Origin of the sequence: Flagellimonas sp. (assembly GCF_965215805.1) — a bacterium.
GTDB lineage: Bacteria > Bacteroidota > Bacteroidia > Flavobacteriales > Flavobacteriaceae > Flagellimonas.
Genome location: NZ_OZ244124.1, coordinates 814,958 through 872,628, shown reverse-complemented (window position 1 = coordinate 872,628; position 57,671 = coordinate 814,958). Strand labels below are relative to the sequence as shown.

Below are 57,671 nucleotides of genomic sequence, written 5' to 3'. Positions count from 1 at the left end.
CAATATCCAGGCGTTTCAGGATAGTCAGGATGCCTTGGCCCAAGATGAACAATACAAGAAAGATGCCCATGATTATTTGGTAGCCGGAGCTGCCGTGCCCTACAAACGCATTTCCACCAGCTTGATTCGATCCTCGACAGGCTTTCCCAATTTGGTGAAACCCGATGACGCGTCCAACCTTTTTGAGTTACGGATCTATACAAGCGCCAATGAGGATGATTTACGCCGCAAGGTAAAGATGTTCAATGATGCAGAGTTTCCCATTTTTGCGGATGCGGGACTGCCCATGGTGTTTTTTGGGGTGAATATGGCCGGGGGACAAATACCTTGTTTGACCTATATGCTGGCCTTAAAGGATAAGGAAGCCCATGCCGAAGGCTGGTCCAAGTTTATTGCCCACCCGGAATGGCAACGAATCATAAAAATGGAGGAATATGCCAATTCCATGAACAATATCCTCCGGGTGTTTCTAAAACCGTTACCATATTCCCAGCTTTAGTCTAAGAAGGGACAGAAAATTAAAAAAGCCCCAACTAATCGGGGCTTTAATTCGTTAAAGGGGAAGCTGGATTACTCCTCCTTTTCATATTTTTCTTGGTACTCCCCAAGACCTTCATCAATAGTCAAGGTTAGTATATTTTCTTCGATGACATACCCCACTTCACGGGTTTCCTGTTCGTTATAAACCAATTCCAAAATCCCGTCGGAAGCATAGGACCACTGCCCGGTCTGATCTCCACGGGTAATACATTCTTCACCTTCAATATAATAATAGGCAAAATCAAAAGTGTCGTCCTCATTAAACCGGATAAAATCATTGTTGTCACAGCCATTTGGATCTTGTTGGCCCTCGTCGTCTATGTAGGCAATAAAATACCAGGTCCCAATAAGGGAAGTATTTTCATTAGGGTCTTCTTGCTTTTCGGCATCTGTGGAACAGGACATAAAAAGTAGGCAAAAGGCCAACAATCCACCTAGGATGGGTTTCATAAGTTTGGGGTTATAGGTTGATGCATTTAAAAACGCAAACGCAATTTTGATATTGTGCTAAAAGCTGGGGTTTTTCCAACTTAAAGTCCGCACGGACGGTCTATACAATTATTAAATCCATCAGGGCAAATGGTCTCTACGCAATCTTCTTCCTTGGAGCAAGAAGCGATGGCAATAAGTAGCAGGGCAAAAAGAAATTTTAGGGCTCTATTCATGGTTGAGGGTTGGATTAAAGTGGATAAATATAATATATCCCATCAAACCATAAACAAGATTGTCTTTGCTTTTAGTCGAAAGGCAACAGGTCGGGTTCCATATACTTTTTCTTGGCTTCTTTGGAGTTAAAAATATCCATGGCATAATGATCTCCGATCAATTCCTTAAAACGGGTCTTGAGTTGGGGAAATTCCAAGATAAAAGTTGGAAAATTGTCCGAATTGGATTTGCCCATAAAATGACTGACCATCTTTACCGAAGCTACCGTTAGCGTGACATTGTATTTATCCCTTGCCCCAAGATGTTCCACATAAGCTACGAGTTGGGCGCAAATGTTCCGAATGGCCATTTCAAGTCCATATTTTTTAATATGGATCCATGCCAATCGCAGGTGGGCTTCGTGATTAAATTGGGAGGGAGGGACTTCAAAATTCCCAAAGGCTGTTTCAAATGCATTGTCGGATAACTCAGTATTCATAGTTATATGTTGTAATTAGAATACAAAGCAAGGGACAAAGCTGCTCTTTCCCGTTTACATTTGTTGAGAAAACTGTTTTCGGGCCCTGCTTAGTTGTGTAGGGGTGATGCCCAGATAGTTGGCAATGTAGTAATGCGGAATTCGATTGAGCAATCCAGGATAATCCTTTAGGAACCGCTCGTATTTTTCCAGGGAGGTCAAGTTTAAAAGTGATACCAACCGCGACTGCAGTTGATTGTTCAGTTTCTGAAACTCCCGGGTAATGATCTCCGTAATTTCCCTGTCCTTGTTCACGTAGGACATCACTTCGGCATAATTGGCAATGGAGATTTGGCAATCCTCCATGGCCTGAATGGACATCGTCATTTGGGTATTGGGTAAAAAACTTCCTACCACCATATCACCCTCTTGATAAAAATGGGTGGTAATCTCATCACCTTCGCTATTGTATACAAATCCCCTTAGCACTCCCTTTTCAATTTTGCCAATCTTCACACATAACTTTCCATGTTCCAGAAAATAGGCTTCTTTTTTTAGGAATTCGGTGCTATGTAAGGAATCGCTTAAATTCATCTTTGAACCGGTTACGGCGGTTCTTAAATTTAGAAAAGATACCCCAATCGGACACCTCCATATACATTGCGGCCGTTGCCTGGATAAAAATAACGGGGCGGTGCACCTCCAAAACTGGAGGCATTGATCAATACACTTTGGGCATAGTTGGTGTCAAAAAGATTGTTAACCCCTGCATTTAATCCCAAGGAAATGTGGTTAGACAGACTGGTCTGATACGCAAGTTTTGCATGCAGAACGTTGAAGGATTCGCTGTTGAGCGAGTTGTTGTCCCGTAATGGAATCTCATCTACAAATTGATGGGTCAGATTCAGTTGCAAACCATTGGCATGCTGCAAATCCAAGCCAGAGCTAATGCGATGTTTGGGCACCCCGGTCAATGGATTTCCCGAATAGTCGTTGTCCTCATCCACAAAATCCACAAAACTATGATCGTTAAGGGTATAGCTTATGTAGGGAGAGAGTTGTAGGCCTTCACAAAGTGGCAGTACATATTTGGCATCCAGTTCCAAACCTTGATGGCGGGTTTCCCCTGCATTCCTTCCAATAAACTGATCTTCACCTGTGCGCTGCGCCACCAATAGATCGTTAATGTTCATTCTATAAAGTGCAAAATTGAAATAGAGTTTGGGCTTTAAAAAAGTGAGCTTGCCGCCAAGTTCGTAGTTCATTCCAGTTTCCTGGGCAATATCGGGATTGATTACCCCATCAGGCGTCAAGGTTTCTTCCAAACTGGGATTGGAAAACCCTCGGCTTACATTGGCGTATAACCACCCTTTTTTCAATTGGTATTTCAACCCTAAACTGGGCAACAAAATGGCATCAAAATCCCTTTCGGCAGAAGTGTTGGCAGCTCCCGTGTTGAACAAATCCCTGAAATCGTAATTCGTACTGTTGAGGTTCAGGCCAGCTTGGGCATACAAAGCATTGGACAGCGGAAGGGTAAAGGTTCCGAAAAGGTTCAATTGATCTCGGAATTCCCGATTACGACTCAAACGATCTCCTTGCAGACTCCCATTGCCATTGTTATCCCCAAAAAGGTTTTGAAAAGTACCCCAATGGTATTCGTCCTTGTACAGCTCAACGCCAAAACTATATTCACCCGTGGAGAGATTTCCTCCCTGAAACTGGCTTCGCAATCCAAAACCATTGGTGAATTCGTCTAGAATATTGAAGGGCCGTGGCTCGTAATGATCTAAATAGGTGTAAAAAATGCTGGTAGTGTTCTTAAAGTTTTCGGTAAACTCTTGTGTATACGAAAGACCTATCAAAGAATATTTGTTGGCCTCAAAACCTTGTGCGGCCAACCAGTTTCCGGCAGCACGGGTGGGGTCTTCATCAAAATCACTTTGGTTGATGGAACTTGGAATCTGGGCGGTATAGTCAATATAGTTTACTAAAATGCCCAAACTGCTTTTGGTGCCGAGATTTATCTCTGATGCCAACAAAAATCCATCACGTTCAAAGTTGTTGTTCTGCCGATACCCATCTGTTTTAAAATGATTGTAGCTAAAGCTAAGGTTCAAACGTTCTTCGGTATGCTGAAATGTTAGATTGTCCTTGACCATGCTATACGATCCAACGGTGAAGCTATTGGTCAATCGGGTTTCGTTTTCAAAAGCTGGTCTGGTATCCAACAAAATGGCTCCACCCAAATTGGCCCCGAATGAGGTGCCCTTGGGCCCTTTGATGACCTCCATGGAACCTAAATTTTCAAAATCGAAGGCCTCTATGGTGGAAGAACCAGTACCGTTGGTCACGGGAATGCCGTTAAAATATAAGCGAAGCTTATCTGTCCCGAACAAGGTGCGGGCGCCCACCCCACGAATTGTAATTCGATTGGTGTTCAAAGCTCCTGATAGGATATACACCCCTGATACTTGGTTAATGGCTGAGGCAATATCGATGGGATTAAATTTTTCAAAAGTGGAGGGTCCCAAGGTAGATGATGCCGTTATTCCGACGGCTCTCTTGGGAACCACATCTTCGAGTAGTATAATTTCATCCAATTGGGTAATGGAATCCTGTGGGGCCTGTTGGGCACTGGCGGCAATTGCCATAAGACCGAGGAGGAGGAGCGAAGGAATTTTTTTCATGAATGGGCTGAGTTGAAATAGCGATTGATGATTTTATTTTTTTAGGGTGATTGTCTTGCCTTTTTTGGCACTTTTTCGGGCCGCATCCAAGATTTCCATGACCACCAAGTTGTTTTCTATGGAATACAGATTATGGGGAGGCAACTTAATTTTTTTTCGTACTACCGCCTCAAGCAATGCAAACGGGTCATTGTATGGGGCTGGCCGTTCTTCCAAAACCATGGTCTCTTCATTATAGCCATCATAGCCTTCTGCCATGCGGATGCGGAGGGTGTTTCGGTTATCGGCATAGATGGCTCCTGTTAGTCCGTAAACTTCCATATCCTTGCGTCCCATAGGCCAATTCCAGGAAGGTTCCAAAATGGCTTGGGCATCGTCATAGGTCAGGATGATGGTAGCATCGTCGTCCACTTTGGGATTGTTTTCAGGTTGCAGCTGTTGGGTAACTGCTGTAACGGTATTGGGCCGCTCCCCGTTCCGAAGCCAAGTCATAAGATTGGCTCCATAACAACCGAAATCCATGATGGCACCACCGCCATTTTCCACAGGATCAAACAACCAATCCAGAAATTCTTGATTAATGCCCAATTTTGCCGGACCCCTGTGGCCATCACGAACGATGACTTTTCTTAAATCGCCCACCTTTCCCTGTTCCAACAACTCCTTGGCCTTGTGGTTGGTTGGGTACCAAGTAGTTTCATAATTGGTGAGAAGTTGGATGTTATGCTTTTGGGCCAAAGCCGCCATTTTTTTTGCATGGTCCAAGCTTACGGCCATGGGTTTCTCCACCATCACATGAATGCCTTTGGGCGCACAGACCTGTACGACTTCCAGATGATTATAGATTGTTCCGAAGGCAGTTACAGCCTCTGGTTTTGTGGCAGCGATCATCTCTTCAAGCGTATCATAAACCAAATCCATGGAATAGCCATATTGGTCTGCATACCGTTGGGCCAAGTCCTTGTTGGGTTCTACCATACCCACTAACTGGATATCACCTTTGTCTTCCCTTCCCAAAATCCAGTGCACGTGGGTATGGGTCAGACCTGCTACCCCAACCCTTAAGGGTTGTTCTTGGGCAAACGAGGAGGAAAAAGACAATAAAATGGAAAAGATAAAAACAAGTGTAGTACGGAGCATGGGTTGTATTGGACTTTGATCTTATAAAAATAAGAAGGAATTAGCCAAGTTCCTGTAACAAACTTTGGGTATCCTGTATGCTGGCGAACTCGTCTTTGAGGTTGGCCAAAGCAATTTTATGAGCCAAATCGGCGCTATATTTTTCTCCATCAATGCCAATTTTATTGAAGGCAGCGGTGGCATCGGAAATCAAGGTGGTGTTGAATCCTAAATTGGCGGCCATTCTTGTGGAGGTGGATACACAGTGTTCCGTGGTAAGTCCAACAATAACCAAATCCGAAATGTTCTGGGCTTTGAGCTGGGATTCCAAGTCCGTACCTATAAAAGCGCTGTTGACCGTTTTTTGGAAAATGGGTTCACCTTGTCTTGGTTGGACCAAGGGATGAAAATTGTTGCCGGGTTTATCCGGGTGAAGTGGAGATTCAGGATTGATAGAGCAATGCTGCACATGGAAAATGGGAAGCCCCTTAGCTCTAAAAGCTGCCAAAATTTTGCCGCAATTGGCTTCCGCTTCGGGATTATTGCGTTCCCCCCCATAAAAATCGAGTTCTTGGAGACCTTGTTGTATGTCTATCAGAAGTAAGGCTGTCATTGGATAGGATTAAGCCTTAAAATTACAGCTTAAAACCTAAACCCAACAGACAAGGCACCACGAAACATAAAAGTGTCTTGGAAAGCCTCGGGGTTTACATTTCTACCAACCCCGCCGTAAATTTCCAAGGTGAAATTATCGCTTGGGGTAACCCACTTATTTCCCAGTCCCAACCCAAGTGCAATGGTACTGAAGTTGTCGTTTCTTAACCGTACGTCTTCCTCAAGATTCTCTTCGTCCCAAGTATAGTAGAGTCCAAAGGCTTCCACAAAGAGGCCAGTTCTAGGTTGATATCCAAAATAGGCCCTAAGATTGGGACCTATACCAAAATCGCCATTGTAATCTGTAGCGTCATTATTAAAATAAACGGTTCCCCCAAAGCTGGTGTCTTCGGTAAAGTAATATTCATAAGAACCTTCCACCGATCCAGTCGCCAGAAATAGGCCAGCATTGAACTTCAATTCGTGGTTGTTGTCATATCTAGGGTACGCCTGTGCGTTCATTGCTAATCCAGTGAGCAAAATGCTCAAAATCAAGAGTTTTTTCATGATTAAAAATTTGATTTCATCATGAATAATCAATTAGTGTTCCAAAAATGGGAACTGGATGATTCAATATCGGAAACCAATGCCTTCCTCCAGAAGTTGTTCATATTTGGAGGAGTTGAAGGAATAGAGGTAGGGAGCTTTGTTGGCCGCTCCCGACATTAGTTTTTCGTGACGGTCCAGGAAGCCAATCTTTAAGATTTTACGTTGAAAGTTGCTGCGTTCCAAAGACCTACCCAAAATGGCCTCATACAATTTTTGAAGATCGATCATGGTGAACTTTTCAGGAAGCAGAGAAATGCCGATGGGTAGGTAATTCAGTTGGATTTTAAGCTGGTGCATGGCTTGCTGAATGATTTCCGCATGATCGATAATAAGCTCAGGAAGCTCCGAAACATTTTTCCATTCACACCTATCACTCAAAAAATCGGGTCTTGGGGTGGCTTTTCCAATATCGGTCAGTGCAAAATATCCCGTAGTAATGAAACGATGGTCAAACCAATCGATGAAGATCTGCTGATCTTGCTTATTGGGCTTCATCAAGGCCATAATTTTTTTATGGTGCTCTTGCTGACTGTGATCTGACCGTTTAATTTTTCCAAAAGTGTGGAATTGTTTTAGAAAAATGGAGGAAAGACCTGTCCGTTCTTCCAAAACGCGTTGGGCAGCATCGTCCATGCTTTCGTCCTTGAAAATGAATCCTCCTGGCAGCGCCCAAAGGTCCATTTGCTTCCAATTCAACAAGAGGACCTTAAGTTCTTTTTCCTCATAACCAAAGATGACACAATCCACGGAATGTCCGGGAAGGAATTTAGGAATAAGATCTTTTAGGGTCTTGATTTGAGATTCGATATCTGCCATTGAAGCCAAAAATACAAAAAATCTAATGTGTCAATTTGATACATTAAAATAAAATTGTATTATTGTGTCGAAATGATATAATAAACATGAAAAAGTTCCTAAAAATTCTCAAATATGTGCTGCTCACCCTTATCACCTTGCTTCTGGTGGGATGGACTGTACTGTACTTTTCGAAAAAGGCAAAATCCAATGATAATATGGATTTGCTGGGTGAAGAGGCTCCAACCCTGGTTGCCCATGGGATAACATTCCGGGACCTTAACAAAAATGGTAAGCTGGACGTTTACGAAAACAAAAATGCTCCCATTGAAGACCGGGTAAACGACTTGGTGAATCAGATGACCTTGGATGAAAAAACAGGATCGCTGTTTGTGACCATGATTGGATCCACTCCGAGTGGTAAGCCGTTGGAGACTCCCGTCTTATCCTTGGATCCCATAAACATTATTATGTCTTTTGTGCTTCCCTCCAACTCGGAACTCATAGCCAAGAAGAAATTGAACAGCTTTAATATTCTGACTTCCTTGGATGCCAATCTTATGGCTGAATACAACAATACCATTCAGAAAATGGCAGAGCGGACCCGACTGGGCATACCCATTACCATAGCAACGGATCCCCGCCATGGCACATCCAACAATCCAGGAGCTTCCTTGTACACCCCTGCTTTTTCACAGTGGCCCAGTTCTTTGGGGTTGGCAGCCTCCAGAGACACCCTCATGGTCAGGGAGTTTGCGGATGTTGCCCGCCAAGAATATTTGGCCGTGGGTATTCGGTTGGCTTTGCACCCTATGGCCGATTTGGCCACAGAACCTAGATGGGGAAGGACCAACGGAACTTTTGGGGAGGACGCAGACCTGTCTGCAATGATGACCAAAGCTTATGTTCTGGGATTTCAAGGAGATTCTTTGGATACCAATAGTGTGGCCTGTATGACCAAACATTTTTCAGGAGGAGGCCCACAGAAAGATGGCGAAGACCCCCATTTTCCATACGGAAAGGAACAAGCCTATCCTGGGGACAACTTTGATTATCACGTAAAACCTTTCATCAAAGGAGCCTTTGAAGCGAATACCGCCCAAATTATGCCCTATTATGGAATTCCTGTTGGACAGACAAGTGAGGATGTGGCCTTTGGGTTCAACAAGGATATCATTACCGGACTCTTGCGTGATTCGCTCAATTTCAAGGGGGTGGTCTGTACGGATTGGAATATCATCACGGATACCAAAATGGGTGAAGGTCGTGCCTGGGGCGTAGAACATTTGACCATTAAAGAGCGCGTTAAAAAGGTTTTCGACGCTGGATGTGATCAGTTGGGAGGGGAAAGTATTCCTGAGATCATATCTGAGTTGGTAGCGGAGGGTCAGCTTACGGAGGATCGCATTGATGTCTCGGTTCGACGCGTCTTACGGGATAAGTTCAAGTTGGGTCTTTTCGATAATCCATATGTGGATGTCGAGGCATCTACAATTATAGCTGGAAACAGCGATTTTAGAAAAAGGGGAAAATTGGCGCAACAAAAGTCAACCGTACTACTCAAGAATGAAGGCTTGTTGCCCTTGAAAAAAACCATGAAGTTATATGTTCATGGTGTTGAGAACAAAGAGGCCTATGCAAGTTTGGGTGAATTGGTCAACAATCCTGATAAAGCGGATGTGGTCATAGCCCGAATCCAAACTCCCTATGATGAGCGTACCGATTATTTCTTGGAGTCTTTTTTCCATCAAGGCAGATTGTATTACTCCGAGGAAGAGAAAAAAGAAATCTTGGACCTGATACAGGACAAACCTTCCATTGTTGTAGCTACACTTGAACGACCCGCGATACTAACTGAGGTCAGTGCAGAAGCCAATGCTTTGCTCGTTGATTTTGGCACCAGCGACGAAGCATTGGTAGGCCTCCTCTCGGGCGAAGTAAATCCGATGGCAAAATTGCCATTTGAGTTGCCTTCCTCCCAAGAAGCCGTTGAAAAGCAGTTGGAAGATGTGCCCTACGACTCCGAAAACCCTTTGTATCCCTTCGGATTTGGTTTGTCCTATTAGGGGCGAAAGGAATTGGAAACATTCTTTTTCCTAACGGATGACATTGGTTATTTTTAGAGAAAATTTTTCCAATGAAGATTGTTTCCTACAATGTCAACGGTATCAGAGCCGCGTTAAACAAAGGATTTATTGATTGGTTACAGGCGGTGGATCCCGATGTGATTTGCCTGCAGGAAACCAAGGCCATGAAAGAACAGGTGGATGTTTCCCTTTTCGAAGCTGCGGGATATCAGCACAACTACTGGTTCAGTGCCCAAAAAAAGGGGTATAGCGGAGTTGCATTGCTTTGCAAGGAAGAACCGGACCATGTGGAGTATGGCACTGGAATTGACTACATGGATTTTGAAGGGCGGAACCTAAGGGCAGACTTCGGTGATATCTCTGTGATGAGCATGTACTTGCCATCAGGCACCAACATGGACCGTTTAGAGTTTAAATTGACCTATATGGCCGATTTCCAAAAATATGCGGATCAACTTCGAAAGGAGCGACCCAATCTCATTGTTTGTGGGGATTATAACATTTGCCATGAGGCAATAGACATCCACGACCCGGTCAGAAATAAAAACGTTTCAGGGTTTTTACCTGTGGAACGGGAATGGATTGGGAGTTTTATCAAAAGTGGATTTATTGACAGCTTCAGGCATTTTAACAAGGAGCCCCATAACTATACGTGGTGGAGCTACCGTGCCAATGCCCGTGCCAATAACAAAGGTTGGCGATTGGATTATGGCATGGTTAATGAATCATTAAAGGACAGGCTTAAACGTTCAGTGATTCTTTCTGACGCCAAGCATAGCGACCACTGTCCGATTCTTCTTGAGGTGGAAAAATAACATTTCCGTTAAAAAGCCAAAATTCCTATTGCTTATTTTTGCCAATTGTAATTTGATGGCCCAATGAAATATACTAGAATACCACATACCAATATTAGAGTAAGTAAAATCTGTTTGGGAACCATGACCTGGGGGAGGCAGAACACCGAATCAGAAGGACATGAACAGATGGATTACGCCCTTGATCAAGGTGTGAATTTCTTTGATACGGCCGAGCTTTATCCCATTCCGCCCAAGAAGGAGATTTATGCCGTGACGGAAGAGATAATCGGGAGTTGGTTCAAGAAAACTGGGAATAGGGATAAGGTGGTCCTAGCATCAAAGATTGCAGGAAGGGCTGATTTCACCAAATATATTAGGACGACAGGCTTCAGCAAGGATTCCATTATTAGTGCGGTCAACGGAAGTTTGCAACGGCTGCAAACCGATTACATTGATTTGTATCAATTGCATTGGCCGGAACGGAATACCAATTATTTTGGTCAGCGTGGATTCAATTCCCAGATCATGGATCCATGGGAAGATAACATCCACCAAATATTGGAAACACTTAGGGATTTGATCAAAGAGGGGAAAATAAGGCATGTGGGCCTTTCCAATGAAACACCATGGGGAACCATGCGTTATTTGGAGGAGAGCAAGGTACACCAAGATTTGCCCAGAATGCTTACCATCCAAAACCCGTATAGCTTGCTTAACCGACTTTTTGAGGTGGGATTATCCGAAGTTGCAACCCGTGAGAGCATCGGTCTCTTGGCATATTCACCTATGGCCTTTGGCGTGTTGAGTGGAAAATACTTGGATGAAATCAAACCCAGAAAAGGAAGATTGACCTTGTTCCCGCATTATGATCGCTATAGTAGTGATAATTCCACCAAGGCAACACAGCAGTATCAACAATTGGCCCAATACCATGGTCTAAGTTTGGCTCAAATGTCCTTGGCATTTGTGAATACAAGGCCATTTTTGACGAGCAACATCATTGGGGCAACAACAATGGAACAGTTAAAGGAGAACATTGCAAGTATTGATGTTGACCTTTCCGATGAGGTTTTGGACGGAATTGAGGCCATTCACAATGCCATACCCAACCCCGCTCCTTAAACTTATTTAAGGGTGTAGGCGCGGTATTCATCTCCCGAAGGAGTGCCCATTTTGCCGCCGCCACATGCTATGACCACATACTGCTGACCGTCAACATCATAGGTTGCAGGGGTGGCGTAACCCCCAGCTGGGAGCTGGTCCTCCCATAATTGCTGGCCTGTTTTCATATGAAAGGCTCGAATTTTTTCATCCTTGGTCGCGGCAATAAATAAAACCCCTCCTGCAGTAATTACCGGACCACCATAATTTTCTGTTCCTGAAACGGGAATGTTTGGGTCGTTTAACTGCTCTTCATGTCCAAGTGGAATAGTCCAGAGATATTCCCCCGAATTTAAATCGATGGCATTGAGTGTTCCCCATGGTGGTTTTACCACTGGGAACCCTCGATCATCCTTGAATCGACCAAATCCAGCCACTGCATAGGGAACTTTTACCGAAGTTTCTTCAACTCTATGGTCTGTTTCCTCCGTAATTCCAGAGATAAAATTGGATATGGCCCTAATTTCAGTATCATTTAAATTGGGCATTCCAGGCATGGCACCTCGCCCGCTTTTGATCACGGTTGCTATGGAATCCACAGAAAGCCGGTCCTTTACGGTTTGTAATTCTGGAATCCCTGCCAAGCCTTGGAACTCTCCCCCATGACAACGGGCACAATGGATCTGGGCAAGGGACTGTCCTGGATTGCTTTCCTCCCCATCTTTGCCCCCTACCTCCCGCATGCGTACAATCCAGGCCATTTCGTTGGAATTCACATACATAATACCACTTCGCGGATCTAAAGCAGCACCTCCCCATTCGGCTCCGCCATCTGCGCCAGGATACAACATGGTTCCGATGGTATCTATGGGAATAAACTGTCCTTTGGAAGTTATCCCTTTGAATTTTTCCAACACCGTCGGGGGGTCAATATTTTGATCTTTGTCTACAAAGTCATCTACAAAAGCTGGTCTGTTTGGATCATAAAGATCTGTTTCGTTCAATATTTGGCGTGCAAAGGGCTTGGGTTTGGTCGGCAGGGGCTGGGTTGCGTAGGACTCTTCACCTACCAAAGGAGATGAAGGATATGACTTTTCCTCAATCGGAAATAAAGGTTCTCCGGTAATACGGTTAAAAACAAATACGTGTCCGCTTTTGGTTACTTGAGCCACAGCAGGAATCGTCTCGCCATCCTTTTCCATTTCGAAAAGATTGGGTGGTGCGGGTAAATCCCGATCCCATGTATCGTGATGAACCATTTGAAAATGCCATTTGCGTTCCCCAGTGTTGGCATCCAAAGCCAAAAGGGAATTGGCAAACAAATTAGCGCCTGCCCTATCTCCTCCATACCAATCAAAGGCAGCAGATCCTGTGGGAATATAAACCATGCCCCTTTCTTGATCCAATGCCATTCCGGGCCAACTGTTTGCCCCGCCCACTGTTTTGTATGCTTCTTGGGGCCAAGTTTCATAACCCATCTCACCAGGTTGCGGAATGGTGTGGAACGTCCATTCAATGGCTCCGGTTAACACGTTGTATGCCCTGATATGCCCTGGGGAGGAACCAGGCCCCTCTCCAACACGGGTTCCTTGGATAAGCAAGTTTTTATGAATAATTCCCGGGGTATTTGCAACTACGGACAGTTGTTGGGGGTCTCTTCCCAAACCATCCCTTAAATCAATACTACCATCATTCCCAAAGGAACTAATAGGTTTTCCATCCGATATGTTGATCGCAAAAAGGTTGGATCCAGATGAGAAAAAAATACGGCTGGGATCCTCTCCCTGGGACTCCCAAAAGCTCAATCCACGATTAACTCCCAAACCTGAATCCTTTGATTCCGGCGGTTCAAAATTCCATATTTCCTCCCCTGTAGCGGCATTAAGGGCAAACAGCTCCAAAGCTGCGTTTACGCCATAGAGCATCTTATCTACTATCATTGGATTAGTTTGGATTTGGGTGGTTCTTTCATCTTCCAAGCCGCCACTTTTATAGGACCACGCCAATTTCAACCCTGCTACGTTGGAAGTATCTATTTGTTTTAGTGTTGAATAGTGGGTCTGTTCGGGATCACCTAAGTAATGCTGCCAAGTGGTATGATATGTCTTTACCGGATTTTCTTTTTCCTTGGCGCAGGAGAAAATGATCAAACACACCAATAGGGTGAGGGTCTTTACGGATTTCATATATATGTTTTCTTAAATATAAAATATAAGACCCTGAAAACCAGAATTGAGCTGGGAAAATATCTTGTTGGTTAAAACAAGGAGTGGACTACGTCCTCAATTTTTGAAACCAATTGAATTTGAATTGCCGTATTTTTTAATCCGATCTTGTTGTTTTTGGAAACGAAGATTTTGTTGAAACCCAATTTTTCGGCTTCAATGATGCGCTGATCAACACGCTGTACGGGTCTAATCTCCCCGGCTAGACCAACTTCGGCAGCAAAACAAACTCCCTTTTCAATGGGAATATCAGAATTGCTGGACAAAATTGCTGCCACCACAGCCAAATCAATGGCGGGGTCATCCACAGAGATTCCCCCTGTAATATTCAGGAATACATCCTTGGCGCCCAACTTAAACCCAGCTCGTTTTTCCAAAACCGCCAAAAGCATGTTCAGTCTTTTTGCATTGAATCCGGTGCCCGAACGTTGCGGGGTTCCATAAACAGCGGTACTGACCAAGGCTTGGATTTCTATCAGAAGAGGTCGCATTCCTTCTACGGTTGCTGCTATGGCCGTTCCGCTTAAATCTTCTTCGTTTTTGGAAATAAGGACTTCCGAGGGGTTGTTTACTTCCCTTAGGCCACTGCCTTGCATTTCATAAATGCCCAGTTCAGCTGTGGAGCCAAATCTGTTTTTTAAAGAGCGGAGGATACGGTACACATAGTTGCGGTCTCCTTCAAACTGCAATACGGTGTCTACCATATGCTCCAAGATTTTGGGGCCGGCGATGGTACCATCTTTGGTAATATGCCCCACCAAAATGACTGGGGTGTTACTTTCTTTGGCAAACTTGATCAGTTCTGCCGTGCACTCCCTTATTTGGGAAATACTTCCCGCAGCCGATTCAATATAATCCGTATGTAGCGTTTGTATGGAATCTATTACCAGCAGGTCCGGCTCCAGGGCACTTATCTGTTGAAAGATGTTTTGGGTTTTGGTCTCTGTGAGGATATAACAGGTTTCACTGTTGGGATGAATACGGTCTGCCCGCATCTTGATCTGCTTTTGGCTTTCTTCACCCGATACATATAGGGTTTTGTAGTTAAGTTTCAAGGCAATTTGAAGGAGGAGGGTACTTTTTCCTATCCCGGGTTCGCCACCTAAAAGAATCAGGGAACCTGGGACAATGCCCCCTCCCAATACTCGGTTAAACTCCTGGTCTTTGGAATCCAACCGCAGTTCTTTTTCGTTGGTAATTTCGGCAATTTTTAAAGGACGGGATACCTTTTTGGAGGTACCACTATCAGTTTTCCAGCTTCTTTTTTCCTCTTTTTGAACTACTTCTTCCACAATGGTATTCCACTGTTTGCAAGACGAACATTGCCCTACCCATTTGGGGTATTGGGCACCACAGTTTTGACAAAAGAAGGCAGTTTTGGTCTTGGCCATTTGTTGTTAAAGAAGACCCCAAAGATATGGAATATGATGTATGGATTTTTAGATGGTTGCATTATAGGATTTCCAGGATTCATTTTTCGAAAAATCCATCTATCCAATAATCTAACTTTCCAAGAGATTAATATCCAAAATCCGCCTTAAGGGCGTCAATTTTATCCAGGGCCATGTCTTTGGTAAGAAAATCGATTTCTTCCATTTGGAAGGCTTTTTCAAAAGTTTTAAAGGCTTTCTTGGGTTCGCCAAGCTCCTCGTAGTATTCCCCTTCAAAGTAAAAGCCCATCATGGTGTCCGGATACTGTTTTTTGCAGATTTCGGACAGGGGTTTCAAGGATTCAAAATCGTCTTTTTTAAGGCAGGCCGCATAGATGGCCATGATGTCATTGAGCTCCACAGGTTTTCTGAAACCGAGCAGATTTTCAATCATGTCATACCGATCTTCAAGATATTTAAATACAGGCTCATCCGAAGTAAGAATTTCCGTTTTGTATTCTTTGGGGCTTATCGGCCTAAATATCTTGAACACGTTGTCAAAAGCTTTGCTTATGCCATAAGCGGCTATGGAAACATGGTCGGCATTGTTATATTCATCAAAAAAGTAATGCAAGCTTTCCTTATCTATGGATTTGATGGCATTGTTCATTTGAAGAATACGCTGTCTGTCCTCTGTTTTTTCCTTTTCCAGAACCACATTGTAAAAAATCTGTTGGTTTAGGTCGGACAATCTTGAAGGGACACGACTTTCCATTTCCGTGGCCAAAACAGGGGAAATGGACAGATAGGAGTTGAATAGTGAACGATCCTTGAATAAAAAGTAATTTCCAAAGTTGGCGGTTATATCGTAGCCCACAAACATTTTAAAAGGGGCAATATTGTAGCTGGTTTCTAGATAGGGAATAAGTTCCGTGCCCAAAAACTCATAAAAGTTGGCACCTTTTTCTGTAGGGAGGCCAGTGGTCTGTTCAAAATCACAATCTTCCCATCTGATGTCACCCTCGGCTTGATGAACCCCAACAATAATTGTCTCCGGCATTCTTTGATGCTCACTATAGAATTTGGCATTGGCCACCACCAAATCAAACAGGTATTCTGCATCAAGGACCACGATCAGAGGATATTTTTGGTCTTCTGAATAATTCTCCGGGAAATAATAGGAAACATCCCTGCGCTCCTGAAGTTTGAAGGATTCAAAGATTTCTTTTTGAACTTGGGCACCAAGCTCAAGGCACAATAGGCCAGTTAGAACCAATAGCCATTTTTTCATTGGATAGGATTTGATGGTAGGGGTTTACCGATTTCTATTCAATAACGGCAACACAATAAAGGATATTGTGCCAAAAACCACCACCATTAAGGTCTGTGCGGTCCACATGATCCATCCATAGGCGTCGCCGGATGTTTTGCTAATACCGTATACCGATAAAGCTGCTGTTACCATGATGGGGAAAAGCCCCAAACCTCCATTGGTGGTAGCCATGGCAAAGGCGCCGGCCACAAAGGCTACCAAAAAGGCACCGAGAGGTAGATCAGTGGTTTCGGGGACAGTAAATTTTATCACCCAGAACATGGCAATGTAGCATGCCCATATCAGCAAGGTGTGGAAAACAAAAGCGCCCCTGCGCTTCATTTTAAAAATACTGAGCACACCATCCAAAAGACCGGTGAGAAAGGTTTTTATTTTGACTGCAAGCTTGGATGAAGACTTTTTTATAAGCCTAATGGAAATTAGAAGGCCAACAACTCCCACCAAGAGCAGTGTCAAAGACCCAGCAAGTCCAATTCCATTTTCCTCAAGAATGCCCAGAATCACATCGGTTTGCACTAGCAACGCGATGGTAATGATAAGCAGCAACATGATCAGATCAATAATTCTTTCCGTAACAATGGTGCCAAAGCCTTTTTCAAAAGGAACATTTTCATAGGTGTTCAACGCTGTGGCCCTTAAAAACTCTCCTGAGCGCAAGACCAAGGTATTGGCAAAATAACTGGTAAGGATAATGAGCACATTATTGACCAATTTGGGACGATATCCCATGGGATCTAAAAGATAGTTCCAACGGATTGCTCTGGAGACATGGCTCAAAATTCCAATGGCAACCGACAACACCACCCAAATAGGGTCGGCATTTTTAATAGCCTCCAAAATTTTTGTTCGATCCTCCGGGGTTGTTGAAGCGTAGGAATAAAACACCAGCCCCAAACCGATAAGGATCGGAACGGCAATTTTTAGGAATTTTTTGAGGGAATCGCTCAAAACTAGTTTAGCATATTGGTTTCCTCGTTGGGGAAGACCAATGCAGGATTAAAGGATTTGGCTTCCTCTATACCCATCCATGCATAAGTGATCAAAATAAGTACGTCGCCAACTGCAACCTTGCGTGCAGCGGCACCGTTAAGGGTAAGCTCCCCAGAACCCCTTGGCCCTGGAATCGCATAGGTTTCCAATCGCTCACCGTTATTGTTGTTCACGATTTGTACCTTTTCTCCCCTGATGATATTCGCAGCATCCATAAGGTCTTCGTCAATGGTAATACTCCCAATGTAATTGAGATCGGCACCAGTGACCTTTACTCTATGGATCTTTGATTTTACTACTTCAACTTGCATGGCGCAAAATTAATTAATTCAATCTTAGATTGTCTATCAATCGGACTCCATCAGCATAAACGGCAATGAAAGCCCTATATTTTTGGTTTGCCTGTTTTTTGTTCATTGGGGTTAAGGTGTCTTCATCCGTGATTTCAAAATACTCCAACTCCAATGTTTTGTTTTCGGCAAATTGGGTATTAACCCAGTCCTTAATTCCTTTAGCACTTTCCGTGCCAAATTTAGCCTTGGCAGCTTTTAAGGTTTTGTATATAAATCCAGCTTCTTGCCTAGTCGAAGGAGAGAGGCGTTCATTACGTGAGCTCATGGCCAAACCATGGGCTTCCCTTTCAATGGGGCAACCTATTATTTTATAAGGTAGTTGCTTGGCTTCCACCATTTTCTTAATGATTTGGAGTTGCTGAAAATCTTTCTCTCCAAAATATGCCGTATTTGGGGATACTGTTCTTAAAAATAATTCCACGATGGTTCCAACACCGTCAAAATGTCCTATTCTAAAGGCCCCTTCCATGACCTTGTCAAGTCCGTCAAAATCATAGGATTTGGAGACTACTTGATCTCCATAGATTTCGGATGCTGTTGGAGTAAACACTACAATGTTTGGGTCAACACTTTGGAGTAGGTCCAAATCTTTTTCAAGATTTCTGGGATATTTCTCCAAATCTTCTTTTTGATCAAATTGGGTTGGGTTTACAAACACGCTTACAACAACAACATCGGTTTCCAGAATGGCCTTTTTTACCAAAGACAAATGGCCTTGGTGCAACGCCCCCATGGTAGGTGCCAAGCCAATGGTACGATTTTTGTTTCTTTCATTTTGCAGGAAGGATTGTAAATCCTTCTTACGGTCAAATACGTGCATAGCGCAAATCAAAAGCGTGCAAAAATACTATAAATACTGCTAATCAGCATAATTTTTGTACTTTTGCGCCTACGTTTTTCGGATAAGCAAAAGAAAGTGTTTATGAATGGTAAAAAGATATTGTTTGTATCTTCTGAATTAGTGCCCTACCTCCCAGAGAATCAAGTTTCCTTAATGTCGTACGAAGCGCCCAGAATGGTTAACAGCAATGGGGGTCAGATTCGCATATTCATGCCCAGATACGGGAATATCAATGAGCGGAGACATCAGCTTCACGAGGTTATTCGTTTATCAGGGATGAATCTGGTAATCAATGATATGGATATGCCGTTGATCATTAAGGTTGCATCTATTCCAAGGGAGAGAATCCAGGTGTACTTTATTGATAACGATGAGTACTTTAAAAGAAAAGCAACCTTTGCCGATGCGGAGGGCAATCTTTTTCCTGACAATGATGAACGTGCCATTTTCTTTGCCAAAGGGGTGGTTGAAACCGTAAAAAAACTGAATTGGTCTCCAGATATTATTCATGTTCACGGTTGGATGGCTTCCTTGCTTCCCTTATATCTAAGGGAATACTATTCCGATGAACCCTTGTTTGCGGATAGTAAGATTGTTACCTCCGTGTACGATAGAGGTTATGAAGGAGAGTTGGATGGGAAAATGATCAACAAAATTGCTTTTGACGGGATCAAGGAGGAGCAGATAGCTTCGCTTACAACACCTGACTATAATAATTTGTTAAAAGTTGCAGTGGATTATTCCGATGCGGTTATTTTAGCCTCGGAGGAGATTTCAGAGGACTTGAAAAGCCATATTGCAAATCTTTCCAAACCCGTACTGCCCTATGTTTCTCTCCAAGAGGCAGAAGAGGCGTACACAAATTTCTATAAGACAGAAGTTTTAAAATAAATTGCATGAAATTTTCTAGGATTATATGGGTTTCAGCCTGGGTTGGAACTTTATTTCTAATCAATACATCCTGTGAGGAGGAATTGGGCACCCTAGGTGAGGGTGTGGTTGCGGGAGAACCGTTTACCACGGGGAAGGCGGAGTATGAAGTTTTTGCCTTTAACAAGGGAGTGGAAGCCGTTCAGACCAACAAACTTCCCCTTTATCAGTTAGGAACCTTGAATGATGGGGTATATGGAAAAAGGAATGCCAGTATAGCTTCACAACTTTGGTTGCCAAATGGCGGACAAGGAAATCCGATTTTTGGTGAATTTTCGCAAGAGACAGAGGACAATGCGGACAATGACGAAAATGACAATACCATTCAAGAAAACGAGACCGTAAAGGAGGTCTTTTTATACATACCATTCCAATTGCCCCCAACTACGCTGAGGGACAATGATGGCGATGGTGTGGAAGATGAGTTTGATAACGATTCAAGCGACCCTAATTCCGATGAGGATGGGGATGGGGTTTCAGATAATGAGGAACGCATCATTGGGTCTGACCCTTTTGATCCCGATGAGGATGGAACAGGAGAGGATTTCATTGCCAATACTTTTGCAAAACGTTTCGATTTGGACAGTATTTTTGGGGATAGGACCCAAGCCTTCAATCTTAAGGTTTCTTCTTTCACATACTACCTAAGGGACTTGGATCCGAATACCAATTTTGAGGAGGCTCAAGAGTATTTTTCCAATCAGGATTTTTCGGCATTTGTGGATCAAGAGCTTTTTAGTGGAGAGGTCATTGTAAATAACGAAGAGGAGCTGGAGTGGTTTGAGGACGATCCTGAAACAAGTGACGTGGATGAATCGCTTCAAGTAGAAAATAGAATTGCGCCTGGAATTCGCGTTCCCTTGAACAACGCTTTTTTCCAAGAGATTTTGGACAAGGAAGGGGATGCCGAATTAATCAGTCAAGCCAATTTTTCAGACTATATCCGCGGCATACATTTGGCAGGTTCTTCAGATAGCGAGGAACTTATGTTTTTATTGGATTTGACGCAAGCCACCATTACCATCACCTACGAATTTCAAGATTACAATTCCACCGAGGAAGAAGTAGAAACGGTGGAACGTGATTTTGTCCTGAACCTTCTGGTCAACAATAATGGAACGATTTTGGGAAATGCAGTCAATATTTTGCAAGATGATATTTTGCCTGCGGATATTGCCAACGCCCTTGATAATGGTGAAAATGCGTCCAAAATATACGTCCGTGGAGGTACTGGAACCTTTACGGAAATAAGGTTGTTTGAAGAAACCATCAATGGCGGCGGGGATTTGATAAATCAAATCAAGCAGAACAATTGGATCATTAACGAGGCCAATCTTGTCTTTTATGTAGACCGTACTACCTTGGATGCATCAATGGGGATTTCCGATGAACCATCCAGGTTGTACCTATATAATGCGGAAACCAATCAGCCAATTTATGATGCCACAATAGAAACCAGTAACACCAATGAACCCTTAGGGCTTTTCTTGGATTTTGATGGCATCCTTCAAAGAGAAAATAATCAGGGGACCCAGTACAAGTTTAGAATTACGAATCACATCAATGATATCGTGGTAAGGGATTCTACCAATGCCAGATTGGCGCTAACCGTGACTTCCAATATTGGAATTGCTGCAGTTTTAGAGGCTATGGGTTCGGTTGAAGAAATTATTGACGTACCTGTTATGTCCAACATTAATCCTTTGGGAACTGTATTGTTTGGTAGCAACGTAGATGCCGCCGATGAGGACAAAAAACTCAAGCTTGAAATTTATTACACGGAGGCCAACTAGGCATACCATTCATAGACTTTTTTCGTTTTATGACTTACAGGCGTCAAAATTTCCCTTTTTGGGACTAAATTTGGCAACAAAGTCATTCATCAAATAGCTTAAAACTCAATCATATGTGCGGAATTGTGGGGTATATTGGTCATAGGGATGCGTATCCTATTATTATTAAAGGTCTGCAACGTTTGGAATATCGGGGCTATGATAGTGCCGGAATAGTTCTGTTTGATGGGGTGGACACCCATTTGTCCAAAACCAAGGGAAAGGTAGAGGATTTAAAAAAGAAGAGTGAGGCCACCATTACCATGGATGGTAAATTGGGATTGGGCCATACCCGATGGGCTACCCATGGTGTGCCCAACGATATTAATTCACACCCACATTATTCCAATTCCGGGGATTTGGTCATAATCCACAATGGAATCATTGAGAACTACGAATCCATTAAAAAAGCACTTACAGAACGCGGTTACACCTTTGAATCGGATACGGATACCGAGGTTCTGGTTAATTTGATTGAGGAGGTAAAGAAAAAAGAAGGAGTGAAGCTGGGACAGGCTGTACAAATTGCCTTGAACCAGGTGGTAGGGGCTTATGCCATTGCTGTGTTTGACAAAAACAAGCCCGATGAAATTGTGGTGGCAAAACTGGGAAGTCCCTTGGCCATAGGAATTGGTGAGAACGAATATTTTATAGCTTCCGACGCATCTCCCTTTATAGAATTCACGAACAATGCCGTTTACCTAGAAGATGAAGAAATGGCCATTGTGAGGATTGGAAAGGAAATCAAATTACGCAAGATCAAGGATGATGCCATAGCCTATCCAAATATTCTTGAGCTTCAAATGAATCTTGAAGAAATAGAGAAAGGCGGCTATGAACATTTCATGCTCAAGGAGATCTATGAGCAACCACGTGCTATTCTGGATACTTACAGGGGTCGCTTACTGGCCGATCAAGGCATTGTTAGAATGGCGGGAATTGACCAGAACCTGGAGAAATTCCTTAATGCCAACAGAATTATTATTGTGGCCTGCGGTACCTCATGGCACGCCGGCTTGGTAGCAGAATATATTTTTGAGGACATGGCACGCGTTCCCGTTGAGGTGGAATACGCTTCCGAGTTTAGATATCGAAACCCCGTTATCACGGAAAACGATGTACTGATTGCCATTTCCCAATCTGGGGAAACCGCAGATACCTTGGCGGCAATCAAATTGGCCAAAGAAAAAGGAGCATTTGTGTTTGGGGTATGTAATGTAGTGGGTTCCTCCATTGCAAGGGAGACCCATGCAGGTGCCTATACCCATGCCGGACCGGAAATTGGTGTGGCTTCGACCAAGGCGTTTACGACACAGATAACAGTACTGACCCTGATTGCATTGAAACTTGCCCACGAAAAGGGTATTTTCTCTGAATCCAAGTACCACGAGATATTGACCGAGCTGGAAAGCATTCCATCCAAGGTGGAAAAAACTTTGGAATCCAATGCGCTGGTCGAGGAGATTTCAGAAATATATAAAGATTCCTCCAACTGTCTTTATTTGGGAAGGGGCTATAACTTCCCTGTAGCGTTGGAAGGGGCATTAAAATTGAAGGAAATCAGCTATATCCATGCCGAAGGCTATCCAGCGGCCGAAATGAAACATGGCCCCATCGCCTTGATCGATGAGCAAATGCCTGTGGTGGTCATCGCCACTAAAAAAGGTCATTACGAAAAAGTAGTGAGCAATATTCAAGAGATCAAATCCAGAAAGGGTAGAATCATTGCCATTGTAACCGAAGGAGATGAGCAAGTGAGGGAGTTGGCCGATCACGTTATAGAAGTTCCAGAGGCTACTGAATGTCTGACACCTTTATTGACAACCATACCGCTTCAATTGCTTTCGTACCATATTGCCGTGATGAGGGATTGCAACGTAGATCAACCCCGGAATTTGGCCAAATCGGTTACCGTGGAGTGACCTTCAGAATTCGATAATACTTTAAAAAGCTTTCGATTTTCACAGTTTTTTTGTTAAAATGGTAGATAAAACGCACTTTTTTTAGCAATAAAGTACTATGCATGCATAATTTTTTTTGATTTTGACGAAATCAAATGAAAAAAAATGTATCTTCCGCCTGCAATGCTTAACACACTTTTAAAACTATTTTAACTCAAATTAAAAACTGATGAGAAGACTAGTCATTCTTTCCTTCATGTTGTTTGGTTACCTAACTTATGCGCAAACAACAGTTCAAGGAACAGTAGTTGATGAAAATAATGAACCCATTCCTGGGACCAATGTTGTCCTGGTTGGAAAAGCAGAAGGAACCACTACGGATTTTGATGGAAATTTCACTTTCAATACTTCAGAACAGCCCCCGTTTCAACTTCAGTTTACGGCCATAGGTTTTGCAGATTATGTAGCGGATGTAACCTCAAACAATTAAACACTTTCAATTGTGATGTCAGAGGCCTCTACTTTTTTAGATGAAATTGTAATCTCCGCTTCCCGAACCCCTGAACGAATCTTTGAATCTCCGGTATCTGTGGAACGGTTTGGTCTTAAGGAAATCAAAAACACAACCGCGGAGTCATTTTATGGAGGACTTCAAAATTTAAAGGGAGTAGATATAAACACCAACAGTCTAACCTTCCAATCCATTAACACCAGAGGTTTTGCCACTTTTGCCAACAACCGTTTTTTACAGTTGGTGGACGGCATGGACAATACTGCGCCCGGACTAAATTTTGTGCTGGGTAACCTGGTGGGGATGTCAGAATTGGATGTACAGAGTGTGGAAATCCTTCCAGGAGCATCTTCCGCACTTTATGGTGCTGGCGCCTTTAATGGTATTTTGTTCATGAGAAGTAAAAACCCTTTTGATTTTCAGGGAATCAGTGCCTATGGAAAAACGGGAATTACTTCCCAAGAAGCTGCTGGGGATAACAATTATTATGATTTTGGTGTAAGGGCCGCCCATGCATTTAGTGATAAGTTGGCAGTTAAAGCAAACATTTCCATTTTAAAAGGGGAGGATTGGCATGCCAACAGCATTTTGGACCTGGCTAATCCTGGAGCCGATCGTTCCAATCCAGCATATGATGGTTTGAACGTTTATGGGGATGAGGTTTCAACTACCTTGGATTTTGATGCCGCTGCCGGGCTACCCAGTGGAACCGTTGGAACGGCAACGATTTCAAGAACAGGATATGATGAAAGGGATTTGGCAGATTATAATGCAGAAAGTGTAAAGACCGATTTTGCCATTCATTACCGACCTTTTGGGACGGATTTGGAGTTGATTTACAATGGACGGATTGGTCGAGGTACAACAATTTATCAAGGTTCGAACAGATATGCTGTTAGTGGGTTTTCCATGCAGCAGCATAAATTGGAACTTAAAAATGACAACTTCTTTATTAGAGGGTACCTAGTTTCTGAAAATTCTGGGGATGCATACGATACCCGTTTTGCGGCAATCAATTTAAACCGAAGATGGAAGGGAGATACCCAATGGTTTACGGAATATGCAGGAACTTATATCCCTACTTATCTTGGAGGGATACAGCAAGGAGGTCTTACCCCTGAGCAAGCTTCAACCGCCGCGCATGCAGCAGCTAGACAGGCAGCAGATACAGGACGACTGATTCCGGGAACGCCTGGATTCCAAAGTGCATTCAATGCGGTAATCAATGACGGGGATTTGACTACAGGTGCCAAGTTTATCGACAATACCAAATTCCGTCATATTAACGGAAATTATAACATAGCACATTTAATAGATGATTGGGCGGACATTCAAATTGGCGGATCGTTTAGGGAATATGAATTGAATTCAGGAGGAACAATCTTCACGGATTCAGATGGCCCTATTACCTATAATGAATATGGAGCTTATGTTCAAGTGCAAAAAAAGTTTGCAGACGATCGCTTCAAATTTACTGGGTCCGCACGTTACGACAAGAATGAATTTTTTGATGGGTTTGTTTCTCCTCGAGTTGCTTTGGCATACACCGCAGGCGAAAACCGTAATCACAACATCAGGATATCTGCCCAGCAAGGTTTTAGAAACCCAACCACCCAGGATTTGTTCATTGGTTTGGATGCAGGTGCTGCCATATTGGTGGGTTCTGCTCCGGATAACTTGGATAGGGATGTAAGAACTTTTGAGGTAAGTCAAAATGGTCAAGGCCTGATTGGTCAGTCGACTGTGGACATTGTGGGAAGAGCAGCCTATGAGAATGCCTATTCCCTGAATTCTGTATTAAGCGGTGCTCCTGAAGCAGTTAACACATCCGTAATCAAACCAGAGGAGATTACGACTTTTGAGGCTGGTTATCGTGGACAGATTGGAAAGTTCACTATTGATTTGAGTGGATACTACAACAGGTATAAGGACTTTATTGCCAATGTAACCGTTTTGGTTCCGTACTATGGAACTGCGGGTGACGGTGGTCTTTCATTATTGGCCCTACAAAACGGAGATAGAAAACCGTATCAGACATATACCAATTCCACAGTGGATATCAATTCATACGGAGGAACCGTTGGAGTGGACACCAAAATTTTTGGAGATTTTGATTTGGGGGTTAATTATACCTATACTGAACTTGATTTTGACAAGGCCAGGTTCCCGGATTTCAGAACCAACTTCAATACCCCCAAGCACAAGGTCAAGGCGTCTTTTGGAAATACAGAGCTTTTCAAAAACTTTGGATTCAATGTGAATTATAGGTGGAGTGATAGTTTCTTCTGGGAAGCTTCCTTCGCGGATGGGGATGTGCCTTCCTTTACGGTACTCGATGCGCAAATGAATTATACTGTGCCCAGTATCAAATCCGTGTTTAAGGTAGGGGGATCAAACCTTTTGGGAGATGAATACTTTACTGCTATAGGTACTGGAAATATAGGTTCTATTTACTATGTTTCTTGGACCATAAATCCATAACAATTGACATTAAAAAAGTGAATAAGGGCACTGCTAAAAACAGTGCCCTTTTTGTTGCTAAAAAAAGCCGTTTTTAAGTTTTTCATTACAATGTAATAGTATATCTTTGCAGCCGGAAAAAAAGCAGTTTTTTCCGTCGTATTCAATTAAAAATAAACACAATAATGTCTAAAGTTACAGGTAAGGTTGCCCAAATTATTGGCCCCGTCATTGACGTTGAGTTTGAATCGGGCACAGAGATTCCGAAAATATACGATTCCTTGGAAATCGATAAAGCTGACGGTACCAAGTTGGTGCTTGAGGTGCAGTCGCACATCGGGGAAAATACGGTTCGTACCATTTCCATGGATTCAACAGATGGTTTAAGCCGAGGTGTTGATGCCCATGCTACTGGAAATGCAATCCAAATGCCAATTGGTGAGGATGTGTACGGTAGACTTTTCAATGTAATTGGAGACGCTATTGATGGTTTGGAAAACCTTCCCAAAGAAGGAGACAACGGACTCCCAATTCACAGGGAAGCTCCAAAATTTGAAGATCTTTCCACTTCTACTGAAGTACTTTTTACAGGTATCAAGGTAATTGACTTGATTGAGCCTTATGCCAAAGGTGGTAAGATTGGATTGTTCGGGGGTGCTGGTGTAGGTAAGACCGTATTGATTCAGGAATTAATCAACAACATTGCAAAAGGACACGGTGGTCTTTCTGTATTTGCCGGTGTGGGTGAAAGAACTCGTGAAGGAAACGATTTGCTTCGTGAGATGCTGGAATCCGGAATTATCAAGTACGGTGATGATTTCTTGCACTCCATGGAAGAAGGGGGATGGGATTTATCCAAAGTAGATAAAAAAGCCATGAAGGAGTCCAAGGCAACTTTTGTGTTTGGACAGATGAACGAGCCTCCTGGTGCACGTGCAAGGGTGGCCCTTTCAGGATTGACAATTGCGGAATATTTCCGTGATGGTGCTGGAGATGGACAAGGAAAGGACGTACTTTTCTTCGTAGATAACATTTTCCGTTTTACTCAAGCTGGTTCAGAGGTATCTGCCCTATTGGGTCGTATGCCTTCTGCGGTGGGTTATCAACCTACCTTGGCAACAGAGATGGGTGCCATGCAGGAACGAATTACCTCTACAAAAAGAGGATCTATTACATCGGTACAGGCGGTTTACGTACCTGCGGATGACTTGACGGATCCTGCTCCTGCAACTACCTTTGCCCACTTGGATGCAACTACGGTACTTTCCCGTAAAATTGCTGAGTTGGGTATTTATCCTGCTGTGGATCCATTGGATTCCACTTCCAGGATTTTGACTCCTGAGATTTTAGGAAAAGATCATTACGAATGCGCACAACGTGTTAAGGAGTTGTTGCAACGTTATAAAGAGCTTCAGGATATTATTGCCATCCTTGGTATGGAAGAACTTTCCGAAGAGGATAAATTGGCTGTGGGTAGAGCAAGAAGGGTACAACGTTTCCTTTCCCAACCTTTCCATGTGGCTGAGCAGTTTACAGGTATCCCTGGGGTATTGGTAGACATCAAGGATACTATCAAAGGCTTCAACATGATTATGGATGGTGAGTTGGATCACTTGCCAGAATCGGCCTTCAACCTTAAGGGAAGCATCCAAGATGCCATTGAAGCTGGTGAGAAAATGCTTGCCGAGGCGTAGCCAAGGTGAGTGCTGAGCACAGTCGAAGCATTATTAATTATAAAAGATTCCCGTGAAAACGGGAATGACAATAAAAAATGTATTTAGAAATCGTATCACCAGAAGCCACTTTGTTTGCGGGAGAAGTAACCTCGGTCACTGTTCCTGGTATTAATGGAGAATTTCAAATGTTGCAGAATCACGCGCCCATTGTATCCCTTTTGCAAGAAGGTGATGTGAAAGTACAAGGTGACATTCAGATAGAAGAGGAATTTCAGGGCAAATTTTCAAAAGGAGCCAATGGGGAGACAGTTTTGTCCATTACCAGTGGCACTATTGAAATGAAGGACAACAAGGTTATTGTTTTAGCGGACTAATTTCCCTCTTGAAAAATAATATTGGAAAGGCCACTCTTTGGAGTGGCTTTTTATTTTAATACAATCAATACCCAGTCTTTGCCATTATCTCCTTGATATCGCTTGAGCTCAGTGAATCCGATAGCAAGATGCGCATTTAGGGAACGTTGATTCTTTGCGTCCACCTCGGTAATTATCGTATCCATTCCCATGGGAAGTTTTTCTTTCATGGTTTCATATAACTTCCTAAAAACCCCCTGGCCCCTATGACTTTTAGCAACACAGATTTGCCCCATCACCATAAAGTTTTGACGTCCGCCAATTGCCAGATTTATTTCATGGAACATGGGTTTTAATACCTCGATGCTCTCGGAAAATTTAGGATGCATACAAAGGGCATAGGCTACCACCTTTTCATTGTCCAATGCGATGATGTGCCCACATTCGTCATTCATCTCCTTTAAAACGGAAAAGGAATGTTCCACCGTTAAAAAACCCTCATTTTTCAGTTCATCCGCGGATAGATTTTTGGGAAGGTTCTGCTGCTGGAGTTCAAGAATTTGTTCCAGATGGTCATCGTTGGATGCCTGCGTGTATAGAACCATTTATTCCGTTTTGAGCCAAGATTTTCGGAAGGCCACCATTTCCTCGGAAGGTGTTCCCTCCATATCTTCCATAAGCTTGATGGAATAAGAAGGGCTTGGTGTCAGGACTATGGCCGTAGTTTTTTTAATCCCAAACCGTCTGTAACTTACTTGAAGTGGTTTTTCCAGCTCAAATTGTTCCAGGTAGGCACTGAAATTTTGTACTTCTGCGAAGGGAATGGCATTGATATTTAGTATAACATCCCCTTTGGCCAAACCCGCCTTGTACGCTGGAGACCCAATTGCTGGGTTGCGCCTAATACGTGCTCCATCTTCGCTCATAGAAACAAAGGAGCCAAAATGGGGCTGCTCTCTTTTTTGAGCCAAGTTTACGCCAGCAAGTTGCAGAAGTGTCTTGTAATTGGGCATCCCGCTTTTGTATATAAAGGTATTAAAGAAGCCATCTCCAAACGCTTTTCCCGCATATTGATTGAGGGTTTCATGAAGATCTGTAATGGTATAGGGAATCTCCTTTTTCCCAAACTTCTCCCACACCAATTTCATAAAATCGTCCAAGGTAAACCCGTTTTGTCGCAGTGATAGATCCAAGGCCAAGCCTAAAACACTACCATAGGAATAATAAGAAATAAAGGTGTTTTCGCGGTTAACGGGATCTACGGATGTTGCCGCATCCACAAAGGGAGCTTGATAACTCATCTCTATGGGATTAAAGAACCGCCTTGCCGGGGACGTCCAAACATAATTGAAGGTACCCGTAAGGCCCTCTACATATTCCTTTGGAGAAATTAAGCCAGCTCTACACAAGATCAAATTGGTATAATAACTGGTAAAGCCCTCGGCAAACCAGAGCTCCCCACTCATGTTGGCTTCCTCAAAGTTGAAGGGTTCCAGGCTTTTTGGGCGAATTCGCTCCACATTCCAGGCATGGAAAAATTCATGGGAAACTGTCCCAATATTGCGTACTATTCCACCTTCCGACAAGCTTCGGGTACTGGTGAGAATGGTAGAATTTCTATGCTCCATTCCATCTCCCGAAGCGTTGGGAATATAACAAGCTAAAAAGGTATAGGTTCCATAATCAAAATTGGGAAGTTCCCCATATACCTCCTTTTGCGCCAAAACGGTTTTTTTCACTTTCTCAAAATAGGTGTCAGCCTCCTCCTCGGTTCCGTTGTGATGCAATGCCATTTGTATCGTCTGCCCGTCCAAATCAAAAGATTTAAGTGTAAAATTGCTGATTTCGGTAGGGCTGTCCATAAAGTAGAACAAATTGGGCGCGGAGTAGGTAGTTCCAGAAACCAACGGCAATTGGGTAGCCACTTTCCAACCCAAATCTTTCCGAACATTAAAATTGACTTCAATTTGCCGTTCCTGTAAGGCAGGGGCATACATAAAAGTGGCCGGAATGTTCAAATGGGCGTGTGTTTCGTCTATCTGGGAATAGGTGCCGTCCCCGCGATTCGCGAACAGGATATAGCTTATTTTAATGATGCCATCATGATCAGAGACCATCCATTCATACGGATTTGGCCGCGTCACGACCAACGGATTTCCCTTGCCATCGCTCGCCTTAAAATCGTATACATTTTTAGCAAATTCATGAAGTGCGTATCGCCCCGGAGATGTACGGCTCATCCGCAACGCAAGGGTGTCGGTTTTTATAGCGGGAAAAGTAGCTGTAATTAAAGCTTCGTGATGTACAGCATTTTCAAAAGAAATGGAATAGGAATTGGTTTGACCCAGTAAGGGTAAAACCGCAAGTAGGGAAATTAGGGAAAAAAGTAGCCTCATTTGATTGCTATTAGAAAGCAACTAATTTAATCATTTAAAGAGAGTAAACACTAAATTTGGGGCATGGGGAAACTGCCATCAAAATTGGAATCCAAACTTGCGGAACGTTCGGCAAATCAGTCCGTGAGAAACTTGCCCAAGGAGACGGATAGGGTTGATTTTTCCTCCAATGATTACCTCGGTTTTACTCGGGAAAGGAAGATAAGTGATATGACTCGGGAGCTACTTCAGAAGAATGGGGAACCGAGGCACGGAGCTAGCGGCTCCAGATTGCTTTCAGGGAATCACGCACAATACCCAAAGTTGGAATCTTTTTTGGCTAAACACCACCAAGCAGATGCAGCTTTGGTCTTTAATTCGGGATACGATGCCAACCTTGGACTGTTTTCATCAGTTCCCCAACGTGGTGATGTGGTTTTTTATGACGAACTGATACATGCCAGCATTCGGGATGGAATCAAAATGGGGAATGCGAAGAGCTATAAGTTTGCCCATAAGGATATTCAAGATTTACAAAGCAAGGTTGAAATGTCACTTCGAGCGCAGTCGAGAAATCTTGAAACCGAAATTTACATCGTCACCGAATCTGTTTTTTCAATGGATGGAGATTCACCAGACCTGAAGGCACTGGTTCAATTTTCCAAAGAATACAATGCACATCTTATTGTTGATGAAGCCCACGCAACAGGGATTTATGGCGATGGAAGGGATTTGGTTTGCGAACAGGGACTTCAGGACGAGATTTTTGCAAGGGTGATCACTTTTGGAAAGGCCATGGGTTCTCATGGTGCTGCTATTTTGGGCAGTCGGGATTTGAAATCTTATTTGGTAAATTTTGCTCGAAGCTTGATTTACACTACGGCACTTTCACCACATTCCGTAGCAGGAATTATGGCATCTTATCAATTTTTGGAGGTTGAAGGGATGGGCCAGGTTCAAAAATTGAAGAAAAATATCAAGTATTTTAAAGAGCTGATTCGTCAAGAGGGGTTGGAAGGAGATTTTGTTGAAAGCGATTCCGCGGTGCATTGTCTCATTGTTTCTGGAAACCAACAGGCTAAGTCCATGGCGGGTCATTTGCAAAAATCTGGTTTTGATGTCAAACCCATTCTTTCACCAACCGTCAAGTTGGGAGAGGAACGGCTGAGATTCTGTTTGCATGCCTTCAATACCGAAGCGGAAATGAGTAGGGTTTTAGGTGAAATCAAAAATTACAGGAGCCGATGAAACAAGAGTTTTTTACTTTGGGAAGCTTTGAATTTCCAGCAGATGTCCAAATTATCAAGGGTAAGCTGGAAGCTGAGGGCATTCAGGTGTTTTTGAGGGATGAAAATACCATAAATTCCGATCCTTTGATCAGCAGCGCCATAGGAGGGGTTAAGCTGCAGGTGTATACCACGGATATGGAAAGGGCCAAACGCATATTTGATGAAGTGCGAAACTATGCCACTGATATGGGGGGCAAACCCATTGTTTGTCCAAACTGCAAGGCGGAACGATCGGAAATTTATTATTCGAGAAGCAGTATTTTTTACAAACTTTTCCCCTTCTTTGAGCCCAAGAAATACAGATGTACAAGCTGCAATTTTATTACAAAACCTGAATCATGAGCTATTTTATTACCGGGATATCCACCGAAGTGGGTAAGACCGTTGCTTCGGCCATTGTGGTGGAAGCCTTGGAGGCCGATTACTGGAAACCTGTACAGGCTGGAGATTTAGAATATTCCGACAGTCATAAAATCCAAGAATTGATTTCCAATTCCAAGACCAAGATTCATCAGAATAGTTATGCGTTGCAGACTCCCATGAGTCCACATGCCGCTGCAGAAATTGATGGGATTCATATAGAATTGGATAAGATGATACCCCCTAAAACTCAAAACAGACTGGTGGTTGAAGGTGCAGGAGGATTGTTGGTTCCTCTAAATGAAAAGGATACCATTTTTGATTTGATTCAACCCGAGGACAAGGTGATTGTGGTCTCCCGCCATTACTTGGGGAGTATTAATCATTCCCTTTTAACCATTGAAAAACTCCAGGAAAAAAATCTTAGGATTGGAATCATTTTTAGTGGGGATGAGCATCCCACTACCGAAAGCATAATACTTAAGAAAACAGGGATCACTTTCCTAGGAAGAATTAATGAAGAACAGGGATTTAATAAGGAAATGGTAAGCAAATATGCCGCTAAATTCAAGCAAGCCCTGGAATCATTCTAACCGCTGATAGATCAATCCACGGTCAATAGTTTTCACCAGTTTATAATGCTGGGCTAGATAGACATCTATATAGGCGTTGAATTCCAATAGTTTTTTGTCAAAAATGGTTTCACGCTTTCTTGTCACCAAGGTTTTCGGCTTGATTTCCTCCATGATATAACGAAGTTCTTCCATGCCTGTTGTTCTTGGGTTGTCCATAAATGGAAAGAGCTTGTCCCTGGTTATATTGCTAGGGTGGGTCGCAGCTTTGGTCGGTGGAGTTTCCCCCAAAACCCAATACCCAATATGATATTCCGTAAAGAAGATGTTCTTGGTCTCTAGCTGGTTTTCAATGATATAGTTGGGGACGTCTATTCCCTCTCCATTAAAAAAGGAACCCTTTTCCATTTTATTGTTGACAACATTGGCGTACTCCAAATAGGCCTCCATCGGAATCAGTACAAGCAGAACACCTACGACCATTTGGAGATTTTTTTTCAGAGGGGGCAATTTACTCACAGCAATGGCCACCAGAATAAGTAAAAAGGGATACAGCTGTATTAGATAATGACCATTGACCTTCCCCGTTTGCATAAATGAAATAAGGACGCCTAAAATAACCAGCAGCAATACCTGGATTTCCTTGGATTTTATATCGATAAGCCTTTTGCCAATACCCAAACCAAGTAAGAGAAGGGTGCCCAAAACCACTGGTAGTGCTTTAGCTATGGAATGAAATTTAGATTGCGAATAGGCCAAAGGAGCTTCAAAAATAGACCCCCACCATGTAGTCAGTTCCCCTTGAAGATAATAAGGAACAGCAGTTAAGGTTACCAATAAACCAAATCCGATACCCATCCAGATTAGATGTTGCAAATCTTTCCAGAAATGTTGCCCCTTAAACGCGGCCCACAGCAAGTAGATACCAAGGGCCAGTATGGGATAGGCCATATTCAGTTTGGACATTACCGAAATTCCAAGGAGAAGCCCTATAACCAAATGCCACCCTAGTCCATTCTTGGCAAGCAGTAAATAAAGAGCCATTACCAAGAACAGCGTGCATATATGCTCGGACATAACGCCTTGTAAACTACCAAAAAGACTCAGGAAGAAGACGGTAAACATGGCGCACCAAAAGCCCACTTTCTTGGTGGTTATTCGTGTTGCCATACCATAGGTGAAAAGTGCGGTAAGTGCAACCAATAGCGTTCCAAACAAGCGGATGGCAATAAAACTCTTCCCAAATACAGCAATAACCCCAGCAAAAAATAAAAAGGTAATCGGAGGTTTTAAATCCCACAGCTGGGTATAGGGTAAATGTCCATCTACCCAGGATTGCGCCATGATAATAAATGTGCTCTCATCCCGATCTACATAGTCCCTAAAAAAAAAGGGAAATCGAATAAATAAGGCAACCAAAAACAACACAAAAAATACCGTTTTCCAGTCTAATCTGCTGTTTAGGGAATCAAGAAATCCAATAGCTTTCTTAAGCACGGTGTGGTTGGTGTTTTTTAGGTTTTAATTACCATCTTTGCAAGATATATAAATTGAATCGTTTGACTAATCCCACAACATTGGAAAAGTTATCGGATCGGGACAAAAAGCATCTTTGGCACCCACTTACACAGCATAAGACCCATTCGGAAATGTTGGCCATTTCCAAAGCCAAAGGCGTGTTACTTTTTGATGAGGAAGGAAAGGAATATATAGACGGCATTTCCTCCTGGTATACTTGTATGTATGGCCACTGTCATCCCTATATTCTGGAAAAGGTGGGGAACCAGATGCAGCAGTTGGATCAAGTGGTTTTTAGTGGGTTTACCCATGAACCAGCGGTGAAACTTTCAGAAGAACTGATCAAAATATTGCCTGCCAACCAAGAAAAACTCTTTTTCTCGGATAATGGATCCACGGCTACGGAAATTGGGATTAAAATGGCATTGCAATACCACTTTAACCGAGGCGAAAAACGCAATGTCCTGTTGGCCTTTGAGGAAGGGTTCCATGGGGATACGTTTGGGGCGATGTCCGTTTCAGGCTTATCTGTGTACAATGGACCATTTGAGGATTTCTTTATAGAAGTGGATCGCATTCCCGTTCCAACGCAAGACAACATCGAACCTTTATTGGCAGAGTTGGAAAGCAAACTGAAAAACAACACTATTGCTGGATTTATTTATGAGCCCCTGGTTCAAGGTGCCGCAGCAATGAAAATCCACGATGCTGACGGACTTGACCGAGTATTGGCACTTTTAAAGAATCATGGGGTGCTCACTGTTGCGGATGAGGTTATGACTGGATTTGGTAAAACGGGGAAACACTTTGCTTCGGACTATTTGGAAACCAAACCGGATATCATCTGCTTGTCCAAAGCGTTGACCGCGGGGCTTGTTCCCATGGGATTGACTACCTGTACCCAAGAAGTGTATCAAGCTTTTTATAGTGATGATATAACCAAGGGCCTCTTCCATGGTCATACGTATACGGCAAACCCATTGGCCTGTACTGCTGCCCTGGCGGCTGTTGAGCTATTGCAAACCGAGGAAATTCAGGAAAACATCCAAAACATTATCCAGTGGCATAAAGCATTTGATGCGGAGATTAAAGACCATCCAAAGGTCGCCCAAACCAGACAGCTTGGAGTAATTTATGCGTTGGATTTGGATATTCAGATGGAGCGCTATGGCAATCTAAGAGACAAATTGTTCAAACATTTTATGGATGAAGGTGTTTTTCTTAGGCCTTTGGGGAATACGATATACATCCTCGCGCCTTATGTAATATCAGAGATTCAAATGAACAAGATTTACCATACGATAAAATCAGCTTTGGAAATTGTATAGTCAATCAAAAATGTTGGAACAACCCATTTCCATAACCGCCCTATCTTCCATTTCTGCATTGGGGAGCTCCATGCCAGAAGTCTGGAATTCTTATCAAAAAGGGAATCATAAGCTAACCCACGCTTATATTGGTGACCAAGAAGTTTGGGCCTCTTATCTTCCCGAATCTTTGAAAGCTGAGGTTTCCGCCCTTAAGCAATCCGATTCCAAATACGAACAGCTGGACGATTCTGTGCTTTTTGCACTTTTGGCGGCCAGAAGGGTCATTGAACAATCAGGTTGGGATGCTACTGCCAATTTTGGGGTGAACATTGGGTCATCTCGAGGTGCGACCGGCTTGTTTGAAAAGTACCATGAGGCATACTTGAAAGACGGGAAATCCTCCACCTTGTCTTCCCCGACCACTACTTTGGGAAATATTTCGTCCTGGGTAGCCCATGACTTAAAATCAAAAGGACCGGCTATATCCCATTCCATAACCTGCTCAACGGCCTTACATGCAGTTTTAAATGCGGTGGCTTGGCTACAGAGTGGCTTGACCGACAAATTCTTGGTGGGTGGCAGCGAGGCACCACTGACCCCTTTTACCATTGCCCAGATGCAGGCCTTAAAAATATATTCAAAAATGTCACCTCGAGCGCAGTCGAGAGGAGCCCGAAAAATACAATACCCTTCTTGTGCCATGGATTTGGAGAAGAAACATAATTCCATGGTCTTGGGAGAAGGCGCGGCCATGGCTTGTTTGGAAAGAGGAAAACAAGCAAATGCCATGGGCTACATTATTGGGATCGGGTATGCCACCGAACCCTTAGAGCATAACGTTTCCATTTCCACTGATGCCCAGTGTTTTCAGGATTCCATGAAAATGGCCTTGGGCAATCTAGATTCATCCGAAGTGGATGCCATTGTGATGCATGCACCCGGTACCGTAAAGGGAGATTTGTCAGAATATAAGGCCATAGAAAAAGTTTTTTGTAACAAAATTCCATTTTTGGCAACCAATAAATGGAAAGTAGGTCACACCTTTGGTGCATCAGGACTTTTAAGCGTTGAGTTGGCCCTGCTCATGTTACAGCACCAAACCTACATTACCACTCCTTTTTTTAGTCAAGAACCGAGGTCGAAAGCCATCAAAAATGTGATGGTAAATGCCGTAGGCTTTGGAGGGAATGCCGTGTCTATTTTACTTTCCAAATAAGACGTTTTTTATTACACAAAAGTCTTATCTTTTTAATCAAAATAACAACCTAAAACTATTGATTATGGAAGAATGGTTTACCGCGCTCACCCTTTTTGAAAAAGTCTATTGGATAACTGCACTTGCAGGTTCGGTAGTACTGCTCATCTTAATGATTTTGACCTTTGTAGGTGGGGATATTGATGATGTTAGTGGTGATATAGATGCAGATATTGATGGTGATGGTGGTATCGGGTTTCAATTCCTTTCCTTTAAAAATCTTGTGGGCTTTTTTACCATTTTTGGTTGGTCTGGAATCTCTTGCATTGAAAATGGACTTTCAACAGGCACAACCATTATTATTTCCGTGGTTTGTGGTTTGCTTATGATGTTGCTCATGGCTTCCCTGTTTTATTACCTCAGCAAGATGCAGAGCAGTGGAACCTTAAAATTGAAAAATGCTCTAAATCAAATTGGGGAAGTTTACTTGACCATAGGTGCCAATCGCTCAAGTATTGGCAAAGTGAGCATAAATGTGCAGGGAACCTTGCGCGAATTACAAGCCTTGACAGATGAGGACATGGACCTGACCCAAGGTAATGTGGTCCAAGTAAAAGAAGTTACCGATAACGGAATATTGATTGTTAAACTCCTAAATAAATAACCATATGCTATTATTACCCTTACAGCTGGGCGGAGGAGCTTCGCTCTTAGGCATTGGCTTTGCCATTTTATTCGCCTTTATTATTATCATTTCTTTTATCCGGAGGTACAAAAGGTGTCCTTCTGACCGAATTTTGGTGGTCTATGGAAAGGTTGGATCTGGCAATTCAGCCAAATGTATCCATGGTGGCGCAGCCTTTATCTGGCCCGTGATTCAGGACTACGAATTTTTGGATCTGACCCCAATTTCAATTGAAGTTGACCTTACCAACGCCCTGAGTAGACAAAATATTAGGGTTAACGTGCCTTCCAGATTTACTATTGGTATATCTACCGAGCCTGGAATTATGCAGAATGCTGCTGAACGACTTTTGGGCTTGGGCATGCAGGAAGTCCAGGATTTGGCCAAGGAAATCATTTTTGGTCAACTCCGTCTGGTTGTGGCTTCCATGGATATTGAGGAAATCAACTCGGATAGGGATAAGTTCTTGTCCAATATTTCTCAAAGTGTGGAGTCTGAGTTGAAGAAAGTTGGTCTGAAATTGATTAATGTAAACATCACTGATATCGTAGACGAATCTGGCTATATTGAAGCCCTTGGAAAAGAGGCTGCAGCACATGCCATCAATGCCGCAAGAAAGTCCGTTGCTGAAAAGAATAGGGATGGTTCCATTGGAGAGGCCAATGCCCTGCAGGACGAACGAACCCAAGTTGCCGCGGCCAATGCAAAAGCTGTGGAAGGAGAAAACGTAGCTAAGATTGACGTGGCCAACTCGGATTCTTTGCGTAGACAAAGAGAGGCTGAAGCTGAACGTACTGCTATCGCAGCAGAAAAAGTGCAGGCGGCCAAAGCTTTGGAAGAATCCTATGCTGCTGAAAAAGATGCTGAAATGGCGCGGGCAGAAAGGGAGCGTAGTTCCCAGGTAGCCGATATTGTGGTTCCTGCAGAAATAGATAAGCGTAAAGTTGAGATTGATGCGGAAGCTGAGGCGGAAATGATTCGAAGAAAAGCCAAAGGTGAGGCGGATGCAATTCTCTTTAAAGCAGAAGCGGAAGCAAAAGGAATTTTTGAAGTATTGACCAAGCAAGCCGAAGGGCTGGACCAAATTGTTAAAGCTGCTGGTAATAACCCTAAAGACGCTGTGCTGCTTTTGATTGCCGATAAGCTACCTGAACTGGTGGAGAAACAAGCCGAAGCCATCAAAAACATCAAAATTGATAAGGTTACGGTTTGGGATTCTGGAGGCAAGACCGAAGACGGTAAGAATTCCACGGCCAACTTTATTTCGGGAATGTACAAATCGGTTCCGCCCTTACAGGAAATGTTCAACATGGCAGGGATGCAATTGCCTGAATATTTGAAAGGAAAAGAGATTCCTGAAACCAACGCAGACAAAGCTGCCGGCAATAAGCCCAAGGATAATAAAAAATCAGAATAACAACTTGATTTTTTGAAGAATGAGGTCATGACTTTTGTCATGGCCTTTTTGTTTTTAACGCCATATCATTGTACGTTTAAAGGAATAAGGGCTATTTTTGACCCTGAATTATACTCAACCCATGATTGCACCAAGACACGACTGGACCAAGGAAGAGATTCTTAACGTGTACAACAAACCCCTTATGGAATTGTTGTACGACGCAGCTACCATCCACAGACAACATCATGATCCAAATACCGTACAGGTTTCTACCCTATTATCAATCAAGACGGGTGGATGTCCTGAGGATTGCGGGTATTGCCCACAGGCCGCCAGATATCATACCGATATTGAAGGGAACGATTTGATGAGTGTGCAACAAGTAAAGGCCCAGGCACTTCGTGCCAAGCAAGCTGGAAGCTCCAGGGTTTGCATGGGTGCGGCTTGGAGAAACGTAAAGGATGGCCCCGAGTTTGACCAGGTTTTGGAAATGGTGCGAACCATCAACAAACTGGATATGGAAGTGTGCTGTACTTTGGGTATGTTGACGGAAAATCAGGCCAAAAGATTGGCCGAGGCTGGACTGTATGCCTACAACCACAATCTGGATACTTCAGAGGACTACTATAAGGATGTAATTTCCACTAGGGCTTTCCAAGACCGTTTGGATACCATAGACAACGTGCGCAAAAGCAATGTAACAGTCTGTAGCGGTGGAATTATTGGCATGGGCGAAGCCTTGGAAGATCGGGCCGGGATGCTTGTGGCTTTGGCTTCATTGAATCCGCAACCGGAATCTGTTCCAATCAATGCCTTGGTTGCAGTGGAAGGAACGCCAATGGAAGATATTGAGCCTATTTCCATTTGGGAAATGATTCGCATGGTAGCTACCACCCGAATTGTAATGCCCGAGACTCAAGTTCGTTTGTCCGCAGGGCGAACCGATATGACTAGGGAAGGACAGGCCATGTGCTTTTTTGCAGGAGCCAACTCTATTTTTGCAGGAGATAAATTGCTTACCACACCTAATCCCGACGTGAACGAGGATATGGAAATGTTCAAGCTTTTGGGTTTGAATCCGCAGAAACCCTTTACCAAAATTTCCCAACCCAAAACCGTGGAAGCCGAGGATTCCCAGTTTGAGTCCAAAGGTGAAAAACCCAAGTGGACTCGCCCAGGACATACCATTGAGCGCAACGAAGTTGCAAAAGAGAAAGGGAAGCTAATTACCAAGGAATAGGACTACAAATACCCGTTTAAAAACCTTTTATTAATTTAGCTGTTTCAAAATCATTGAAATTTTGGAGCTTAACCTTGACCAAATTCCTCGCGAAAAGACCCTGACCAAAAAGGAATTTCTTCGCAAATACTTCCGACCGCAAAAGCCGGTGGTTATCGAACAATTCATTGAGGATTGGCCAGCGCATTCCAAATGGAACTTGGACTATATCAAGGAAATTGCCGGAGAGAAAACGGTTCCGCTCTATGACGATAGACCTGTTAAGCATGATGAAGGGTTCAACGAGCCCCATGCCCGCATGAAGATGCGGGACTATATTGACCTGCTAAAAAGAGAGCCCACCAAGTATCGGATTTTTTTATGGAATGTCCTGAAGGAAGTACCCGAACTTCAAAAGGATTTTAAATATCCCGATTTTGGATTACGCCTGATGAAGGGTCTCCCAATGCTCTTTTTTGGCGGAAGCAATTCCCACACCTTCATGCACTACGATATTGATTTGGCCAATATCTTCCATTTTCATTTTGAAGGAAAAAAACAGTGCATTCTTTTTCCGCAATCCGAGACCAAATTTTTATATAAGATTCCACATTCTTTAATTACCCGGGAGGATATCGATTTTGCAAACCCTGATTTGGAAAAGTGGCCGGCATTAAAGCATGCCAAAGGTCATATTGCCCATTTGGAGCATGGCAATGTGCTATATATACCCGAAGGGTATTGGCACCACATGAAATACATTTCTCCTGGATTTTCCATGAGTCTTCGTGCCATTGCCCGCAGGCCCAGAAACTTCGGAAAGGCGGTTTATAACATTATGTTCATGAGGCATTTTGACAATTTGATGCGGAGGCTAAAAGGTCAAAAATGGATTGATTGGAAAAATGAGAGAGCCATTGCCAGAACCCATAGTGTAGTGTTTCCGAAGTAAGAATTTATCCTATTTTAGGATTATCCCGATGCACAAGCTCCATCAGCTTTTCATACACCAGATGGCTTTCCCACCCGCGATACAATAAGTAGTCTGCCGTTTTTTTCTTTTTCTTTTGAATATTGGGTTCCTGTAGCTGCTCCCATCTTTTTTTGGCAAGCTCATCCAGTGCAACCCTATAATCTTCCTCATCGATTTCTTTTAATGCACTTTTGATATTGAACCTTGAAATCTGTCGCATTTTTAGCTCGTTGACAATCCTATTTTTACCCCACTTTTTGATGTTGAATTTCCCACGTGCAAAACTCCTGGCAAAGCGTTCTTCATTTAAATAGTTTTCCTGGATCAAGTGGGCCATAATGGTGTCAATGGCCTGAGGAATCATACGCATGCCTTTGAGCTTGTCAACCACTTCCTTATGACAACGATCTTGATAGGCACAGTAATGTTCCATTTTTCGTAATGCTTCCTGCACGGAAATGTGCTTATGGGATGGATTTGGGAAGGGCATATATCCTATTCTCTGGTTACAACCAATTTGTTTCCGCTTGCGGTAAACACCGAATACTGATTGCTTTCTGTAGTGGAGGCTTCCCCTTCAGTTATAAGGTAGCTCCCTTTATCCAACTCCAATTGGATTTCCCATTCCGGATTGGTTTGTTGCACTTCTATGGTATCGCTCGTATAGTGAATGGAAATTGCGTTGTCGGCAATCTTTACATTTTCCAAAGAGGCCCCTTCTTTCCAGGCGGTGGGCATTTGAGGTCTTATGACGACTCTTTGTTGATTGGCCATTGGCCGAATCCCGAAGAATTGCTGCACAATGGGAATGGCATAAGAATAGATGTTCCAGGCCTGGGTCATCATCCCATAGTCTGGGGAAACTTCGTAGATGCTTCCAGGGAGGGCGTAACTGAAGGTTCTGGTCATTCGTTCCAGATAGTCCAAGGCCTCATCGGGTCTTCCATAGTTGTTCTCGGCAATGGCCTGCACTCCAGTGGGCAAGGTCATCACCGCTCCTGTATAGGAAAACACCTTGCTGCCTTGAAACGATCCAAAATCCTTGCCTGCTGAATCGTCACGATCTATCCCAGTAACAAATACCCCAAAGGGATTGGTAAACTTTTTTGCCGTATCCAAGGCGGTAATGGCTTTGGCCGAATCGGCTATGCCCATTTCCATGGGGGTGTTAACCACCCAGTTATGATGGAGTACAAAAGGCCTTAGGTCGGTGGATGGGTTTTTAAGAATTTGTTCCTTAGTGGCTTCGAGCTCCTCAATGGCCCAGGGTTTGTTCAGAGTGTCGGCACGGATAATGGCATCTTCGATGAGATGAATGGCTTGTTCATCGGTTCCCAAAAAATCGGCATACGATCCAAAATCTTCAGACCAAAAATCTTCATTGATTTTTTCTTTGAGTTGAAGGGCCAATTCCGTGTATTCATTGACCACATCTTCTTGGCCCAGTTCAGAAGCAATTTTAGCGGCATCATCAAAAGCTCTTTGGGTGTAAGCAGCTACATCGATCATTTCGCTGTTCAAACCATGAATTTCCATCATTCCGAAGCCGTCAGGGAAAAGATTTTTGTTCCCATCGTTTTCTTCAAGCAGCCAGCCAAGTCCTTTTTGTATGGTGGGAAAGTACTTCTCCAGAAATTTCTTGTCCCCGTTCCAGGTGTAAATTTCCCAAATTAAGGATGCAAACTGAGGTGTCTCATTGATGTTTCCTGGATTAAAGACAAAACCGTTGGTGGACATTTCGTGAAGAATCTTTCCATTTCCGTTAACAGCCATGGAAACGCTATCCAACAATTTGATGGTTTCTTCCACTATCTTATCCTGACATATGGCCATGTATCCTTTTAAGGCATATTCACTATCCACCCCAAACCACCACGGATAATCGGGAATCCCCGCCCCGATTCCTGTCCCTATTTCGGGAACAGTTCTTACCAACCAATCACAGTTGTATTTGAGCCATTCAAAAGTTTGCTCCAACTGTTTATCAGGGATAGTAAGCTTGGTTTGTGAGGCCAGTTGCCGGTAGCGTTCTTTTTTTGCCAAAGCCATAGCAATGAAATCCTTCTGTATAGCCGTAAAAGTGTTTTGGGCATCTTCTTTTGAAATATAAGACCCAGAAACAACAAAATTTATAGCCGTGGAAGAATTACCATCCAATTCTACAGAATAGGTTAATGCGTTTGAACTTCCATTTCCTTTTCCACCCAGGGATTCGTGGGCTGTTGGGATTTGGTCAGATCCAAAAATATTAAACCAAGGATTGTCATCATCCTGCACAACCCATTGTCCGGATTCAAAACTGGAGGAGTCCTTGGCATCGATCATTTGGGTTTTTTCCCCCAACCAGGTAGGTCTTAAGTCTGTATGTCCAATGAATTGAAAGGACGATTTCTGTTTGCTTTCCGTGTTATTTCTAAAGACGTATTGGATGACCAGTCCCTGCATATTGTCCGGGACAAATTGCCATCTTTCTACCTCGATGCCTTTTGATGGCCATTCAAAAACGTGCAGATTGGCAAATGGGTAGTTGACAAATTCTGATGCTTGATTAAGGACTAAGGTGTCATTTTCTAAGATTAGCTTTCCGTCAAAGCCATCCATTAGTTTGATGGGATGGTTCCAAATTCCTCCCATTTCACCTTTGATATGCCAACCTAAATCAGGGAAGCTTCCATCTTGATGGCCCACCATATAGACCCTGTTGCCTGCGGTTACAAATGGAGATTCCAAATATTCCTTATTCCCTTTAATTGAGGGAGACTCCGCTAAAATATCCGAAAGTGAATTTTGTGTCGTGTTGGAACAGCCTAAAAAAAGGAATGTTCCAAGGAGGAAGGCTACAGTTTTCATAGAGTGCAGGTTATATTTCAAAAATACCATATTGCGACTAAATGGTTTACAGAATTTATTGTAACTCTTTTTTTCAATCTATATTTTGGTGCTTTTAACGAGCAAGTTTTTTAAATTGATGGTTTTTTATGTAATTACCAAACCTCCCTTGGACCCAAGAAAATTTGAAAATGAAGCATGACTCTTAAAGTTCTTAGTGGAGATAAGTAAAGTAGCTTTAGCAACGGAAAACCTCGATATGAAAAAAGCAATTTTGTTGATATTGATTTTGTTTGTCCTTAATTCTTGTGAGGAAGATGGAATTGAAAACCAAGTTATGGTGGAAAATGTAAGCAGCACTAGCTTGCTAAACAATCCAACATTGTATGAGCCCATTAACCTAAGTATTGCAGTTGACAATTCGGATGCAGTGGTGGATTCCATTAATATTTATTTGGATGAAGAGCTTATATCAAGCAGGACAAATGCGACCAGCTTCAATTTTAGTTTTAATCCTGAACTGTATGAGCCTGGAGAGGCTGTGGTGAAAATTGAGGTGATTCAACCCGGAGGAAGTACAATTACCCAAGAATATCCCATTACCATACATAGAAAACTTCTCGATGTAATTTTGGACAATAACTTCTTTGGCACGGGATATCAGGATTTTTTCCTTTTTGCTTCTGCAGCTGATGGATCCTTATTGGCCAGTGAACTAATTGAAACTTTACCCGCAGCTATTACGTTGACTACGGACAAAAATGTTATCGGGGACACTCCTTACTATTTAAATATCGCGTCAAGGTTTGTCAATAATGATATAGAAATAGTTTCTCTAAAAACGATAGATGATCTAAGTATTTCATCCTTGGATAAATTTACTCCAAAGTCCCCTAGAAGACGTGATGATGGGCAGCGGTGGAATTTACCGACTACCGGATTCACGGAAGATATATTGATTATTGGGAGGAACAGTCCAGATTATGCATACGGATATGACCATGTGGATTTTGATTTTTCATTTATCAAATGGCAAAACTTTAATGGGATACCGGCCACGGAAGAATACTATATTAGATCATCACATAGAGATGGATCTGAGCAAAAATATAAGTGGATCACGGATGAAGATCTAAACAATGGGATCATTTTGGATGTAGCTGATTTTATTAGCGATAATCTGGTCGAAGGAGAAGTGGACGTCACATATGTTGATGGCTTTGAAAACGGTCATGATAGAAGACTCGGAATCTACGGATATCGCAGTGATGAAGATTTTAGCAATGGCACTGCCCACAATCTTTGGTTGAGTGGATTTCATACCTTGCAAGCTCCCGATATGTTTATTCGCCCCACAGAAGACTATGTGTTAAATACCTCGTTCCACAGCTATGCTCATTTCTTATTCTTGGAAGATTACCTTACCGTGAGGAGAGGAACCCCATTGACCAACTATCCTATTCCAGATTGGCAATTGAATTTTGAGATTACGGGAAAGGAGATAACATTTAATGCGGTTGGTAATGACCATTATGTTGGAAAATTTTCAGTTTCCTCTGGTAATGTGACTGATGAACTACCAATTGTGGAAGGGAAGAAGGTCTTATATAACTGGGATATTTGCTTTAATAGTGCTACCAAGGAATCATTGACTTTACCTGAGTTTCCTGATTCTATGAAGAATTGGAGTTTTGGAAAGTTCTATGAAACAAATACACCGAAAATCAAATGGGGGAGAGTAGAACGCTATGATGGAATTTTGGACTATGAGCAATATCTAAATGAAATTATCAAGGAAAATAATGACCCCTTGCTGTTAAGTCCAATATTTGAGGCCAAGTTCAGGTCTAACGAGGAGTTTAGCTCGTTTTACTTTGAAATGAAGGACTTTTTTAACTAGGGCTACCTATTTCAGTGCGATGATATTGTGTTGAAATAAAAGGGTCATAAAACAAAAAAAGCGACTCCATTGCTGAAGTCGCTTTTTATTATCTAATTGTTTTACCGTCTTTATCTTTAAAACGATACTCAAGGTATGTGTACGCATCCCTTGGTTGGATCTTAACCCATTTTTTGTGTTCCAAAAACCATTTGAAACGTTGTGATGGGAATCCTTGGTTAAGGTAGGCAGCAATAAAAGGATGGGTGTTCAGGATAATACCATTATCCTTGTACTTGCCTTTCATGATCCGCTCCAGATCAACATTAATTTTGTCGATCAAAACAATGGGAGCTTCTACCTCGGTGCCAGATCCATTGGGGTTTTCCTCGCTGGTTTTGATGTTGACCTCTGGTCGTACCCTTTGTCGGGTAATTTGGACCAGACCAAATTTACTTGGAGGTAGAATTTTGTGCTTGGCACGGTCATCCTTCATTTCCTCCCTTAGATGATCAAACAGTTTTCTTCTGTGATCACCCTTGGTCATATCAATAAAATCCACTACGATTATTCCGCCCATGTCCCTAAGACGTAATTGCCGCGCAATTTCCGTGGCGGCCAATAGGTTTACCTCTAGGGCAGTGTCTTCTTGGTTCTTGGCCTTGTTGGAACGGTTACCACTGTTCACATCAATTACATGAAGCGCTTCGGTATGTTCTATAACAAGATAGGCACCCCTACTCATGGAGGCGGTACGACCAAAAGAAGTCTTGATCTGTCGTTCTATCCCAAATTTTTCAAAAATTGGGGCCGAACCGGAATAATACTTTACAATGGATTCTTTTTGAGGTGCGATTTCGTGCAAATAATCCTTGATTTGATTATGGAGCGTCTCATCATCAACATGGATTCCCGTAAAGGAATCATTGAATACATCCCTGAGAATGGATGAGGCTCTATTGAGCTCTATCAATACTTTTGATGGATGCGGTGCTCGCTGCAATCTCTTGCACATGTTTGTCCATTTGGACAACAGATTCTGAAGATCTTTGTCTAGTTCTGCAACTTTCTTGCCTTCTGCAACGGTACGAATAATAACTCCAAATCCTTTGGGCTTAATACTCTTTACAAGTCGTATAAGCCTATCCTTTTCTTCCTTGGTCCCAATTTTTTGTGACACGGAAACCCGGTCGGAAAATGGCACCATGACCAAATAGCGCCCGGCTAGTGAAAGCTCGGAGCTGATTCGAGGTCCTTTGGTGGATATGGGTTCTTTTACAATTTGTACCAATAATGACTGATTGGCCTTAATAACATCGTTAATACTGCCATTTTTGTCTATATCTTTTTCAAATGGAAAATCTTTGAGGGAATAGTCTTTTAGCTTTCCCGTTCTAATCTTCTTAATGAACTTAAGCATGGAGGACAGTTGCGGTCCAAGGTCATGATAGTGCAGGAACGCATCTTTTTCATAACCCACGTTTACAAAGGCCGCATTTAAGCCAGTGACCGGCTTTCTGATTTTAGCCAGGAAAATGTCACCAACAGAAAAGTTGTTGTCATCCTCATCCTTATGTAATTCAATAAGTTTTCCATCCTTTAACAAGGCAAAATCGACTGCATCAGGACTAGATCTAACGATTAATTCTCTATTCACCTGAATCGATTTTTATCCGCCGTGGCGGATGATTAAACAATATGTAGAATCGGTTTGTACCGATTGAAATTCTTTTTCTGAATCTCTATGTCAAAGAACGTATGGGTGTAAAATGAAAAAGTAGTTGCAACAACTACTTTTTCTTGTGTCGGTTAGCTCTTCTACGCTTCTTGCGCTTATGGGTAGCTACCTTATGTCTTTTTCTTTTTTTACCACTTGGCATATGGTTCTTCCTTTTGTGTTAGTTATCTTATTTTACTTGAACGTTGCTCTTTACGCCTTCCACAAAAACCTTTGCAGGTTTGAAGGCAGGAATATTGTGGGCAGGAATTTTGATGGTAGTGTTCTTTGAAATGTTTCTACCTGTTTTTTCCGCTCTGGTCTTGATGATAAAGCTTCCAAAACCTCTTAAATAAACATTATCTCCATTCTCCAAGGACGATTTTACCTCCTCCATAAAAGATTCCACTGTTGCTTGTACGTCTCCTTTTTCTATACCTAGTTTTTCTGAGATTCTAGTTACAATATCTGCTTTCGTCATTTCGTATTACTGTTTTCTAATTTTTTAGGCTTGCAAATATAAAAATTAAAATTAATCTTTCGTTTAAACCCTTTAATTTTAAGTATATAAACTGCTACTTTTAACCCTTATTATTTCCTTGCATGTCTTTTTCCCGAAAAATTTTGGATTGGTATCAGGTTCATAAGCGTGATCTACCGTGGAGATCTACCACAGACCCCTATAAAATCTGGCTTTCGGAAATTATGCTGCAACAGACCAGGGTGGCTCAGGGCATGCCTTACTATCATAAATTTTTGGAAAATTTTCCTACTGTTCAGGACCTCGCCAACGCTTCTGAGGAAAAAGTGTTAAAGTTATGGCAAGGATTGGGTTACTATTCCAGAGCTCGAAATCTTCATGCCACGGCAAAGATGGTTGTGGATGACCATAAAGGTAATTTTCCAGATACTTATAAAGGATTAAAAGCCCTAAAAGGAGTTGGGGATTATACCGCTAGTGCCATAGCTTCCATTTGTTTTGATATTCCCGAACCCGTGGTGGATGGCAATGTGTATCGGGTTTTGTCCCGCTATTTTGGAGTGGATCTGGCCATCAACAGCACCCAGGGAGTCAAATACTTTAAAGATTTGGCCCGGGAAGTCATGGATGTCAACAACATTCGGGATTACAATCAGGGCATCATGGAGTTTGGAGCCATGCAATGTGCTCCCAAGAATCCTTATTGTGAGGGTTGCCCGCTGAATGAAAGTTGCGTGGCTTTAAAAGAAAACAAGGTGTTCCGTCTGCCTATCAAAATAAACAAAACCAAAGTAAGGCAACGCTATTTTAATTATTTGGTTTATTTGGACGGGGATAAAAGAACGATTTTGGAGCAACGGCAGGGGAAAGGCATTTGGCAAAACCTGTATCAATTTCCATTATTGGAAACCGAGGATCTGGTTGAGCACAATGAATTGACCCAAATCCTGAATGGGAAATTGAAAGATGCTGCCAATACAGTTACCTTGTACAATAAGGAACCCATAGTCCATAAATTATCACACCAGCATTTGCATACGCGATTTTGGATTTTGGAGACGGACGAACTGAATTCCGAGGGAATCTCATGGGAGAAAGTCCATAATTATCCAGTGCCGGTTTTGTTGGCAGACTTTATAAAGACATTTAAAATTTAGTACTTTTGATCAATTAAAGAGTTATGAGCGGAACATTGAATAAAGTGATGCTGATTGGGCATTTGGGAGACGAAGTAAAAGTCCATTATTTTGAAGGCGGGGGATGCGTAGGACGCTTCCCGTTGGCCACCAATGAAACCTACACCAACCGCACTACTGGTGAAAAAGTCACCAATACGGATTGGCACAACATTGTAGTACGAAACAAGGCGGCGGAAATTTGCGAAAAGTACTTGAGCAAGGGGGACAAAGTCTATGTGGAAGGCAGATTGAAAAACAGGCAATGGCAGGGAGAGGATGGGAATACCCGATATACTACTGAGGTGCACGTACAGGACTTTACCTTTTTGTCCACCAAAAAGGAAAGCCTGCCTACCGTACAGGCAGGTATGGAGAACGCCCAGCAAAATCCGCAGACGGCACCGCAAGCGGCGCCAATAAAATCGGTGGAGCCTGCTCCAGCCGAGGAAACGGATCAGGATGACGACCTGCCGTTCTAACTTTTAGCATAAACCTGTAGAAATTGGATCCCGAGCCCTATTGTTTGGCGTTTTTCTTGACTATCTTTAATGGTATGTTCACCGCGAAAGTGATTGTACTGTTGTTCCTGCTAATATGTTCCGCACTTATTTCCGGTGCAGAAGTGGCCCTGTTTGGACTCTCACAAACAGATTTGAATGAAATGGGGGAATCGGACAGTTCCAGGGACAAACTGATTGTTCGCTTATTGAATCGACCCAAAAAGCTATTGGCCACCATTCTCATCACCAACAATGCCATTAATATTGGGATTGTTCTTCTTTTTAGTTCCATTGGCAATACCATATTTTCCAATGTTGACCAGGTATTGTTTGGGGTGGTTTCGGTACGCTTTCTTTTGGAAGTGATCGTGGCCACTTTTCTAATCTTGATGTTCGGGGAAATTCTCCCAAAAATCTATGCCAATCGCAATCGCGTCCAATTTTCCCAGTTCATGTCGGTTCCAATCCGCATTTTGAACGCCCTATTTACCCCTTTTAGCGCCCCAATGAGTTCCGCAACAGGTTACCTGCAGGAAAAACTGGGAAGGGAAAAATCCAACCTCAGTGTGGACCATTTATCGCAAGCACTGGAACTGGCTTCGGAAGGGGATACTACCAAAGAGGAACAAAAGATTTTGGAGGGCATTGTGACTTTTGGAAACACCGATACCAAGCAGGTAATGCGCCCCCGAATTGACATTTTTGCCCTCAATGAGGAGATGAAATTCCCTGAAGTGCTTGAAGAAATCAAGAAAAATGGGTATTCACGGATTCCGGTATTTTCGGAAAATATGGACAACGTATTGGGCGTTTTGTATGTGAAGGACCTTCTTCCCTACATCGATAGGAAGAGTTTTAACTGGATGTCCTTGATTCGCGAACCTTATTTTGTGCCAGAAAACAAAAAACTGGATGATCTTTTACTGGAATTTCAGGATAAAAAGAACCATTTGGCGGTTGTGGTTGATGAATATGGTGGAACGTCCGGAATTGTGACCTTGGAAGATATCATTGAGGAAATTGTGGGAGATATCAGTGACGAATTTGACGATGAGGACCTTATTTTTTCCAAACTGGACGATTTCAATTATGTCTTTGATGGAAAAACAACCCTAAAGGATTTTTATAGGGTGGTCAAGATTGAAGATGAAGAGGATTTTGAAAACCAAAAAGGAGAATCTGAGACCATTGCAGGTTTTGTGCTGGAGATGTCGGGAAGTTTCCCAAAAAGAGGAGAGAAAGTTTGGTTCAAAAACTACCAATTTTTGGTGGAAAGCCTGGATAAGAAAAGATTGAAACGTATAAAAGTTACACTCCCCCATGAAGCATAATTGGCTGGTATTTTTGGTTCTGTTTTCATTATTGGTAAGCTGCAAGGATGATGTTTTGCCTAAACCCAATGCCATGCTGCGCCTTGCATATCCTGAGGCATCCTATGGCCCATCATCCAACGATTGCCACTATACTTTTGACCAAAATACCTTGTCCGTTATCAAGGAAAATAAAGACTGTTCCTTGGTTTTGGACTACCCCATGATGAATGGCTCTGTATACATTACTTACAAACCTGTTCAGGACAACTTAAAGACCTTGCTTACGGACGCGCAAAAGCTGTCTTATGAGCATGTGGTAAAGGCGGACAATATTGTGGAACAGCCTTTTATAAACCCAGAAGATAAGGTTTACGGAATGTTCTATGAGGTAAGCGGGAACGCCGCTTCCCAATCCCAGTTTTATGTGACGGACAGCACCAACCACTTTGTAACGGGCTCTCTGTATTTTTACGCCAAACCCAACTACGATTCCATTCTTCCTGCGGCGGTATATCTGCAACAGGATATCCGAAGAATTATGGAGACGCTCCGTTGGAAATAGTCCCTATTCCTTCTTTAAAAGCTCTTCAGCCTTGGCGATACTGGTGTTGATTTGCTCCTTTAGCGCTTTGACCTTCACCTCTTCCTCATCCAGCCACTTTTGTTTTTCCTCTGTGAGTTCCTTGCCGTTCAGAATCTCATCAGAATTGAAACGGTCTCCAAATCCCTTCATCCAATCCATCATGGAGTTGTGGGAGGCTTGAAGATCTCGCATTGCGGCTTCATAGGCTTGGCCTGTTTCTGTGGTGTCCACTTTGGATTTTAGCTCCCCGACCAATTTGCCCAAGGTGCTCATTTTGGGCATCACCTCATCATGGATGGCCATAACCTGGTCCATTTGCGTAACTCCATCTTCACTTTTTTTATCTGATTTGCAGGCAACGATCAATAACAATGCTAGTGTTGCCAAGAAAATATGTTTTTTCATTTATGTCTTTTTTTTCTAAAAATTCTTGATGTAAAAATATACAAACTAAACCCAGAAAGAATGGTGAACAATCCAAAAAGTGCAAATGCTCTTAGCAGATAGTTATTAAAATTATCCCGCCCTTCATAATCCATCGTATGTAACATCCAAAAGAAATCAAAGGCTCTCCAAGCATTGCTTCGGAAGGTTTGGATATCCCCGTATTCTTTGGAAACATATACCGTAGTATTCACGGGTTCTGCAAAACTAATGGCATAAGCTGGCAATGGTCTGCCTCGATATTCATGATGCTTACCCGTAGTTGTAAGATATTCTACTTCCGTCACCCCGGCTTGTTTGTTTAAACCGTCCATAGCCACCAGAATAGCCTCTTTTTCAGATAATGAAGCTTTTGGTTTTCCGCTGGACGCGTGGAACAATCTGGCCTTCTTTTCCATTTGTGAGGTATAAATGACCCTATAAATGGGCTCGTCCAGAATATTGATCAATTCCAGCGACATGACAGAATCTGTACCTTTAAAATGGGAATCAAGAAATACATTGGGAGAGACCATACCAATCGACGACTGGGGGAAAGGGAGTTTTTCCTTTAGATGCTCCCCGCGAATTTCTTCGATATTCGTCCAACTAAAATAAAGGCCTCCAAGCGTCCAAAGCAAAAATTGAATTCCCAAGACAACGCCTAAATAGCGATGCCATTTTCTAGTGTACTGTATGATTTTTCGTTTGGTCATGAGCAAAGTAAAATGGGGCGCAACGCGCCCCTGTAATATACTATAAGGAATACTGAATCCCGAAGGTCAAGGTCTCCTTGTTTTTTAGTTGAATGCCATTCAAATCTTGGAGAAGAGGCGAGGCCAGTTCAAAACCAAGCCTTAAATTCTTCAAGGCTCCCGAGGGCGCATATATATTGAACCCTAGTCCGCCATTTAAGAAAGTGCCGCCTGAGTTGTTGGTGTCTGCCGTGATGACCAGCATTGGGTTGAGGTTGGGATCGGAACCTTCAAGTTCTCCAATAATCAACCCTTCCAATCTAGCAGAAAAGCTGATCCAGTTAGCGGCTTTGACGGCCAACCAGTTGTTCCAACTGTATCTATTTCCATACCGATACTCCCTATCATTTTCCCCAAAACGGAAAATACCTTTAAGTTGGCTTCCCCAAGAAACTGTTTCTCCTTGCCCAAGATAGGTCAAGGCCAAAGATGGATCGAGCGTTCCACTTCCAATCTGCATGGGATAGGGAAGTTCTGTTTCGTTAGGAGCTGATGCCGGGGTTACGTCGCTTTCCTTAACGCTTCCTGTAGGTACGGAAATCCCCAGTTGCCCATGCAGACTTTGTCTGTTTTTATTAAAAAAACGGTACATCAGCGATACATTGATATCCCCCAATCCACTTGTTTCAGTAGTGAACGTTCCTCCCATTCGGGTTAGGTGATCCATTTCCATACTTAGATAATTGAACATGACCATTAGGGTTGCCTTATCACTTGGAGCATACATGGCGCCCAACATGTGCATGTTCATGGGCATTGTCGTTGGAGTTGCCATATAATCTGCAAGAGCATCTGTTGTGGTTGCATCATCTGTTCCAGCTCTTAATTCATCCATATTCATGTGCATATAGCGGTAGGAGAACATCCATTCTCCCTTCCCATGCATATGATCTCCCATGACGGAAATAGGTGCGTGTCCGTCAGGCCTTCCCGCCGACCATTTTAAAGATTGGGTATTGGTTTCTTGTGCATAAAATGCAATTGTGGCCACTAGAAACAGGGCCGAAAAATATGTTTTCATCCTTATTGAAATTGAAGTTTTGGCGAAGATTGATTCGCCTAAAAAATTTGTACGATACGTTAGTTGCTATGATAGCATACTTGGCGGATGAAAATTGAAAGGAATGTACAAATAGGTGTAATGGTTGTGATAGTCAAACTCGTTTTGAATAGGAGGATTTTCGACTTTGTCCTTGGAATAGTCCAGGAGCTCCACAAACCCAATGGGGTATTCCTCCATTGCAATCTTTGGAAGATTTTGTTTCTTTTCCTCGTTTTGTTCCGAAAGCCGTTGCATCAAATAACATTTCCCCTCACATTGGAGTTCTTTTTTTTCCTTGTTGATACAGAGAAATTCAGCAATATAATCTTCGTAAATAATATATTCTGCCAACGGAATTACCGGCCGTAACATGGCCAAAAAGTAAAGAAGTACAAACCAATGGGCGGCAAACCGTTTCAAAGGATGGCTGATTTAGAAATGCAAAATTAGCGATTAATTGATTTCAAAAAAAGACGCTCCAAAAATGGAGCGCCCTTTTAAAATTTGAAAAGGATTTTATTCAAAGTCGGAAGGACTTACACCCTCGTTGACCTTGATTTCCTTGACCACGAACTCAAAGTTCTGTGGCCCAAATGTCTGTCTCATACTGAAGGGAAACTTAATTCCAGATACTTCTTGGTAATCATCAAATGCCAAAGTATTGGTCATGGCCTGCCCTTGGACATCCTCGATGCTTACTTCTTGCAATTTGAGACCAGTCTCCACGTCATAGTAGCAATGCTTGTTTTTCGTAATTTTTAGTTTGTACGCCTTTTTGTCCCCAACAGCTTCGATCCCTTCTATGGTAATATCACCAGCTGCGAGATAATTGAGTTCTGGAAAAGCCGCGGATTCTTCCTTGATTCGTTCAATTTCCTCTGGCGTTAGGTCTTTTCGTTGACCTTGGGCCATGGCATATCCTTTGTCACCGTCCAACACCTGCTTTTGAACTGAGTTACCCATAACCTTGATGTCCTGCATAAATTGGTAACTGCTGGTCTTCTTCATTTCAAGTTCAAGGGTCATTCCCTGCATTTCGGCTTCCGCAGTCAAGGCATAGGATTCCACGTTCTCCAATTTGGATTTACCTCCAATGGCCTCCATATATTTTTCCAGGATGGATGTAACGGTTACCCCTTCAGGTAAGGGAGCGGAATAGTCAGGCTTTTCTGTTTTGGATGCGTATGCATCATAATACAGTACAGGTACTTTTTTACCGTTAAAAGATACCTTTTCAAGATTTTCCAGGACTTCACTGCCTTTGCCGGTAACAACAATTCGGGCGTTGCTGGTGGAGAAATATTTTTGGGCGGCCTTCTGCACATCTTCTACGGTAATGGCATCGATTCGCTCTAAATAAGTTTTATAAAAATCGCTAGGAAGACCCTCCGTCTGGATATTTAAGGCATAATTGGCCACGGTTTCAGGTTTTTCCAATGCCATAACGAAGCTACCGGCGTACTTGGCCTTGGCATTGGTTAACTCCTCCTGAGAAACGGGATGCTTGGCAATACTGTCTATTTCCTTTAGTATTTGTACCACGGAACTATCTGTAACCGCGTTCCGAACTTGCGCATAGGCATTAAAACGCATGGGACTGTATTTGTTGGCCCTGATTCCTGAATATGAACCGTAAGTATAAGCTTTATCTTCCCTTAGATTCTTGAACAACCTAGCTTGGGAGCCCCCGCCTAGAATTCTGTTGGCGAGAAGTGCGGCCAAATAGTCCTCATCCTTCATCTGAAGCTCGGTAATATTTTGTACAGCCACTTCCGATTGGACCGCATTTGGCATATCCACAAAATTGATTTGATTGTATTGGGCATCCGTTGGTTTTGCGTAGCTAAACGATGGTGGGGTGGCCTTGGACCAAGGAGTGAAATAGGTGGTCACCAGTTCCTTGGCCGTTTCAAAATCCACATCCCCCAAAATGACCAAATAGGCGTTTGCAGGCACAAAATAAGAGCGATAATGCTGTTCCACATCCGCCAGGGTTACACTGTTCACGGTGGCTTCCGTGGTAATTTCCCCATATGGGTGGTTTTGACCATAGGCTAGGGCCAATTGAACCCTTGTTGCGACGGCAGATACATCTTTTTCCTCTGATTTGATTCCTGTTAGAATCCGATCTTTTTCCTTGTCAAATTCCTTTTGGGTAAAATTGGGATTCAGGGCAGCATCTGCCATAAGCTCCAATATTCTCGGAAAGTACTTTGACAAGCAACTCGCCGAGGCACTTTGGTCACCGATACCGATACTCGCACCCAAGAAGTCGACTTCCTCATAGAAATCCTCTTTGGAAATGGTTTTGGACCCTTTTCCCAAAAGACTGGAAGTGAGGTCTGCAACACCGGCCTTTTTTCCTTGCAAAATAGGTGGGTTGTCAATAGTCAGGTGCATGGATACCCTTGGGAGTTTATGGTTTTCAACAACCATCACTTTTAATCCATTGTTCAATTCAAACCTTGCAGGTTCCTTGAGATTGATTTCTGGAGCAGGCCCAGGTTTGGGTGGGTTGCTGCGATCTATTTGAGCATAGGAAAACACCATGCAAAGGGACAGTACGGAAAAAACAATATACTTTTTCATTTTAATTGGCATCTTTTTGTTCTGGTAAATACTCTAACTCCACTCTTTGGTTCACCTTGAGGTACTTTTTGGCAACCTCCATAATTTCTTCCCTGGTTATGGAGCGGTAAATTTCAATTTCAGTATTGATCAAGTTGGTGTTGTCCCGCAGCATATAGTTTTCAGCCAACGAATTGGCTATTCCTGAAATACTGCTGTTAGCATTGACAAAATTGTTCTCAAACTTGTTCTGGAGTTTCTGATAATCTTTTTCGGAAATCAGCTCAGATTGGATTTTGAGAATTTCGGCATCAATCTCATTTTTAATGTCCTGAATGGAATTCTCCCCAACGGGCAATCCGCCTACCACATAGCAACTATAATCTTCGGCAACTATTGGTACAGAAAAAACCTGTAGCGCTATCTTCTTTTCATCCACCAATTTCTTATAAAGCTTGGAACTTTCCCCATCACTGAGATAGGTGGATATCATATCAATGACATAGGCATCACGTTCCGCCTGGCCTGGCGTCCTATAGGCCAACAATATGGCTGGAATTTGAATGTTGGGGTCGTAATAGTTTGCCTTTTTGGTATTTACGATAGGGTCTTCAACGACGGTATTTCTTGTAATTTCCGCTCCTCTTGGGATGGGGCCAAAATAATCCGAGATCATTTGTTTTGTTTTGGCGGTTTCAAAATCACCCGCTACAACCAAAACCGCATTGTTGGGCACATAATAGGTTTGGTTAAATCGCTTGAAATCGTCCAGCGTTGCACTGGCTATGTGATCTAATGAGCCAATGACTCCCCAGCGATATGGATGCTTGGTGTACAGGTTTTTAAGCAGTACTTCAAAGAAAGCCCCGTAAGGCGAATTGTCTACCCTTGTTCTCCGTTCCTCCTGCACCACTTCTTTCTGGGTGTCCACCCCAATCTGACCTATAATGGGATGCATCAATCGTTCGGATTCCAACCAAAGCCCCGTTTCCAAACTGTTGGAGGGAAAGGTTTCGTAATAATAGGTTCGATCTAGAAAGGTGTTGGCATTGCCACTACCTCCATTGGATGCCACGATTTTATCCCATTCCCCTCTTTCTATGTTTTTGGTTCCTTCAAACAATAAGTGCTCAAAGAAATGAGCAAACCCGGTTTTCTCTGGGTCTTCATCCTTGGAACCCACATGGTACATTACCGCGGTAGTTACCACGGGAGCTGAATTATCTTGATGTAAGATTACATGTAGCCCATTGTCCAGGTCATATTCCTCAAAAGAAA

Annotated in this window: 51 protein-coding genes and 1 pseudogene (2 of these 52 running past the window's edge); 24 read left to right on the top strand and 28 right to left on the bottom strand. The window is 42.8% G+C overall.

What is annotated here, in order from left to right; all coding sequences use genetic code 11:
* Positions 1–499 carry the 3' portion of an NIPSNAP family protein gene (locus ACOOE0_RS03890; protein ID WP_420401163.1) on the top strand. Its footprint begins 248 nt before the window's first position, so the window shows 499 of its 747 coding nt (coding positions 249–747); its start codon lies beyond the left edge, outside the window; it ends in the stop codon at positions 497–499.
* Positions 500–570: 71 nt separating this feature from the next.
* Here the strand turns inward: ACOOE0_RS03890 and ACOOE0_RS03885 are convergent, their stop codons facing one another.
* From ACOOE0_RS03885 to ACOOE0_RS03845, 9 genes are all read right to left on the bottom strand, one after another.
* Entirely contained in the window at positions 571–990 is a 420-nt protein-coding gene (locus ACOOE0_RS03885; RefSeq protein ID WP_420401162.1) for a lipocalin family protein, read from the bottom strand.
* A gap of 80 nt (positions 991–1,070) precedes the next feature.
* Entirely contained in the window at positions 1,071–1,205 is a 135-nt protein-coding gene (locus tag ACOOE0_RS03880) for a hypothetical protein (protein ID WP_420401161.1), read from the bottom strand.
* Between the two features lie 71 nt (positions 1,206–1,276).
* Entirely contained in the window at positions 1,277–1,684 is a 408-nt protein-coding gene (locus ACOOE0_RS03875) for a hypothetical protein (RefSeq protein WP_420401160.1), read from the bottom strand.
* A 54-nt stretch (positions 1,685–1,738) separates the two neighbouring features.
* The gene (locus tag ACOOE0_RS03870) at positions 1,739–2,257 is read right to left on the bottom strand and encodes a Crp/Fnr family transcriptional regulator (protein WP_420401159.1); all 519 of its coding nucleotides are present in this window, start codon (positions 2,255–2,257) and stop codon (positions 1,739–1,741) included.
* 29 nt (positions 2,258–2,286) lie between these two features.
* The gene (locus tag ACOOE0_RS03865; protein WP_420401158.1) at positions 2,287–4,353 is read right to left on the bottom strand and encodes a TonB-dependent receptor family protein; all 2,067 of its coding nucleotides are present in this window, start codon (positions 4,351–4,353) and stop codon (positions 2,287–2,289) included.
* Between the two features lie 33 nt (positions 4,354–4,386).
* Positions 4,387–5,493 carry a Gfo/Idh/MocA family protein gene (locus ACOOE0_RS03860; RefSeq protein ID WP_420401157.1) on the bottom strand — a complete coding sequence of 369 codons (1,107 nt, stop codon included), beginning with the start codon at positions 5,491–5,493 and terminating at the stop codon, positions 4,387–4,389.
* 40 nt (positions 5,494–5,533) lie between these two features.
* Positions 5,534–6,085 (bottom strand): cysteine hydrolase family protein, encoded by a 552-nt coding sequence (locus tag ACOOE0_RS03855; RefSeq protein ID WP_420401156.1) that lies wholly within the window; start codon positions 6,083–6,085, stop codon positions 5,534–5,536.
* 29 nt (positions 6,086–6,114) lie between these two features.
* Positions 6,115–6,633 (bottom strand): hypothetical protein, encoded by a 519-nt coding sequence (locus ACOOE0_RS03850; RefSeq protein WP_420401155.1) that lies wholly within the window; start codon positions 6,631–6,633, stop codon positions 6,115–6,117.
* Between the two features lie 63 nt (positions 6,634–6,696).
* Positions 6,697–7,491 (bottom strand): NUDIX hydrolase, encoded by a 795-nt coding sequence (locus ACOOE0_RS03845; RefSeq protein ID WP_420401154.1) that lies wholly within the window; start codon positions 7,489–7,491, stop codon positions 6,697–6,699.
* A gap of 86 nt (positions 7,492–7,577) precedes the next feature.
* Here ACOOE0_RS03845 and ACOOE0_RS03840 point away from each other — a divergent pair, with 86 nt between their 5' ends.
* The 3 genes from ACOOE0_RS03840 to ACOOE0_RS03830 all read left to right on the top strand — a co-directional run bounded on the left by ACOOE0_RS03840 (position 7,578) and on the right by ACOOE0_RS03830 (position 11,476).
* Complete coding sequence (locus ACOOE0_RS03840; RefSeq protein ID WP_420401153.1) at positions 7,578–9,536, top strand: glycoside hydrolase family 3 protein; 1,959 nt, start codon at positions 7,578–7,580, stop codon at positions 9,534–9,536.
* A 71-nt stretch (positions 9,537–9,607) separates the two neighbouring features.
* Positions 9,608–10,372: an exodeoxyribonuclease III gene (locus ACOOE0_RS03835; RefSeq protein WP_420401152.1), complete on the top strand. Its 765-nt coding sequence runs from the start codon at positions 9,608–9,610 to the stop codon at positions 10,370–10,372.
* A gap of 63 nt (positions 10,373–10,435) precedes the next feature.
* Entirely contained in the window at positions 10,436–11,476 is a 1,041-nt protein-coding gene (locus ACOOE0_RS03830; RefSeq protein ID WP_420401151.1) for an NADP(H)-dependent aldo-keto reductase, read from the top strand.
* A gap of 2 nt (positions 11,477–11,478) precedes the next feature.
* Here ACOOE0_RS03830 and ACOOE0_RS03825 read toward each other — a convergent pair whose 3' ends face one another.
* From ACOOE0_RS03825 to panC, 6 genes are all read right to left on the bottom strand, one after another.
* Positions 11,479–13,641, bottom strand: a complete 2,163-nt coding sequence (locus ACOOE0_RS03825) for a pyrroloquinoline quinone-dependent dehydrogenase (RefSeq protein WP_420401150.1) — start codon at positions 13,639–13,641, stop codon at positions 11,479–11,481.
* Between the two features lie 71 nt (positions 13,642–13,712).
* Positions 13,713–15,071, bottom strand: coding sequence for a DNA repair protein RadA (gene radA / locus ACOOE0_RS03820; protein ID WP_420401149.1), 1,359 nt, complete (start codon positions 15,069–15,071; stop codon positions 13,713–13,715).
* Positions 15,072–15,198: 127 nt separating this feature from the next.
* The gene (locus ACOOE0_RS03815; RefSeq protein WP_420401148.1) at positions 15,199–16,341 is read right to left on the bottom strand and encodes an alpha/beta hydrolase; all 1,143 of its coding nucleotides are present in this window, start codon (positions 16,339–16,341) and stop codon (positions 15,199–15,201) included.
* Positions 16,342–16,365: 24 nt separating this feature from the next.
* Positions 16,366–17,331 carry a lysylphosphatidylglycerol synthase transmembrane domain-containing protein gene (locus ACOOE0_RS03810; RefSeq protein ID WP_420401147.1) on the bottom strand — a complete coding sequence of 322 codons (966 nt, stop codon included), beginning with the start codon at positions 17,329–17,331 and terminating at the stop codon, positions 16,366–16,368.
* Between the two features lie 2 nt (positions 17,332–17,333).
* Positions 17,334–17,684 carry an aspartate 1-decarboxylase gene (gene panD / locus ACOOE0_RS03805; protein ID WP_420401146.1) on the bottom strand — a complete coding sequence of 117 codons (351 nt, stop codon included), beginning with the start codon at positions 17,682–17,684 and terminating at the stop codon, positions 17,334–17,336.
* Between the two features lie 13 nt (positions 17,685–17,697).
* Positions 17,698–18,546, bottom strand: a complete 849-nt coding sequence (gene panC / locus ACOOE0_RS03800) for a pantoate--beta-alanine ligase (RefSeq protein ID WP_420401145.1) — start codon at positions 18,544–18,546, stop codon at positions 17,698–17,700.
* Positions 18,547–18,648: 102 nt separating this feature from the next.
* Here panC and ACOOE0_RS03795 point away from each other — a divergent pair, with 102 nt between their 5' ends.
* The 6 genes and pseudogenes from ACOOE0_RS03795 to ACOOE0_RS03770 all read left to right on the top strand — a co-directional run bounded on the left by ACOOE0_RS03795 (position 18,649) and on the right by ACOOE0_RS03770 (position 28,251).
* The gene (locus ACOOE0_RS03795) at positions 18,649–19,458 is read left to right on the top strand and encodes a glycogen/starch synthase (protein ID WP_420401144.1); all 810 of its coding nucleotides are present in this window, start codon (positions 18,649–18,651) and stop codon (positions 19,456–19,458) included.
* A gap of 5 nt (positions 19,459–19,463) precedes the next feature.
* Positions 19,464–21,290: a DUF4270 family protein gene (locus tag ACOOE0_RS03790; RefSeq protein ID WP_420401143.1), complete on the top strand. Its 1,827-nt coding sequence runs from the start codon at positions 19,464–19,466 to the stop codon at positions 21,288–21,290.
* Positions 21,291–21,403: 113 nt separating this feature from the next.
* Positions 21,404–23,251, top strand: coding sequence for a glutamine--fructose-6-phosphate transaminase (isomerizing) (gene glmS / locus ACOOE0_RS03785; protein WP_420401142.1), 1,848 nt, complete (start codon positions 21,404–21,406; stop codon positions 23,249–23,251).
* Positions 23,252–23,459: 208 nt separating this feature from the next.
* Positions 23,460–26,222 (top strand): annotated as a pseudogene (locus ACOOE0_RS03780) (TonB-dependent receptor).
* A 164-nt stretch (positions 26,223–26,386) separates the two neighbouring features.
* Positions 26,387–27,895 (top strand): F0F1 ATP synthase subunit beta, encoded by a 1,509-nt coding sequence (gene atpD, locus ACOOE0_RS03775; RefSeq protein WP_420401141.1) that lies wholly within the window; start codon positions 26,387–26,389, stop codon positions 27,893–27,895.
* Between the two features lie 77 nt (positions 27,896–27,972).
* Positions 27,973–28,251 (top strand): F0F1 ATP synthase subunit epsilon, encoded by a 279-nt coding sequence (locus tag ACOOE0_RS03770; RefSeq protein ID WP_420401140.1) that lies wholly within the window; start codon positions 27,973–27,975, stop codon positions 28,249–28,251.
* Between the two features lie 50 nt (positions 28,252–28,301).
* On the opposite strand, the gene ACOOE0_RS03765 is transcribed toward ACOOE0_RS03770, so the two are convergent.
* Together ACOOE0_RS03765 and ACOOE0_RS03760 are read right to left on the bottom strand one after the other, a co-directional pair.
* The gene (locus ACOOE0_RS03765; RefSeq protein ID WP_420401139.1) at positions 28,302–28,835 is read right to left on the bottom strand and encodes a GNAT family N-acetyltransferase; all 534 of its coding nucleotides are present in this window, start codon (positions 28,833–28,835) and stop codon (positions 28,302–28,304) included.
* On the bottom strand, positions 28,836–30,626 hold the full coding sequence (locus tag ACOOE0_RS03760) for a M61 family metallopeptidase (RefSeq protein ID WP_420401138.1): 1,791 nt from the start codon (positions 30,624–30,626) through the stop codon (positions 28,836–28,838). It lies immediately after the preceding gene.
* Between the two features lie 63 nt (positions 30,627–30,689).
* Here ACOOE0_RS03760 and ACOOE0_RS03755 point away from each other — a divergent pair, with 63 nt between their 5' ends.
* Genes ACOOE0_RS03755 through bioD form a run of 3 tightly spaced genes read left to right on the top strand, consistent with a single transcriptional unit; the run spans position 30,690 to position 32,847 of the window.
* Entirely contained in the window at positions 30,690–31,853 is a 1,164-nt protein-coding gene (locus ACOOE0_RS03755) for an aminotransferase class I/II-fold pyridoxal phosphate-dependent enzyme (protein WP_420401137.1), read from the top strand.
* Positions 31,850–32,236, top strand: a complete 387-nt coding sequence (locus ACOOE0_RS03750; RefSeq protein WP_420401136.1) for a DUF2007 domain-containing protein — start codon at positions 31,850–31,852, stop codon at positions 32,234–32,236. The genes ACOOE0_RS03755 and ACOOE0_RS03750 overlap by 4 nt, the downstream gene beginning before the upstream one ends.
* On the top strand, positions 32,233–32,847 hold the full coding sequence (bioD, locus tag ACOOE0_RS03745; protein ID WP_420401135.1) for a dethiobiotin synthase: 615 nt from the start codon (positions 32,233–32,235) through the stop codon (positions 32,845–32,847). The genes ACOOE0_RS03750 and bioD overlap by 4 nt, the downstream gene beginning before the upstream one ends.
* Here the strand turns inward: bioD and ACOOE0_RS03740 are convergent.
* A complete protein-coding gene (locus ACOOE0_RS03740; protein ID WP_420401134.1) occupies positions 32,839–34,323 on the bottom strand; it encodes an ArnT family glycosyltransferase in 1,485 nt (494 codons plus the stop codon). The genes bioD and ACOOE0_RS03740 overlap by 9 nt on opposite strands.
* An 80-nt stretch (positions 34,324–34,403) precedes the next feature.
* Here ACOOE0_RS03740 and bioA point away from each other — a divergent pair, with 80 nt between their 5' ends.
* From bioA to ACOOE0_RS03710, 6 genes are all read left to right on the top strand, one after another.
* Complete coding sequence (gene bioA, locus ACOOE0_RS03735; RefSeq protein WP_420401133.1) at positions 34,404–35,672, top strand: adenosylmethionine--8-amino-7-oxononanoate transaminase; 1,269 nt, start codon at positions 34,404–34,406, stop codon at positions 35,670–35,672.
* A 13-nt stretch (positions 35,673–35,685) separates the two neighbouring features.
* Positions 35,686–36,870, top strand: a complete 1,185-nt coding sequence (locus ACOOE0_RS03730; protein ID WP_420402195.1) for a beta-ketoacyl synthase N-terminal-like domain-containing protein — start codon at positions 35,686–35,688, stop codon at positions 36,868–36,870.
* Between the two features lie 64 nt (positions 36,871–36,934).
* Positions 36,935–37,513 (top strand): hypothetical protein, encoded by a 579-nt coding sequence (locus ACOOE0_RS03725; protein WP_420401132.1) that lies wholly within the window; start codon positions 36,935–36,937, stop codon positions 37,511–37,513.
* Between the two features lie 4 nt (positions 37,514–37,517).
* Positions 37,518–38,951 (top strand): flotillin family protein, encoded by a 1,434-nt coding sequence (locus tag ACOOE0_RS03720; RefSeq protein WP_420401131.1) that lies wholly within the window; start codon positions 37,518–37,520, stop codon positions 38,949–38,951.
* A gap of 121 nt (positions 38,952–39,072) precedes the next feature.
* Complete coding sequence (gene bioB, locus ACOOE0_RS03715) at positions 39,073–40,173, top strand: biotin synthase BioB (RefSeq protein WP_420401130.1); 1,101 nt, start codon at positions 39,073–39,075, stop codon at positions 40,171–40,173.
* 61 nt (positions 40,174–40,234) lie between these two features.
* Positions 40,235–41,104 (top strand): cupin-like domain-containing protein, encoded by an 870-nt coding sequence (locus ACOOE0_RS03710; RefSeq protein ID WP_420401129.1) that lies wholly within the window; start codon positions 40,235–40,237, stop codon positions 41,102–41,104.
* A gap of 4 nt (positions 41,105–41,108) precedes the next feature.
* Here the strand turns inward: ACOOE0_RS03710 and ACOOE0_RS03705 are convergent, their stop codons facing one another.
* Complete coding sequence (locus tag ACOOE0_RS03705) at positions 41,109–41,615, bottom strand: regulatory protein RecX (protein ID WP_420401128.1); 507 nt, start codon at positions 41,613–41,615, stop codon at positions 41,109–41,111.
* Positions 41,616–41,620: 5 nt separating this feature from the next.
* Entirely contained in the window at positions 41,621–43,975 is a 2,355-nt protein-coding gene (locus ACOOE0_RS03700) for a glycogen debranching protein (RefSeq protein WP_420401127.1), read from the bottom strand.
* A gap of 238 nt (positions 43,976–44,213) precedes the next feature.
* On the opposite strand from ACOOE0_RS03700, the gene ACOOE0_RS03695 reads away from it, so the two are divergent.
* Positions 44,214–45,854 carry a hypothetical protein gene (locus tag ACOOE0_RS03695; protein WP_420401126.1) on the top strand — a complete coding sequence of 547 codons (1,641 nt, stop codon included), beginning with the start codon at positions 44,214–44,216 and terminating at the stop codon, positions 45,852–45,854.
* An 88-nt stretch (positions 45,855–45,942) separates the two neighbouring features.
* Here the strand turns inward: ACOOE0_RS03695 and ACOOE0_RS03690 are convergent, their stop codons facing one another.
* Both ACOOE0_RS03690 and ACOOE0_RS03685 read right to left on the bottom strand, forming a co-directional pair.
* A complete protein-coding gene (locus tag ACOOE0_RS03690; RefSeq protein ID WP_420401125.1) occupies positions 45,943–47,490 on the bottom strand; it encodes an Rne/Rng family ribonuclease in 1,548 nt (515 codons plus the stop codon).
* 250 nt (positions 47,491–47,740) lie between these two features.
* Positions 47,741–48,031 (bottom strand): HU family DNA-binding protein, encoded by a 291-nt coding sequence (locus ACOOE0_RS03685; RefSeq protein ID WP_036380395.1) that lies wholly within the window; start codon positions 48,029–48,031, stop codon positions 47,741–47,743.
* 122 nt (positions 48,032–48,153) lie between these two features.
* Between ACOOE0_RS03685 and mutY the strand changes: the two genes are divergently transcribed.
* From mutY to gldD, 4 genes are all read left to right on the top strand, one after another.
* Positions 48,154–49,188 carry an A/G-specific adenine glycosylase gene (gene mutY, locus ACOOE0_RS03680; RefSeq protein WP_420401124.1) on the top strand — a complete coding sequence of 345 codons (1,035 nt, stop codon included), beginning with the start codon at positions 48,154–48,156 and terminating at the stop codon, positions 49,186–49,188.
* Positions 49,189–49,211: 23 nt separating this feature from the next.
* The gene (locus ACOOE0_RS03675; protein WP_420401123.1) at positions 49,212–49,688 is read left to right on the top strand and encodes a single-stranded DNA-binding protein; all 477 of its coding nucleotides are present in this window, start codon (positions 49,212–49,214) and stop codon (positions 49,686–49,688) included.
* A 74-nt stretch (positions 49,689–49,762) separates the two neighbouring features.
* Positions 49,763–51,040 carry a gliding motility-associated protein GldE gene (locus ACOOE0_RS03670; protein WP_420401122.1) on the top strand — a complete coding sequence of 426 codons (1,278 nt, stop codon included), beginning with the start codon at positions 49,763–49,765 and terminating at the stop codon, positions 51,038–51,040.
* The gene (gene gldD / locus ACOOE0_RS03665; RefSeq protein ID WP_420401121.1) at positions 51,030–51,584 is read left to right on the top strand and encodes a gliding motility lipoprotein GldD; all 555 of its coding nucleotides are present in this window, start codon (positions 51,030–51,032) and stop codon (positions 51,582–51,584) included. Before ACOOE0_RS03670 ends, gldD begins: the two co-directional genes overlap by 11 nt.
* Before the next feature lie 3 nt (positions 51,585–51,587).
* On the opposite strand, the gene ACOOE0_RS03660 is transcribed toward gldD, so the two are convergent.
* From ACOOE0_RS03660 to ACOOE0_RS03635, 6 genes are all read right to left on the bottom strand, one after another.
* Complete coding sequence (locus ACOOE0_RS03660) at positions 51,588–52,010, bottom strand: hypothetical protein (RefSeq protein WP_420401120.1); 423 nt, start codon at positions 52,008–52,010, stop codon at positions 51,588–51,590.
* Positions 52,007–52,744, bottom strand: coding sequence for a hypothetical protein (locus tag ACOOE0_RS03655; RefSeq protein ID WP_420401119.1), 738 nt, complete (start codon positions 52,742–52,744; stop codon positions 52,007–52,009). Before ACOOE0_RS03655 ends, ACOOE0_RS03660 begins: the two co-directional genes overlap by 4 nt.
* Positions 52,745–52,784: 40 nt before the next feature.
* Positions 52,785–53,804: a transporter gene (locus ACOOE0_RS03650; RefSeq protein ID WP_420401118.1), complete on the bottom strand. Its 1,020-nt coding sequence runs from the start codon at positions 53,802–53,804 to the stop codon at positions 52,785–52,787.
* Between the two features lie 66 nt (positions 53,805–53,870).
* Positions 53,871–54,245 carry a hypothetical protein gene (locus tag ACOOE0_RS03645; protein ID WP_420401117.1) on the bottom strand — a complete coding sequence of 125 codons (375 nt, stop codon included), beginning with the start codon at positions 54,243–54,245 and terminating at the stop codon, positions 53,871–53,873.
* 96 nt (positions 54,246–54,341) lie between these two features.
* Entirely contained in the window at positions 54,342–56,414 is a 2,073-nt protein-coding gene (locus tag ACOOE0_RS03640) for a M16 family metallopeptidase (RefSeq protein ID WP_420401116.1), read from the bottom strand.
* 1 nt (position 56,415) lies between these two features.
* Positions 56,416–57,671, bottom strand: the 3' portion of a protein-coding gene (locus ACOOE0_RS03635; RefSeq protein ID WP_420401115.1) for a M16 family metallopeptidase. It continues 67 nt past the right edge of the window; the window shows 1,256 of its 1,323 coding nt (coding positions 68–1,323); its start codon lies off the right edge, out of view; its stop codon occupies positions 56,416–56,418.

Coding starts and splice junctions, on each gene's coding strand:
- ACOOE0_RS03685 (WP_036380395.1), bottom strand. CDS start 48,031: ATGACGAAAGCAGATATTGTAACTAGAATCTCAGAAAAACTAGGTATA.
- ACOOE0_RS03850 (WP_420401155.1), bottom strand. CDS start 6,633: ATGAAAAAACTCTTGATTTTGAGCATTTTGCTCACTGGATTAGCAATG.
- radA (WP_420401149.1), bottom strand. CDS start 15,071: ATGGCCAAGACCAAAACTGCCTTCTTTTGTCAAAACTGTGGTGCCCAA.
- ACOOE0_RS03865 (WP_420401158.1), bottom strand. CDS start 4,353: ATGAAAAAAATTCCTTCGCTCCTCCTCCTCGGTCTTATGGCAATTGCC.
- ACOOE0_RS03825 (WP_420401150.1), bottom strand. CDS start 13,641: ATGAAATCCGTAAAGACCCTCACCCTATTGGTGTGTTTGATCATTTTC.
- bioB (WP_420401130.1), top strand. CDS start 39,073: ATGATTGCACCAAGACACGACTGGACCAAGGAAGAGATTCTTAACGTG.
- ACOOE0_RS03720 (WP_420401131.1), top strand. CDS start 37,518: ATGCTATTATTACCCTTACAGCTGGGCGGAGGAGCTTCGCTCTTAGGC.
- ACOOE0_RS03650 (WP_420401118.1), bottom strand. CDS start 53,804: ATGAAAACATATTTTTCGGCCCTGTTTCTAGTGGCCACAATTGCATTT.
- atpD (WP_420401141.1), top strand. CDS start 26,387: ATGTCTAAAGTTACAGGTAAGGTTGCCCAAATTATTGGCCCCGTCATT.
- ACOOE0_RS03840 (WP_420401153.1), top strand. CDS start 7,578: ATGAAAAAGTTCCTAAAAATTCTCAAATATGTGCTGCTCACCCTTATC.
- bioD (WP_420401135.1), top strand. CDS start 32,233: ATGAGCTATTTTATTACCGGGATATCCACCGAAGTGGGTAAGACCGTT.
- ACOOE0_RS03675 (WP_420401123.1), top strand. CDS start 49,212: ATGAGCGGAACATTGAATAAAGTGATGCTGATTGGGCATTTGGGAGAC.
- ACOOE0_RS03660 (WP_420401120.1), bottom strand. CDS start 52,010: ATGAAAAAACATATTTTCTTGGCAACACTAGCATTGTTATTGATCGTT.
- ACOOE0_RS03880 (WP_420401161.1), bottom strand. CDS start 1,205: ATGAATAGAGCCCTAAAATTTCTTTTTGCCCTGCTACTTATTGCCATC.
- ACOOE0_RS03770 (WP_420401140.1), top strand. CDS start 27,973: ATGTATTTAGAAATCGTATCACCAGAAGCCACTTTGTTTGCGGGAGAA.
- ACOOE0_RS03830 (WP_420401151.1), top strand. CDS start 10,436: ATGAAATATACTAGAATACCACATACCAATATTAGAGTAAGTAAAATC.
- ACOOE0_RS03760 (WP_420401138.1), bottom strand. CDS start 30,626: ATGAGGCTACTTTTTTCCCTAATTTCCCTACTTGCGGTTTTACCCTTA.
- ACOOE0_RS03765 (WP_420401139.1), bottom strand. CDS start 28,835: ATGGTTCTATACACGCAGGCATCCAACGATGACCATCTGGAACAAATT.
- ACOOE0_RS03845 (WP_420401154.1), bottom strand. CDS start 7,491: ATGGCAGATATCGAATCTCAAATCAAGACCCTAAAAGATCTTATTCCT.
- ACOOE0_RS03815 (WP_420401148.1), bottom strand. CDS start 16,341: ATGAAAAAATGGCTATTGGTTCTAACTGGCCTATTGTGCCTTGAGCTT.
- ACOOE0_RS03885 (WP_420401162.1), bottom strand. CDS start 990: ATGAAACCCATCCTAGGTGGATTGTTGGCCTTTTGCCTACTTTTTATG.
- ACOOE0_RS03705 (WP_420401128.1), bottom strand. CDS start 41,615: ATGCCCTTCCCAAATCCATCCCATAAGCACATTTCCGTGCAGGAAGCA.
- ACOOE0_RS03870 (WP_420401159.1), bottom strand. CDS start 2,257: ATGAATTTAAGCGATTCCTTACATAGCACCGAATTCCTAAAAAAAGAA.
- ACOOE0_RS03855 (WP_420401156.1), bottom strand. CDS start 6,085: ATGACAGCCTTACTTCTGATAGACATACAACAAGGTCTCCAAGAACTC.
- panC (WP_420401145.1), bottom strand. CDS start 18,546: ATGCACGTATTTGACCGTAAGAAGGATTTACAATCCTTCCTGCAAAAT.
- glmS (WP_420401142.1), top strand. CDS start 21,404: ATGTGCGGAATTGTGGGGTATATTGGTCATAGGGATGCGTATCCTATT.
- ACOOE0_RS03795 (WP_420401144.1), top strand. CDS start 18,649: ATGAATGGTAAAAAGATATTGTTTGTATCTTCTGAATTAGTGCCCTAC.
- ACOOE0_RS03790 (WP_420401143.1), top strand. CDS start 19,464: ATGAAATTTTCTAGGATTATATGGGTTTCAGCCTGGGTTGGAACTTTA.
- ACOOE0_RS03835 (WP_420401152.1), top strand. CDS start 9,608: ATGAAGATTGTTTCCTACAATGTCAACGGTATCAGAGCCGCGTTAAAC.
- ACOOE0_RS03750 (WP_420401136.1), top strand. CDS start 31,850: ATGAAACAAGAGTTTTTTACTTTGGGAAGCTTTGAATTTCCAGCAGAT.
- ACOOE0_RS03670 (WP_420401122.1), top strand. CDS start 49,763: ATGTTCACCGCGAAAGTGATTGTACTGTTGTTCCTGCTAATATGTTCC.
- gldD (WP_420401121.1), top strand. CDS start 51,030: ATGAAGCATAATTGGCTGGTATTTTTGGTTCTGTTTTCATTATTGGTA.
- ACOOE0_RS03755 (WP_420401137.1), top strand. CDS start 30,690: ATGGGGAAACTGCCATCAAAATTGGAATCCAAACTTGCGGAACGTTCG.
- ACOOE0_RS03655 (WP_420401119.1), bottom strand. CDS start 52,744: ATGACCAAACGAAAAATCATACAGTACACTAGAAAATGGCATCGCTAT.
- ACOOE0_RS03700 (WP_420401127.1), bottom strand. CDS start 43,975: ATGAAAACTGTAGCCTTCCTCCTTGGAACATTCCTTTTTTTAGGCTGT.
- panD (WP_420401146.1), bottom strand. CDS start 17,684: ATGCAAGTTGAAGTAGTAAAATCAAAGATCCATAGAGTAAAGGTCACT.
- mutY (WP_420401124.1), top strand. CDS start 48,154: ATGTCTTTTTCCCGAAAAATTTTGGATTGGTATCAGGTTCATAAGCGT.
- ACOOE0_RS03695 (WP_420401126.1), top strand. CDS start 44,214: ATGAAAAAAGCAATTTTGTTGATATTGATTTTGTTTGTCCTTAATTCT.
- ACOOE0_RS03725 (WP_420401132.1), top strand. CDS start 36,935: ATGGAAGAATGGTTTACCGCGCTCACCCTTTTTGAAAAAGTCTATTGG.
- ACOOE0_RS03875 (WP_420401160.1), bottom strand. CDS start 1,684: ATGAATACTGAGTTATCCGACAATGCATTTGAAACAGCCTTTGGGAAT.
- ACOOE0_RS03860 (WP_420401157.1), bottom strand. CDS start 5,493: ATGCTCCGTACTACACTTGTTTTTATCTTTTCCATTTTATTGTCTTTT.
- ACOOE0_RS03640 (WP_420401116.1), bottom strand. CDS start 56,414: ATGAAAAAGTATATTGTTTTTTCCGTACTGTCCCTTTGCATGGTGTTT.